At 55.7% G+C, this 57671-nt stretch carries 54 protein-coding genes (1 of these 54 only partly in view); 11 read left to right on the top strand and 43 right to left on the bottom strand.

Annotated elements, in window-relative coordinates:
- Positions 1 to 1613 precede the first annotated feature (1613 nt).
- Positions 1614 to 2033, bottom strand: coding sequence for a YccF domain-containing protein (locus tag QTO31_RS00285; RefSeq protein ID WP_031458455.1), 420 nt, complete (start codon positions 2031 to 2033; stop codon positions 1614 to 1616).
- Positions 2034 to 2365: 332 nt separating this feature from the next.
- On the opposite strand from QTO31_RS00285, the gene QTO31_RS00280 reads away from it, so the two are divergent.
- Together QTO31_RS00280 and QTO31_RS00275 are read left to right on the top strand one after the other, a co-directional pair.
- Complete coding sequence (locus tag QTO31_RS00280) at positions 2366 to 3313, top strand: daunorubicin resistance protein DrrA family ABC transporter ATP-binding protein (protein WP_031458454.1); 948 nt, start codon at positions 2366 to 2368, stop codon at positions 3311 to 3313.
- Positions 3314 to 3324: 11 nt separating this feature from the next.
- On the top strand, positions 3325 to 4080 hold the full coding sequence (locus tag QTO31_RS00275) for an ABC transporter permease (RefSeq protein ID WP_031458453.1): 756 nt from the start codon (positions 3325 to 3327) through the stop codon (positions 4078 to 4080).
- Between the two features lie 119 nt (positions 4081 to 4199).
- On the opposite strand, the gene QTO31_RS00270 is transcribed toward QTO31_RS00275, so the two are convergent.
- From QTO31_RS00270 to QTO31_RS00170, 21 genes are all read right to left on the bottom strand, one after another.
- Positions 4200 to 5195, bottom strand: coding sequence for a peptidoglycan DD-metalloendopeptidase family protein (locus tag QTO31_RS00270; protein ID WP_031458452.1), 996 nt, complete (start codon positions 5193 to 5195; stop codon positions 4200 to 4202).
- Between the two features lie 222 nt (positions 5196 to 5417).
- Positions 5418 to 5702 (bottom strand): hypothetical protein, encoded by a 285-nt coding sequence (locus QTO31_RS00265; protein WP_031458451.1) that lies wholly within the window; start codon positions 5700 to 5702, stop codon positions 5418 to 5420.
- Positions 5703 to 5867: 165 nt separating this feature from the next.
- Positions 5868 to 6323 carry an SRPBCC family protein gene (locus QTO31_RS00260; protein ID WP_031458450.1) on the bottom strand — a complete coding sequence of 152 codons (456 nt, stop codon included), beginning with the start codon at positions 6321 to 6323 and terminating at the stop codon, positions 5868 to 5870.
- Positions 6324 to 6339: 16 nt separating this feature from the next.
- On the bottom strand, positions 6340 to 7509 hold the full coding sequence (locus QTO31_RS00255; RefSeq protein WP_301427723.1) for an NAD(P)/FAD-dependent oxidoreductase: 1170 nt from the start codon (positions 7507 to 7509) through the stop codon (positions 6340 to 6342).
- 202 nt (positions 7510 to 7711) lie between these two features.
- Positions 7712 to 8149: a hypothetical protein gene (locus QTO31_RS00250; RefSeq protein WP_028459400.1), complete on the bottom strand. Its 438-nt coding sequence runs from the start codon at positions 8147 to 8149 to the stop codon at positions 7712 to 7714.
- Positions 8150 to 8186: 37 nt separating this feature from the next.
- Positions 8187 to 8477: a hypothetical protein gene (locus QTO31_RS00245; protein ID WP_301427722.1), complete on the bottom strand. Its 291-nt coding sequence runs from the start codon at positions 8475 to 8477 to the stop codon at positions 8187 to 8189.
- 26 nt (positions 8478 to 8503) lie between these two features.
- Positions 8504 to 9421, bottom strand: coding sequence for a (bacterio)chlorophyll synthase (gene bchG, locus QTO31_RS00240; RefSeq protein WP_301427721.1), 918 nt, complete (start codon positions 9419 to 9421; stop codon positions 8504 to 8506).
- A gap of 59 nt (positions 9422 to 9480) precedes the next feature.
- A complete protein-coding gene (gene bchU, locus QTO31_RS00235) occupies positions 9481 to 10545 on the bottom strand; it encodes a bacteriochlorophyllide d C-20 methyltransferase BchU (RefSeq protein WP_301427720.1) in 1065 nt (354 codons plus the stop codon).
- 31 nt (positions 10546 to 10576) lie between these two features.
- Positions 10577 to 11077, bottom strand: coding sequence for a hypothetical protein (locus QTO31_RS00230; RefSeq protein ID WP_301427719.1), 501 nt, complete (start codon positions 11075 to 11077; stop codon positions 10577 to 10579).
- 33 nt (positions 11078 to 11110) lie between these two features.
- The gene (locus tag QTO31_RS00225; protein WP_301427718.1) at positions 11111 to 11824 is read right to left on the bottom strand and encodes an esterase/lipase family protein; all 714 of its coding nucleotides are present in this window, start codon (positions 11822 to 11824) and stop codon (positions 11111 to 11113) included.
- Between the two features lie 11 nt (positions 11825 to 11835).
- Positions 11836 to 12519: a lipase family alpha/beta hydrolase gene (locus QTO31_RS00220; RefSeq protein ID WP_301427717.1), complete on the bottom strand. Its 684-nt coding sequence runs from the start codon at positions 12517 to 12519 to the stop codon at positions 11836 to 11838.
- Positions 12520 to 12522: 3 nt separating this feature from the next.
- The gene (locus QTO31_RS00215; RefSeq protein WP_301427716.1) at positions 12523 to 13230 is read right to left on the bottom strand and encodes a hypothetical protein; all 708 of its coding nucleotides are present in this window, start codon (positions 13228 to 13230) and stop codon (positions 12523 to 12525) included.
- 15 nt (positions 13231 to 13245) lie between these two features.
- Positions 13246 to 14127: a hypothetical protein gene (locus QTO31_RS00210; RefSeq protein ID WP_031458441.1), complete on the bottom strand. Its 882-nt coding sequence runs from the start codon at positions 14125 to 14127 to the stop codon at positions 13246 to 13248.
- A gap of 12 nt (positions 14128 to 14139) precedes the next feature.
- Positions 14140 to 15147, bottom strand: a complete 1008-nt coding sequence (locus tag QTO31_RS00205; RefSeq protein ID WP_031458440.1) for an alpha/beta fold hydrolase — start codon at positions 15145 to 15147, stop codon at positions 14140 to 14142.
- Positions 15148 to 15161: 14 nt separating this feature from the next.
- Positions 15162 to 16265 (bottom strand): ArsA family ATPase, encoded by a 1104-nt coding sequence (locus QTO31_RS00200; RefSeq protein WP_301427715.1) that lies wholly within the window; start codon positions 16263 to 16265, stop codon positions 15162 to 15164.
- 69 nt (positions 16266 to 16334) lie between these two features.
- On the bottom strand, positions 16335 to 17558 hold the full coding sequence (locus QTO31_RS00195; RefSeq protein WP_031458438.1) for an ArsA family ATPase: 1224 nt from the start codon (positions 17556 to 17558) through the stop codon (positions 16335 to 16337).
- 44 nt (positions 17559 to 17602) lie between these two features.
- Complete coding sequence (locus tag QTO31_RS00190; protein ID WP_301427714.1) at positions 17603 to 18952, bottom strand: hypothetical protein; 1350 nt, start codon at positions 18950 to 18952, stop codon at positions 17603 to 17605.
- A gap of 42 nt (positions 18953 to 18994) precedes the next feature.
- Entirely contained in the window at positions 18995 to 20080 is a 1086-nt protein-coding gene (locus QTO31_RS00185) for a hypothetical protein (RefSeq protein ID WP_301427713.1), read from the bottom strand.
- Positions 20081 to 20140: 60 nt separating this feature from the next.
- Positions 20141 to 20380 (bottom strand): bacteriochlorophyll c-binding family protein, encoded by a 240-nt coding sequence (locus QTO31_RS00180; protein WP_028459413.1) that lies wholly within the window; start codon positions 20378 to 20380, stop codon positions 20141 to 20143.
- An 83-nt stretch (positions 20381 to 20463) separates the two neighbouring features.
- Positions 20464 to 21663, bottom strand: coding sequence for an ArsA family ATPase (locus QTO31_RS00175; protein ID WP_028459414.1), 1200 nt, complete (start codon positions 21661 to 21663; stop codon positions 20464 to 20466).
- A 483-nt stretch (positions 21664 to 22146) separates the two neighbouring features.
- Complete coding sequence (locus tag QTO31_RS00170) at positions 22147 to 23025, bottom strand: hypothetical protein (RefSeq protein ID WP_031458435.1); 879 nt, start codon at positions 23023 to 23025, stop codon at positions 22147 to 22149.
- Between the two features lie 83 nt (positions 23026 to 23108).
- Here QTO31_RS00170 and QTO31_RS00165 point away from each other — a divergent pair, with 83 nt between their 5' ends.
- Entirely contained in the window at positions 23109 to 23492 is a 384-nt protein-coding gene (locus QTO31_RS00165) for a globin (RefSeq protein ID WP_301427712.1), read from the top strand.
- A 256-nt stretch (positions 23493 to 23748) separates the two neighbouring features.
- Here the strand turns inward: QTO31_RS00165 and jag are convergent, their stop codons facing one another.
- The 6 genes from jag to QTO31_RS00135 form a co-directional block, all read right to left on the bottom strand.
- On the bottom strand, positions 23749 to 24417 hold the full coding sequence (gene jag, locus QTO31_RS00160) for an RNA-binding cell elongation regulator Jag/EloR (protein ID WP_031458433.1): 669 nt from the start codon (positions 24415 to 24417) through the stop codon (positions 23749 to 23751).
- Positions 24418 to 24464: 47 nt separating this feature from the next.
- Positions 24465 to 25409, bottom strand: coding sequence for a YidC/Oxa1 family membrane protein insertase (locus QTO31_RS00155; RefSeq protein ID WP_301427711.1), 945 nt, complete (start codon positions 25407 to 25409; stop codon positions 24465 to 24467).
- The gene (gene rnpA, locus QTO31_RS00150; protein WP_301427710.1) at positions 25406 to 25813 is read right to left on the bottom strand and encodes a ribonuclease P protein component; all 408 of its coding nucleotides are present in this window, start codon (positions 25811 to 25813) and stop codon (positions 25406 to 25408) included. The genes QTO31_RS00155 and rnpA overlap by 4 nt, the downstream gene beginning before the upstream one ends.
- 92 nt (positions 25814 to 25905) lie before the next feature.
- A complete protein-coding gene (gene rpmH / locus QTO31_RS00145; RefSeq protein WP_012256029.1) occupies positions 25906 to 26079 on the bottom strand; it encodes a 50S ribosomal protein L34 in 174 nt (57 codons plus the stop codon).
- Positions 26080 to 26340: 261 nt separating this feature from the next.
- Positions 26341 to 27891 (bottom strand): S1 RNA-binding domain-containing protein, encoded by a 1551-nt coding sequence (locus QTO31_RS00140; protein ID WP_301427709.1) that lies wholly within the window; start codon positions 27889 to 27891, stop codon positions 26341 to 26343.
- An 82-nt stretch (positions 27892 to 27973) separates the two neighbouring features.
- Entirely contained in the window at positions 27974 to 30064 is a 2091-nt protein-coding gene (locus tag QTO31_RS00135) for a putative cobaltochelatase (RefSeq protein WP_301427708.1), read from the bottom strand.
- A 1146-nt stretch (positions 30065 to 31210) separates the two neighbouring features.
- On the opposite strand from QTO31_RS00135, the gene QTO31_RS00130 reads away from it, so the two are divergent.
- The 4 genes from QTO31_RS00130 (at position 31211) to QTO31_RS00115 (ending at position 36078) form a co-directional block, all read left to right on the top strand.
- Complete coding sequence (locus QTO31_RS00130; RefSeq protein WP_031457957.1) at positions 31211 to 32290, top strand: rod shape-determining protein; 1080 nt, start codon at positions 31211 to 31213, stop codon at positions 32288 to 32290.
- A 3-nt stretch (positions 32291 to 32293) separates the two neighbouring features.
- Positions 32294 to 33202, top strand: a complete 909-nt coding sequence (gene mreC, locus QTO31_RS00125; RefSeq protein WP_301427707.1) for a rod shape-determining protein MreC — start codon at positions 32294 to 32296, stop codon at positions 33200 to 33202.
- A complete protein-coding gene (locus QTO31_RS00120; RefSeq protein ID WP_301427706.1) occupies positions 33175 to 33711 on the top strand; it encodes a rod shape-determining protein MreD in 537 nt (178 codons plus the stop codon). The genes mreC and QTO31_RS00120 overlap by 28 nt, the downstream gene beginning before the upstream one ends.
- Before the next feature lie 69 nt (positions 33712 to 33780).
- Complete coding sequence (locus QTO31_RS00115; RefSeq protein WP_301427705.1) at positions 33781 to 36078, top strand: penicillin-binding transpeptidase domain-containing protein; 2298 nt, start codon at positions 33781 to 33783, stop codon at positions 36076 to 36078.
- A gap of 143 nt (positions 36079 to 36221) precedes the next feature.
- Here the strand turns inward: QTO31_RS00115 and QTO31_RS00110 are convergent, their stop codons facing one another.
- From QTO31_RS00110 to QTO31_RS00060, 11 genes are all read right to left on the bottom strand, one after another.
- Positions 36222 to 36740 (bottom strand): hypothetical protein, encoded by a 519-nt coding sequence (locus QTO31_RS00110; RefSeq protein WP_301427704.1) that lies wholly within the window; start codon positions 36738 to 36740, stop codon positions 36222 to 36224.
- Positions 36741 to 37024: 284 nt separating this feature from the next.
- Positions 37025 to 38077, bottom strand: a complete 1053-nt coding sequence (locus tag QTO31_RS00105) for a sensor histidine kinase (RefSeq protein WP_301427703.1) — start codon at positions 38075 to 38077, stop codon at positions 37025 to 37027.
- Positions 38078 to 38239: 162 nt separating this feature from the next.
- On the bottom strand, positions 38240 to 38944 hold the full coding sequence (locus QTO31_RS00100) for a response regulator transcription factor (protein WP_031457951.1): 705 nt from the start codon (positions 38942 to 38944) through the stop codon (positions 38240 to 38242).
- A gap of 96 nt (positions 38945 to 39040) precedes the next feature.
- Positions 39041 to 39685: a CpsD/CapB family tyrosine-protein kinase gene (locus QTO31_RS00095; RefSeq protein ID WP_031457950.1), complete on the bottom strand. Its 645-nt coding sequence runs from the start codon at positions 39683 to 39685 to the stop codon at positions 39041 to 39043.
- A 52-nt stretch (positions 39686 to 39737) separates the two neighbouring features.
- A complete protein-coding gene (locus tag QTO31_RS00090) occupies positions 39738 to 40391 on the bottom strand; it encodes a YveK family protein (RefSeq protein WP_031457949.1) in 654 nt (217 codons plus the stop codon).
- On the bottom strand, positions 40370 to 41002 hold the full coding sequence (locus tag QTO31_RS00085) for a hypothetical protein (protein ID WP_031457948.1): 633 nt from the start codon (positions 41000 to 41002) through the stop codon (positions 40370 to 40372). Before QTO31_RS00085 ends, QTO31_RS00090 begins: the two co-directional genes overlap by 22 nt.
- Positions 41003 to 41095: 93 nt before the next feature.
- The gene (locus QTO31_RS00080; protein ID WP_301427702.1) at positions 41096 to 42241 is read right to left on the bottom strand and encodes a glycosyltransferase; all 1146 of its coding nucleotides are present in this window, start codon (positions 42239 to 42241) and stop codon (positions 41096 to 41098) included.
- Positions 42242 to 42316: 75 nt separating this feature from the next.
- A complete protein-coding gene (locus tag QTO31_RS00075; protein WP_031457946.1) occupies positions 42317 to 43681 on the bottom strand; it encodes an MFS transporter in 1365 nt (454 codons plus the stop codon).
- A gap of 45 nt (positions 43682 to 43726) precedes the next feature.
- On the bottom strand, positions 43727 to 44977 hold the full coding sequence (locus QTO31_RS00070; RefSeq protein WP_301427701.1) for a M24 family metallopeptidase: 1251 nt from the start codon (positions 44975 to 44977) through the stop codon (positions 43727 to 43729).
- Positions 44978 to 45019: 42 nt separating this feature from the next.
- Positions 45020 to 47488 (bottom strand): PAS domain S-box protein, encoded by a 2469-nt coding sequence (locus QTO31_RS00065; RefSeq protein ID WP_301427700.1) that lies wholly within the window; start codon positions 47486 to 47488, stop codon positions 45020 to 45022.
- 252 nt (positions 47489 to 47740) lie between these two features.
- The gene (locus QTO31_RS00060; RefSeq protein WP_301427699.1) at positions 47741 to 48517 is read right to left on the bottom strand and encodes an enoyl-CoA hydratase-related protein; all 777 of its coding nucleotides are present in this window, start codon (positions 48515 to 48517) and stop codon (positions 47741 to 47743) included.
- 204 nt (positions 48518 to 48721) lie between these two features.
- Here QTO31_RS00060 and QTO31_RS00055 point away from each other — a divergent pair, with 204 nt between their 5' ends.
- Positions 48722 to 49426: a metal-dependent transcriptional regulator gene (locus tag QTO31_RS00055; RefSeq protein WP_031457942.1), complete on the top strand. Its 705-nt coding sequence runs from the start codon at positions 48722 to 48724 to the stop codon at positions 49424 to 49426.
- 212 nt (positions 49427 to 49638) lie between these two features.
- Here the strand turns inward: QTO31_RS00055 and QTO31_RS00050 are convergent, their stop codons facing one another.
- Positions 49639 to 50406 (bottom strand): IclR family transcriptional regulator, encoded by a 768-nt coding sequence (locus QTO31_RS00050; RefSeq protein ID WP_301427698.1) that lies wholly within the window; start codon positions 50404 to 50406, stop codon positions 49639 to 49641.
- A 99-nt stretch (positions 50407 to 50505) separates the two neighbouring features.
- On the opposite strand from QTO31_RS00050, the gene QTO31_RS00045 reads away from it, so the two are divergent.
- Positions 50506 to 51045 carry an acyltransferase gene (locus QTO31_RS00045; RefSeq protein ID WP_367620624.1) on the top strand — a complete coding sequence of 180 codons (540 nt, stop codon included), beginning with the start codon at positions 50506 to 50508 and terminating at the stop codon, positions 51043 to 51045.
- A gap of 94 nt (positions 51046 to 51139) precedes the next feature.
- The gene (locus tag QTO31_RS00040; RefSeq protein ID WP_031457939.1) at positions 51140 to 51778 is read left to right on the top strand and encodes a DUF1405 domain-containing protein; all 639 of its coding nucleotides are present in this window, start codon (positions 51140 to 51142) and stop codon (positions 51776 to 51778) included.
- Positions 51779 to 51872: 94 nt separating this feature from the next.
- Here the strand turns inward: QTO31_RS00040 and menE are convergent, their stop codons facing one another.
- The 3 genes from menE to menB are packed head-to-tail and all read right to left on the bottom strand — an operon-like array spanning position 51873 to position 55114.
- Positions 51873 to 53357, bottom strand: coding sequence for an o-succinylbenzoate--CoA ligase (gene menE, locus QTO31_RS00035; protein WP_301427696.1), 1485 nt, complete (start codon positions 53355 to 53357; stop codon positions 51873 to 51875).
- Positions 53357 to 54265 (bottom strand): 1,4-dihydroxy-2-naphthoate polyprenyltransferase, encoded by a 909-nt coding sequence (locus QTO31_RS00030; protein WP_301427695.1) that lies wholly within the window; start codon positions 54263 to 54265, stop codon positions 53357 to 53359. The genes menE and QTO31_RS00030 overlap by 1 nt, the downstream gene beginning before the upstream one ends.
- Before the next feature lie 21 nt (positions 54266 to 54286).
- Entirely contained in the window at positions 54287 to 55114 is an 828-nt protein-coding gene (gene menB, locus QTO31_RS00025; RefSeq protein ID WP_301427694.1) for a 1,4-dihydroxy-2-naphthoyl-CoA synthase, read from the bottom strand.
- Positions 55115 to 55492: 378 nt separating this feature from the next.
- Between menB and QTO31_RS00020 the strand changes: the two genes are divergently transcribed.
- Positions 55493 to 57671 carry the 5' portion of a HEAT repeat domain-containing protein gene (locus QTO31_RS00020; protein ID WP_301427693.1) on the top strand. It continues 1013 nt past the right edge of the window, so only the first 2179 of its 3192 coding nucleotides appear in the window; it begins with the start codon at positions 55493 to 55495; its stop codon lies off the right edge, out of view.

The following is a 57671-nucleotide window of genomic DNA, read 5'->3' as shown; positions in this document are numbered from 1 at the left end:
TACAGACAAGCCACGTATCTGGACAGAGGAGACGAATACCGGCGTGGTGGCGGGCATTGCGGTTGGTGTGGTGGTAACAGCAGGTAGCAGCATTGAGTCAGGCACAGGTGTAGGTGTTGACGTGGACGCAAGTATACACACTGATAACACCAGGTTGACCAGCAAAAATACGACGAACATTCACCCCGTTTTTCGCGTTCTGCTATGGTATTCACGCTACCGAACGTTCTGAGCTTCAATCGCTACCTGATCTGCCAGGATCTAACGCTTGCCGCTCCCGAAATTTACGCCAGGACGCCGCGACGAAGACGGTCGACCGGCAGGTGCAGGTTGGTTACAATCACAAGCTGAGCAAGAGCTCTGCCTTCGGAACACACCGATTTCTCTGTTGTTAAAGCGCGAACGATGGTATCGCAAGCCGCCAGTACCATCGTAGCATAACGGCAGGTAAGTTTAAACTACCGAAACGTTAATCCTTGACCACTTTGGTTTCTTTCATGGTCTTTCATGGGTTGTCCGTACCCTGGTAGAGTTGAAAAGGGAAGGATGGAAGGATGGCACGCCACGGCGATGCGATGGTTCGCGCGTCCACGGAACAGCTCGTGCCGCAGCAGAATCAAGCCCTTCTCCCATGCGTGTACCGGCACCGACGCCGCGCCTTAGCCCGCTGGATCGTGGGCACCCTGGTGGCGGGAAACGCCACTGGTTCCGCACTGGTGCACGTGCTCGCCACGGCCGAGATCGCCCGCGCCACGACCCTGGCAGATGCGTGGAAGGCCTGGATTGCTGCACCTGCTCAGCACCCCACCGCTCCACCCGCAGCGGATGCACCACCGGTGGTCTCGTCCGCGTGCGTGTGGCACCGACCTGCGCCGCTGGAAAGGTGCGCACTGAATCGGCAGACTGCTGGTGCTCGGCCTGGATGCCTCCTCTCGACGCGCTGCCATCGTCCTCCTGCGCATGCGTGTTCGCTATTGCGGCCCCGGCCTACCGCTCGCCTGGGTGATCGTCCAATCACACTACCCGGGCGCGTGGGAACCGCAGGGGGAGCGGATGCTGCGCTAGGCCCGCCGTGCCCTGCCACCCGACCAGGCGGTCGTAGTGCTGACGGATCACGGGGTGTAGAGCCTGCGCTGGTGGTTTGCGATCCAGTCGCCGCCGTTCTATCCGGTCATGCGGGTGCGTGTTACCTCGACCGTCGCGCCGACCGTTCAGGAGGGGGCAGCCAGTGCAGAGCCTGGTGTCAGGTCCAGGATTTAGAACCTATCTGGGATATCCTGTCGCAGAAGGAGATCGGTTGGGGCGCAGCGGCGCTGCGCCCGTACCTCTATCAGGTTTCGTCCGCCGTATCGTGAGACGATTATTCGGATAGGCTCTTAGTAAAGATGTTGCGGTCACGCACGCATCCACGCGGATGGCTGGCGCGTTGGTAGTGGCGTGGGGTAGCCTACGTGGAACCGGGGGGGCGTGCTGACCGGTCTGCTGCTCGCGCTGGTGGATGCGGGGTCTAACGCCCCCCAATGCCTGAAATCGCTCTAAATCGCCCCTTTCAAGAAGGGGTGACAAGACTGGTGAACGTTTGGATCACGATCAGACACCCGCTTTGGCACTCATTAACGACGGGCAAGGGTGATAATTGTTGGCACTTGATCGAACATCCAAAAGGCAATAACCATCCCAATGATCGATACACTCAATCCCCATGCGACGAAAAGCCATATTCCGCTCAACCACCACCCGACAAAAATGAACCAGAGTGCTCGCAACAACAGCGGGTGTTGCGGTGTCTCTACCCGGTATATCTGCCCACCGGCAATCACCAGGTTCTCGCGCCGCGGTGCAAGTGTTACCACTTGCGGCATCCGATTGAGCATCCACAAACCAACCGGTAAACCGATAATGGTGACACACAAGATCCAACCTATTGCAGTCCAGATACCGCTGAACCAAAATCCGAATAAGAAGAAGTAGAGTAAACGGATCAGGATGTTGGGGCCATGTCGCTGTTCAATGCTGATCGGTCGTTGCTGCACTGGTGTCCTCCTTTCAGAGCGTCTGGCCGACCTGACTAATCAATGTGCATTCACGATGTTACATAGCGTTCATCAGGTTTTCGTATGTCGCTATTGCTAACTTATTTTTAATGATACGTGCCCCGTTCCAGAAAGTTGCAGAAGACGTGCGCTCATGATCTACACTTTGTACGTCTTATTACGCAGGTGCATGGCAGTCTGTGCTATGCCGACGATGCAGAGGGCTTGTTTAGTAATCCGAGGTCTAGCTCTAGCGTAGTTCCTGCATAGTTGATTGGTGCTATAATCAAAATGTGAGAATCGTCACGCACTGGCTAGATGCTGAGCTAATCATGAACACACCGGCAATTGAAACGATTGATCTCGTCAAGCGGTATGGTGACCTAACCGCGCTTGATCACATTAACCTCCGTGCACCGGTTGGTCGTATCTATGCGTTGTTGGGGCCTAACGGCGCCGGTAAAACGACTCTGCTGAGTATTTTGACTACTCTCTTGCCGCCAACATCAGGTAGTGCCCGCATCCTCGGTTATGATGTTATCCGTGATGCTGCGGAAGTCCGTCGTCGGATCGGGGTGACGTTTCAGGAAATGGTGCTCGACCCGCTTCTGACCGGTCGCGAAACGCTTGATTTTCACGGGCGGTTATATCGTTTGCCAGCAGACGTGCGTCGGCAGCGCATTCGTGACCTGGTTGAGCTGGTGCAACTGACTGAGGCAATTGATCGTCCGGTCAAAAGTTATTCTGGCGGCATGAAGCGTCGTCTTGAATTGGCCCGTGGCTTGATGACCGATCCGCAGGTGTTGGTTCTCGACGAACCAACGCAGGGGCTTGATCCACAAAATCGGGTGAATATCTGGAACTATGTGCGCGATCTGAACCGCCAGCGTGGGATGACTATCTTACTGACTACGCACGCCATGGACGAGGCAGAAGTCCTGGCCGACCTGGTAGGCATTATCGATCACGGTCGCTTAATCGTTGAAGGGCGGCCAACCGATTTAGTTGCCTCACTGGGTTCGGATGTGATTCGCGTGCGCGGTCGAGGCGATTTGCAACATCTGGCGACAGTTGTCCAGGGTGTTGAAGGTGTTCAGGGTGTCGAGACCGATTCGGCTGATAGTCTGGTGCTCGTTTACACCGACAACGGGAGTCGACGGCTCCCTGTTGTGTTAGGGGCAATAAGCGGGAATGGCTTTGTAATCGAAGATGTTACCCTGGCGCGACCTTCGCTCGGTGATGTCTTCTTGCATTATACCGGTACAGCTTTGCGTGATTAAGTGAGGACTGTATGTACGCAACCTATGTTATCTGGACACGCCACATGCGCAAGTTTGTCCAGCAAACCGAAGAGCTGTTCGGTCTGGCGCTGCAATCGGTGTTGTGGGTGGTGCTGTTTGGCGTTGGCATGCGCGGCATGATTAGCTCGATTGGCGGAAATGACTATATGTCGTTCATCCTCCCTGGAATTATTGCGTTGAGTGCTCTCGGCGGCGCAGTTGGGGGCGGGATGGTGTTACTCGATGAGCGGCTTCGTGGCATTGTTAAAGAGTACCTGGCTGCACCGATTCCGCGCTTGAGCATTTTGTTAGGCAGTGCTGCCAGCACGGCAACGAAAGCACTCTTTCAGGCAATCCTGATGCTCGTCGTTGGTTTACTGATGGGGGCACGAGTAGGGGTGAATCCTCTTGGTTGGCTCGGCGCCCTGGTGTTGCTTGTTATCTTCGCCATTGGTTTCAGTGGTCTGGCACTCGGTGTTGCTGCAGTATCACGCAGTATTGCTGGCTACCACGGCATGATCTTCCTCTTCAATTTGCCCTTGTTGTTTGCGTCTAATGCCCTCTATCCACTCGATGTTTTGCCGGACTGGATGCGCATGATTGTGTTGTTCAATCCGGCGACGTACTTTATCGATGCAATACGGGCGTTAGCGTTTGGGACACCGCCTACTCTGCCGCTATGGATAAGTAGTGTGATCCTGCTCGGTTTTGCCGTGATCGGGATGGCTTTTGCACTGGCCCTCTTTCGTCGCTCACTGCGGGCGTGATTGTGCATACTCGATGCCTCAGATTCTGTGGCGGTAAGGCTTGGCCTGGTTCCACCGTATCCCGACCATCTTCGGTGACTTCTGCCTATCCCTGCCGCAGCGGTTCGCAAAGCGTTCTTCTACCGATCGCATCCAACCAGGGTGGTAGGATCGATATTCACCTCACCGCGCCAGACCTGATAATCGAGATGTGGACCACTGGCAAAGCCAGTACTACCCATTAACCCGATCATATCGCCGGCCTGTATTTGCTGGCCGTCGATGACGGTAACAATCGCGAGATGTGAATAGCCGGTACGCCAGATACCGTCTGCCGCCAGCACCCAGACATGATGACCGGCGGGGTAACTATCTAGTGTTACCCGTACCCTGCCGTCATGTGTTGCGACTACAGGCGCGTACCAGCTTGCTTCCGGTTCGGCGACTCCATCACCATTGCCATCAACCGCTAAATCAATTGCGCCCCAGATTGCGGTCGGCGTATGCGAACCTACTCCGTATCCCTGGGTTATCACAACCCGACCGGTCGCAGGTTGAACCGGACAACCATGGGGACCTGCTTCATCAAGATAGAACTGCGGTACGGCAGGTGTACGTGCTGAGGATGGCAAAGGAGCTACGAGCGGTGCCAGAGCCTCTGGTGGTGGGAGAGTCGGTAATGATGGTGGTATGACTAGTGTCGCGCCTTTCCGTTGCTCTGTGAACGGTAGGATGGTTGGTATCACCGTGCGAGATGCCTGCCCGGTCATCTCAGGAGCCGGCTCAGTCTGTGATGATAGCAGTGAGCTAACTTGTTGCAGAGCGACGGTTATCAAATGGTGTTGGAAACGCTGTCCTCCTTCGCCAAACAGTGACAATAACGCCAGCGTTGTGGCTAAACCGGCAGCCAGAGCCAATGGCTTCAGACCGGAACGGGCTTGCGTCTGGGGAGGTAATGGCCTAATCGCCGTCGGTGGTATCCCTAACACAAATGCAATCGTCTCAGCTTCGTGATGGCTAAGGTGACGTAATCCGTACTCTGCCTCGGCGAGCACACGAGCAGGAATACCGGTCAAGAGTGCCAAATCAAGAAAGGTCAGCTCACGGGTACGACGAATAGTGCGAAGTGTCTGCATACCTATCCTCTTGCAATGACACGATTAGCTTGAAGATAGCACAATCGTGCACCGCGCAAGATGACAGAATGCCTACAAATCCTCTTTAGCAGTGTGTAACTATACTTCCGTTGCTACCCGACAGACAAGTGGTGAGAACAAAATGCAATCACCCGATCTCACACGAGAACGCGGGCCAGCGGCCCGCGTTCCCAGGGAAGCAGCACATTGCGCAGATGTGCCCTAGTCGCCATACGTGCGAGTTGCTTTGGCAGCGTATTCTGCTTCAAGCTCGGCCAGTTTCCGTTTCCGCTCGCGCTTCTCTAGGCGGTTGAGGGTGATGTAACCGGCGAGGATTGACACGAAGAGGGCAGGCCATACCAGCCAGGCAAAGCTGATTTTGATACTAATGGCAAATAAGAGGCCGAAAAGACCAATGAATACCCCACCGGCGGCCATGTATACTTCAAAGCTAGTACTATTGAGGTAGACTTCGTCTCGTGGGCTAAACCGTTGTTGACGAGCCATACGCGACCTCTATCTGACTAATTCTTGTATCTTTGCACCTATGCTAGCACAGCCGCCGATGAAATGGTAGTGGTTGAAACGATGCATTCTTGGTGCAATATCTGTGCTTTTATGCAAAAATAATCTACCAAAGAAGGGGCAACCTGTGGTTGCCCCCGTTGTGCATTAACGCGGTTGGGTAGCAGGTTTGGGGCCACCTTCAATCAGCATTCGCAGGCGATCGAGTTGAATACGCATGTCGAGTGACGCAAAAATCTGCCCGAGACCAACCACAAAGACGCGCAAACTGGGATCGGGCACTTCGTACTCAACCCGATTTTGCACAATCGTGCGGTCACCATCGGCAAACCAACGCCAGAGTTCTTGCCCCTGCCAGAGACCCTCGATCTTTAACAAGATGTGATTGCTATCACGTTCAGTAACGGTATACGTCGCACCGGCCAGCGCGAGTGATTTCAGTCGTAGCTTGTGTTTGCTCCCCAGTGTCATTAACTCGCCTTCGATAGGATCAAGAACGACCAGCGGTGAACGCCACTCCTTCATCAATTGCGGATCGGTCAGGTAGCGTTCTACAGTCGCAGGTGGCGCTTTGATTGAAACAAACTGTTCTTGCACGATCATGCTTGCTCTCCTATGGCTATGCGCTTTCGATTGTAGCACGATAGTATTCTTCGATCCCGCGTTTCAGCATCAGAGCCGGATAGCCTGTAACCGGCACTCCCAGGGCATTGCCTACGGCATCGTTTGGTCCTAACGAAACAACTTCACCGAGTTCAACCGGCTCGTAAGCACGCGGCGCGTCACCACGCGCTTCGGCTGCCAGAATCTCGGCCAGATGCTCACCCTGGCGCACTGCGTAAGATGCAGTGGGGGGTAGGGTCCCACCACGTCCGTCAGGGACTGCCGCACAATCACCAATTGCGAAGACTGCTGCCTGTCCACTCACGCGCAAATAGCGATCCACCAGTACCCGACCCATGCGATCGGTCGGGAAGCCTGCTTCGGCGAGGAGGGCCGGAGCGCGAATACCTGCGCCCCACACGATAGTTCCGGCCCGCAATATACGACCATCGGCAAAGCGGAGCAGTTGCGGTTCTACCCGTACCACCGGTGTTCGCAAGAAGATATTCACGCCTAAACGTTCTAGCCGGCGCACCGCCTCATTACTGGCCCAAGTGCCGAGATGCGGCAAGAGATGGTCTTCTCGTTCGATCAGAGCAATACGGACTTCATTGCGAGGTGCGCCGGTTTGCCGACAGAGATCATCAGCCCACGCCGCCAGTTCACCGGCCAGTTCACAACCGGTATATCCACCACCGACAATGGCGGTCGTCATTGCGATCCGCAGCTCGGTCGGATCGGTCAATGTTGCAGCCTGACTAAACTTACGTATCAGATGCTTACGCAGGGCAACCGCATCAGGGAAGGTTCGGAGGGGCAGCGCATGCTCGCGAGCACCTGGAACCTGAAAGGCAGTTTCGCTGCCCAGCGCAATAACCAGCCGATCATATTCGACACTTCGGCCATCAGCGAGGACGACGCGCCGTTCCAGAGGAAGGATTGTCTGTACCCGCCCCTCGATCCGTTCTACCTCACGACCTTGAAAGAGTTTATCGAGCTGATAGATGGACTTTTGGTCGGTAATCCCGGCGGTAGCAGTCAGATGCAACAACTGAATCAACTGATGGTACGGATGTTGATCAACAACGTGGATAGTAATTTCTAGCCCGTAAGTACGACGGAGACGAGCCAGATCAAGCGCAGTACGTAAACCGGCATAACCGGCGCCAAGTATCACAATTCGCATAGTAGCAAAGCTCCGTGGAACAGCGATCTCAGAGGCATCACCACATGCCTCTCTCTTTACAGAATACCACGGTCTGACCGCCGGTTGACTGCACATTCAGGCACAACTTGCCGCTCTGTCAGGTAGAGAGACAAACGCAGAGGCATAGGATGGGTAGCCAACCACATCCCGTACCTCTGCGTAGACCGACAACCTTAACCGATCACGGTGCCGGTGGTGTTTTCGGTGGGGTTTCGACCCACTCATCAACCTTTGCTGCCCCTTGCTCAACGGCATCAGCAGCGCGGCTGGCTGCTCGGCTGAAGCTCGTTCCCAACTCTTCGGCAGCACGGGCCAGGCGCTCGGTGAACGAACGCACCTGCTCACCTACGCGCTGTGGGCTGGGCAGCGTGATCTGGGGTGGGTCGGCGGCAAAGATGTCATCAACCACCCGCTCCGAAACATTCGCTAGCTCCTTCGGAAAAGCGACAACGGCCATTGCTACTTCTGCCATAGCCCGGCGTACTCGCCGACGCGAATTACGGGGGAGCAGCACTAACGGTACCGAGGCAACAGTCAGGCCGATCCGGGTAGCACCACCGACGAAGCTAGCCGCCATCTCAAATAGCCCATCACGCTCAGTCGTCGTTTCATTGCTCATACTCGTCTCCTCCTTTGCTCACAACGAGCAATCAGCGTTACTTTGTCTCAGTCTTCGGCTCTTCGCCCTCGGCTGCCCACTTCTCGATGCTCTTCCCGGCGATCTCGGCAAAATCGCGGGGTAGCGAAGCGAATGCGTACATCAACTCCTTGGTCGCGTTGCGCATGTGCTGGCGCGACTCCGGTGGGAGCAAAGCCAGCGGTAGTGTGAAGAGCGAGAAACCAAGCCGGGCAATCCCGCCACCAAATTCCATTGCCGACTCAACGAAGCTGTCGCTACGTCGTACTGGAACGCTGCGTACCCGCACCTCACCTTCGGTCTCCGTCATAGTTACACCTCCTTAAATGGTAACGGTCAGCCAAAATAGCCGCCTACGAGTAAACCTGAGATGATCTGGATTAAGGCCACAAATGGATTTGAGGCCAGGAGATAGCGCACATAGTTCTGCTGGGTTGGTTCCTGGTAGAGCTTTATCTGATTATAGATCGGCGCAACCAGTGCCAGCAGCATAAATGCTGCTACCCAATACTGTCCCCATATCAGTGCCAGAACAAGAAGCATGGCCTCGAAGCCATTAATGGTCAGGTATGCCACAATCAGGGTGCGTTTGACCCCAATCGCCACCGTTAGCGATTGCAATCCTAGCTTGCGGTCGCCTTCAACACTCTTGATATCGTTGAGGAAGAGTAAGCCGGCTGCCAGACCACCATTAATCAATGCTACCAGCACACTTTGCCATGTCAGAGGAGCAAAGATCAGATGTCCCGCCAACCAGCTCATACTCACGTAGCCTAAGCCGACCGCTGGTGGTCCTAGCCAGAAATGCTTCTTCAGCTTAATCGGGGGCATGCTGTAAATAACCGACAGTATAATCCCGAGCAGGGCGAGCAGGACGATCAACGGCCTACCGAACACAAATGAGACCAGTATTGTCGCTGTGCCGAGTACAATCCAGTTCCAGCGTGCTTCTGCCAGCGAGACGATTCCAGCCGGAATCGGTCGTTGTGGATCGTTGATCGCATCAAGCTCACGGTCAAAGTAGTCGTTGATACTCTGGCTAAAACCGGTACCGAGTGGGCCGGTCATCAATGCGCCGAGCAACATCAGCCACCAGTGATCCGGTCTTGTCCAATCAAACCCTCGCTCAAAACCTGATGCCAGTGCGCCACAGAAACAGACCAAAACTGGCGAGATCCAAGTCACCGGATCGGCCAACTCAATGTGGGCCCGGATTTTTCGGCTGAGTGAGACACGTTGTTCAGTCGAGATCATAGCTGTTTACCGCATCGCCGGGCAGAAGCTGCACCGGTCACAAGACAATGGCCTCTCACTTATGGCTTCACCGCCTGATACAACACGTGATCATACCCTTCATCAAGCGTCACATCGGTAAATCCGATCTGATGCAGCAGATCGGGGTACACGCGGTGATCTTTGAATTCGAGTACCGAAAAGCTCATCCCGATCGCGCAGAGATAGTGAGTTAAATAGTCGTAGTTGGGATGTTCAGGATCGCTAATCACCATGTCTAGAATCAACACCCGACCACCGCTTGGCAGGGCATCGTATGCCTTTTTCAGCAACATCGCGCAGAACTGAGCGTTCATCGGATAGAGGATGCGCGAGAAGAGGACGGCATCGCCCTGAGGGTATGGTTCACGATACATGTCGACTGCGACCGGTGTAATCCGATCACTTAGTCCTTTGGCGGCAACATTTTCACGCACCAGGTCAAGTGCGCTTGGCAGATTGATCAGGGTCACCTTGAGCTGAGGGAAGGCCTGGCACAGTGCTGCTGCAATATCGCCGATCCCCCCACCAACATCAACCAGAGTCTGCACATCGGCAAGCCGTGCTCGCTTAACCAACAGCTCGGTGAAGAGCTGGATGTTCGAGCGGTGCAACGTCTCGTAGAACAGACTATCTTCGCGGGTGCGTGGTGGGTGAGGAACGATACTGGTGAAATCGACTTTTCCCCGTACCACATCGGCGAGCCGTAGATAGTAGTTTTCAATCAGATCGGCAATGTAATCAACGAACGGTACCATCGTCATATTTCGATGACGTTCTGGATCGGCAAAGAATTGGTCGGCGAAGGGAGTCAGTTGCCACAGATCACCTTCTCGTTTCACCAGGCCGACCTGTTCGAGCGTGATAAGGAACTTTTCCAGCCGCTGTGGTACCGTCTGTGTTACAGTTGCCAAATCGGACAGAGTACGCGGCGCTGCGGCCAGGAGATCGAATAGCCCCAAATCCTTGGCCGCTTTGATCACGAAGAAATCAACCGTTCCTTTAAAGACCATGTCGTAGGCCCGGTTAGTTGCCGCAAACAGCTCGTGTTGTTCAAGTGCTACGGCGTCCGGCATCATTGACTCAACCGATGGTACAGTCGTCATGCAATCCCCCTCAGGCGCAGATGTTCGGTTGCTACGAGATAACCGAAGTCGAATCTTCTGTCTTGATGGCCAGCCGATTTAGCAACGGCTGGAAAAAGATCGGAATAAAGCTGAGCCACCAACTGATGTAGCCGAGCCAGGCAAAGGTGCGGTGTAACCGTTTCTGATACGGATGGTCCTTCATCGTGTGACCCCACCGATGACCGGTAATCATCGCACCTACCATACCGATTGTTGGCAGTGGACCGGTAATCATAAAATAGATTTTCAGCCAGCGGGGTTGGTGTTGTCCCCCAAACCGCTCTTCGCGGAACAGGCGACCAATCCCGACTAGCGCAACCATCAGGTTCATCAACCAATCGAGCGCATGGGCCAGGTTGGCCAGCCGGGTACGAAGTGCGGCACGTTCTGGTTGATGATCGTTGACTTCCTGCCGACATAAGTAGAGTACTGCGGTATAACACGCGAGTGATACTCCCGACACGGCTGCCATTGCGTACAGTATGAATCGCTCAAAGTTCGATGATTTCATGCAATTTGTATTATAGTACAAATCAGCGATATTTCAAACAACAACCGGTGATGATCCGACCAATACGCGCTGCCAATTTTTTAACCCTTCAGGATCACCGTACCACGGTCGTCCGTGGAGCGATGAGTGGTACAGGCCAGGTACAACCAGATATTCAGCGCCGGGTAATGCGGCACAGGTCAGGGTAGTAATACCGTCGCCCCAAGCTTGAGCACCAGATGGCCCATCGATCATGACATAACTGTTGTAGGCCATTCGTTCGATCCAGCGCCCGTTGCGATTCGCCTGAATGCTACGCCCGATAATAGAGGTGTAGCGGATATGGTTGTAATATGCTCCCGGATAGTGTTGATTCGTAAACCCTACTGTCTGCCGGGTCCAGAATTCTTTGCTGTGGTGTGGGGTACCAAGCATGATTAGGTGATGCACGAAGCGATGACCTCCGTATATCTCACCTTTGTAAGGATGATCGCCGAGATACATTCGGGCTACAGTACCACCTACACTGTGGGCCAGAATTGTCACGCTGTTTGCTCCAGTCTCTTGGAGCGCCTGAGCGACGGTGGCGCGCAAGATGCGCAACACTGGCCGAAAATCCCAATCGCGCGTCAATGCCCAGCGCAATCGTCCAATTGGGGTGATGAAGACTTGAAAATCGAACGGTGGCCGAGAAAGAACCTGGGCCAAGGTTTTGTAATCATCAGGACTGGTCAGGTAACCGCCAATAATAACCAGTGGACGAGTCATACGTGCTCTCACTAGGCGTCGAACCAGAGTGGTACCACATCACGAGCACCGTACCAGGTTGACGGTGCGTTGTACGGTGCGTGACGGGCACCCTCAAGAATCAAGTTGTCCGCTCCAGCCAGATAACATGCCGCCGTCGGAACAATTCCATCGCCGATGAGATTTCCATCACCAAATGAGACCTCATAGGAACGGTAGGCAATCATCTCTTCTGGTGAGCCGAACCGGCGACCACGCACGCTCCGACCGGCAACTGCGCGATACTTGATATGCGGAAAGGCCGCACCGGGATACCGCGCTTCCAGCCAGTCGGCAAATTGCTTGACCCATATTTCCGAAGTAGCATGAGCGGTACCGAGCGTAGTGAGACTCGCCACGACCTTGTGACCGGCATAGCGAACACCCTGATACGGTTCATCGGCCAGGTACGCTCGGGCAATTCGCCCACCGGCACTATGCCCGATGAGATCAATTTTATCTGCACCAGTTTCTTGTAATGCAAGTTGTACCGTAGCCGCCAGGGCATCGAGGGCTGGACCGAAATTGGGATCGCGTAACGCCAGCCAGTCTAGCCGACTGAAGTTGACGACGTACACGATTCGATTGTACGGCGGTGCGGCCAGAATCCGCGCCATTCCTAAGTAATCAGCGGGTGACGATAGCCACCCGCCCATAATAACAACCGGACGAGGCATAGGTCACTCTTTGTCTTCAGAGCGTTCAGGTTCGTTTGTAGCTGCCGATTTGTTGTTCCCATTCCCGTTGTCGGCAACTACTTTAATTCGACGGATCGTGGTGTTCTGTGGCTTTGCCGATTCACCGGGCAGGGCATTGATGACGGCATTGCACAGATCGCCACCGATACGTAACAATTCTTCGGTCTGGAAACGAATCCAGTGGCCGTAGAAGTTAAAGACCTTCTCGGTTGTGGTACGTACCTCACGGGTAAAGGCTTCCAGGCCCTGTGGCGGGAGAGCGCCTCGTGCATACGCACGCAGCAGATAGCCGATAGGTTGGACATCCGTCAGCGGCTCATCACCAGCCTGGCTCCGTCGTAACGGCGTTGATGGTGTTGACTCTTCGGAAGCCGATGGCTGATACGCAGGCGGAGTGTAGTTGCGCGGCGTGTACGATGGCGTGTACGATGGTGTAAACGACGCACTTCCAGGCGTATACGAGCGTGGTGGTGGAGTATAGGTTGCCCGTCCTGATGATGTCGATGTGGATTCATCGGCATAGCGTACCGGTTCATCATAGGTCAGGCCCAAGAAGCGCTGAAGCCAAATAGGCATCCAGCCCGGCCCAGCCGCTTTTCTGTAGCGGGGCTCCTCTTCAGTAAGCCCAAACCACCGACGTACAAAACCGGGTAACCAACTAACAGTGTCATTTTCATCAAAGCGATTCATACCTGCTCCTCTCTATCAAGAGCCAAAGGCAAAGAGCCGACGACGTTGGGGGACATACGGTGCAAAGCAGAAATTAATGATCCGCTCTAGATCATCGTTTGGATAACGACGATCAAGGGTTGCAATTGAGTCAAGAACGTACATCAATTGCTCAACCGGTGTTTCTGGTTTACAACGCACTAATTTTTTGATCAGATGTCGGCGCAGTTCCAGACTATAGCGCAGCGACGTGGTTGCCAGACGGGCCAACAGTTGATCGCGCACATCCACATTTTTGGTTAGTCGGTCAAGCCAGCGTGCCAATCCAAGCCGTTCACTGCGGTCAAGGTAATAGTTGACCAGATCGACCAGCCCAACGACTGATGTCACGCTGATCACTTCTGCCCATCGTTTAGGAAAAGAGAGACGGTTAAAGGCTGACAACGATTCGAGTTGTTCGATCAATTGGCAAGCAGAGTGGTATGGCTCTCGTTCAAAGCTACGACGCAGACCAGCTTCCCGCTCGGCCAGCATTGCCACCGCTTCGCGCACGACACCGTCGCTATCATCGTAGCCACCGTGGTATAGGTGCATCTCGTGTGCCAGTTCGTGCAGGGCAATACCCACGCTGCCATCTTCGTCCCAGCGGCCAAGCATCACCACCGACCCAGAACGGGGTGAAAAGCTACCACTATCACCCCAGGTTGTGTCCCGAACAGTATCAACCGCTTCAAATGTCAGGCGCTCGGCGAGGACGGTCGGAGGGATGTCGGGCCACATCTTGGTTGCCAGGCGTCGGACCTTTCCGGCCAGCCGACGCGGACGGTAGGTATACTGACCAACCGTTAGGGGGCGGTCATCAGCCCGCTCCATATCAATCATCAATTGTTGACCGCCGGAACGAAGCAACAACTGCATAGACGATCCTCCCTAGCGAACACCTTTCAAGAAGAGGCGCATGATCTGAATGACCTGCTCTGGTAGTTCAAACAAGATCAGGTGACCACATTTTGGTATTTCCAGAAACGAGCCATTCGGCGTGAGAGCAACCAATTTTCGTCCATCAGCCGGACGCATAATCGGGTCGTTAGCCCCAGCCACCAGGAGGAGGGGCTGGCGAATCATCTTGGCCTGTTCGGCTACAGCCGCCAGAATCTCTGGGCGTGACAATTCAGAGGCCGACACTCGGACAGCCGCCGGATCGCAATAGCGAAGCCCAAGCGTTCCAAGTCGAATATCGCCAACTGATGGCGTATGCTGTGCCATCACCAGTCGGGCGTATATGAAGGGCAACCACCACAGGTTGCGGCGTTCGATAGGACGTAACACCCGATTAAACACCGTATCGAGCAGGCGGGGGACGAACGCCGAAGCCAGCTTGTTGTACGGTAACAGACTAAAGTTAAAGAAGAGCAATGAGCGCACCAGTTCAGGATGATTGGCGGCGACGTGCAAACCGACGAACGCGCCGAGCGAGAAGGCAGCTAGATGCACTGAGCCGAGATTCAGCTTCCGGATCAGCATTTCCAGATCGGTGCTAAAGCCGGCAACTGTATAATTCTGGCGCGGATCACTGTCAGAAAAGCCATGCCCTTTCAGATCGTAGCTGATCACACGATAGCCAGCCTGGGCCAGCGGATCAACGACATGGTGCCACCAGAACGATGAGCAATCCCAACCGTGGATCAATACCAACGGTTCGCCATCGGTGGGGCCAACATCTTGATAATGATGCACCACACCGTTCAGCTCAATGAAGCGAGCACGTGCTAACAAGGCTCGTTCACCTTCAAGACGGCGTCGCTCGCGTGTGCTGAGCTTACCGGCAAGGCGTGTGGCTACTTCGTTGGCATACGCAACGTACTTTGCCGTTGGTGGCGCATCGATTGGTCGCGCCGGTGGTCGCTCAAACGGGATCGGTTGGGCAAGCACTGACATACGCGCCCCCTTCGCTATTCTACCCACAGCCGCAGCACTTCTCCTTCAACTCTGGCTCGCAGTCGACCACCGTCAACCAGGCCAGGCAACAGTACGTGACGCCGCAACTGACCAAGCTGAACAACGACCTCTTCATTCGCAACGGCAATATCGAGGGATTTGGCGTCGAGGAACGGAATAAGAAGCCGCATATCACGATCACTACTTTGTGGACGCGGTGGCTCACTCATAAAGATGTCACCATCACGGTAGAGTGCTGCACCACGTAATGCCCATGCGTCGCGGTCAGTTGCTGTTGTATCAATCTGACCAATCCGCAGCAGTGGTCGTGCGCGACTCGTCTCGTGGCTGAACTCGTGGCGACTCGCGTCATCAACCTGATCCGGCGTTCCGTTGACGATCACCTCATCGCTGGCAAGTCCATAAAGACCGAATGCAGTCAATGCTGAGCGGAGTGGTGGCAGACGGAGTTCTGGTGGTAAGACAACCATGCGTACACGTGCACCGCTCTCGGTCTCAAGCCGTGCGCGTTGCGCTTCCAACTCAATCCGCAGCTCTTGCAGGGGCGCAGTAGCACTTGGCGCCAGAATGGCGGCTGGAATCATTGCCTGTTCTTGCGAAGCACGCGATTTTCCCGGTCCGCGATCAAGCCCGAAGATCAGACGGACTGCCCATCGCAACACATCAGGTAGCGTCAAGGCCCGCAGGAGGGAATCCGGTGACGGACCATCGAGGATCAGTAGATCAAACCGGCCTGATTGACGGGCGCGCTCGGCGACTAGCATTGCCGCCACCGCATCAATACCCGGGAAAGCGGGCAACTCATCAGAGCCAAGATCGCGCAAGCGGGAAACCAACCCACTGCGCAACGAAGGTCGCACCTGCTCCCAGCGGCGTGCTACTTCTTCGTGAGGATGAATCTCCATTGCTGCCAGATTTGGTTCTAGTTCGAGTGGGCGTGAACCAAGGCTCTGATGAAGCAGATGGCCGATCAGATGTCCTGGCCCGCTCGAGGCTAGCAGGGTGCGATAGCCGCGTCGCGCAGCATGACATGCCGTCGCCAGCGCTGCCGCGCTTTGTTGGAGTTGATGATGAGCAGTAAAGATCAGTGTGCGCATGGAGAGTGCTCGCAACCGGTGCTAGAAGCAGCCGGTATAGTCAACGGGATCGTTCCAACGAAATAGCGATCATGCCGCTTCGACTTGTTGTTTACTGGTCGTGCGTTCAACCGGTACCTCGTAAAAGGCCAGACGTAGGATACCATCTTCATACCGATGGTCACCAAGCGTGCAATCGTACAATACGCGCGGTAAGGCAATGGTGCGTTCGAGTCGGCCAACGGTAATCGTCAAATCTGGGCCAATATGGCTTACCTCGATTGTCTCGCCGGGGTCAAGGAACGGCAAGCGTAGACAGAGATCATATTGACCTGGTTCACCATCATCACTCCATTGTTCGAGCCAAATGGGGCGCTCATCGTACAGCAATGCGCCGGGATCAACTTCACCGAAGGTCAGACGTCCGATATGCAGCAATGCCTCGACTCCAATCGGTTCACCACCTTGCAGTACGGTACGGAAGATTGGTGTGGGCGCAAAGCTGGCTTCAATCTCAGCCAGATATTGTTGCTGGAGGTTCACCCAATAGTCAAAATACGGACCAAGATCGGTACGATGAGGTAAAATCTTATTTACCAGCACTGCATCTAATTGCAGGCCATATAGACTGAGAAAGGTATACGCCCGTCGTGTCTCAAGCAGCGGCAAACGTTCTGGATTGAGCACTAACCGCACCGATACATCTGAACTAACCAGAAAATTGGCCAGTTGCTCCATCCGTTCGAGCAGCTTCCCGACCTCTTCAAAGAAGCGATCATCGGGCAAATCACGGCGGAAAGGCCGCGCTACATTAGCGATCCCCCGGTACACCCGGAAGAGGCGCTTTCCTGCCTCACCGCCGATAATCATTTCGGGGTATGCCAGCAGACGTAACGTATTCCCAGTTGGTGCCGTGTCGAGTACGATAGCATCCCAGCGCCCGCTCTGGGCTTCGTCCATAACCCGCTGCAAGGCCAGGATTTCATCGAGTCCTGGTTGATTGGCCAGCTCAGCGGCTGTTGACCGTTCGATCCCACGCGCAGAGTAGGTTGCAGTGACAAACTGTTGGAAGCCGCCCAGGTTTTGACGCCACTCATAAATAGTATCTACCTCAAGGCCGTAAAGATGAGGTGCGAGCGGTGTCGGTCGATCACGGCTGATCGCAATCCCCATTACATCGGCCAGAGAGTGGGCCGGATCACTTGACAACACCAACGTTCGGCGACCGGCGCTGGCAAGCATTACTGCCGTTGCCGCCGAGAGTGTTGTCTTACCAGTACCACCTTTACCGGAGTAGATAATGACGCGCGTCATATTCCCTCATGTGCCTGCAATATCGCTTTTCCCCCCAACCCCATTTACGAATCGACCGAATCGGTGGTCGTACCATTGTGCGATTCGGACGTCGCACCACTGCCACTCACTGCGGTCGGACGGTCGGCCCGACTCACCACGATCCGACGTACCGGTGTTGACGTTCCATTTTCAGCGGCCGGTGGCTCTGCCCGACGAATGCTAATCGCACGTCGTACCGGTTGTGCATCGTTAGGAGCAGGCGGAGTTTCAGGCGCCGATGGTTGCGGCGCCGATGGTTCGGCGCCAGGTGCGGGTGCCGATGCCGATTGACGCACGGCTGCTCGTACTGCGATACGGCGCTGGGTTGGTTCCTGGGCTGGCTGTTGTTCGGTTGGCTCAGCGAAGCGTACTGCTGCCCGTACAACCGGACCAACGGGGGCCAGCGGTCCACCTTCAGCTTCCTGGCGGGCAGCAGCGTAGTACAGGCCACGCATTGCATTACGTCGCACGCGGGGGTCTTGCATATTATTGAGCAGTTCAGTAGCCCCGCTCAGAATCTCGCTAGCGCGCCGCATGCCACGAGCCAGGCCACGCGGTACTTCAAGCATCAAGCGCAGCGATCGGCTAACTTCATACATATTGGGCTGTTCAGGGAGGGTGGGCAATGGGCCAACCGACGCTGTCGGTGCAGGAGAAGCCGATGCAGGAGCACCGCGCTGACGCTCGTAGGCTGCAATCAGATTACCGGGCGAAACCGGTTTTGTCTCTTCTTCCTCAGCTTTTGAACCAAACTTCCACCACCGCTTTTTCTTAGGCTGTGCGGGTTCAGGTTCAGGTGGAGGCGGCGGAGCCGGCTCGCTGGAAAGGAAAAACGGTGGTAACGGCTTACGCTCAACGGCGGGAAATTCTGCTTCAAATGCTTTTACCAACTCTTCACCACTGAGGCCTGCCAGCACCTGATCGCCAACCCAGGCCACCATCTTTGCCAGCACGTCAACGTCTTCGACCGGCATGTAATCAAGCGTATTAACAATCACTCGTTCTGGTTGACCGGCATCCTGCACTTCACCGAGTGCAACTCGACGTTTGCGCGGCGGTGTTGCCGGTATTCGTAGGGCAAGACTCACGCGCCCGTGCCAGGGATCCCAGGTCTCGGCGCGTACTACATCCACATCGCTCCATGGAAAGCCATCAACGGTATCGTTAAAAAAGCCACGTGCCCACAAGATCAATCGCCGATCTGTCAAGGCAACAAAATCGGCGAGGGCAAGGCCGCCGATACGACGCCGTTGTTCATCAAGGAGTGTACCGTCGAACAGTGCTAGCAGGATTTCGCCCTCTTCGAGCAATCCACGCTGCTTCATCTCTTCGACGCTTGCCATACTAACATTGACACCGAGAAATGGGCTCATACCTGCTCCTTGGGCGGTTGCAGCCGCCGGTGATACCAATACTTACGTCGTACGATCTTGATTGGCGTCTCCCGATCCACTCAACGCTGCCAGTGGTGTACGTTGCACCGGAGCAGTCCGGCGGCGGAGTGGGATGTCACGCCGATCAGAAACGTTCATTGCTGTGGTTGACGAAGTTGATTGCGTTGCCGGTGCTTCACGAGTTGCTGGCGAACGCCGACGCAACGGAATCTCGTGATAGTGATGGGGTGTCGGTTCTGGTTCAGGTGGTGATGGTGGTGAATCGGCTGAAGCCGACGACGTTGGTTGTGGTGCACCCTGACGATTCAAAAACGCCAGTGCAATCTGTTGAGCAGCAGGATTATTTGCGACAGTCTGAACTAAATCATTAACAGCACGAATAGCTTCTGTCAATTCTCGAATACTTGCCGGGCTTAAATCAAAGGGTAAATCGGCTTCGCGAAGGGTGCGACGTAACGTATCCCATGCCGAGCGGGCCAGACGACCGGCAGTAAAAATTTGATTTGGTGGCAGGCTGGCCGGATCAACAATAAATGGTGCATTCGGCGTTGCCGGATTCCGCGAGGCACCACCAGGCCAGCGGTACGGTGTCTCATCAGGGCGAAGTGCATCTTCCGAACCATAAATGACAGCGCCGAGGGCTGTCAATACATCGGGGGCTGCCTGACGAGCATCAATTCCGGCAGCCAACGCTGCACGAGCTGTTTCGGTGGCAGTGCGTAACAAAATCATCAACGCCGGTACATAAGCTTGAGGAACCAAGGTCAGCGTAAAGACCTGTTCTTCAGCATCAGGGGCACTGAAACCGAGTGTCACTTCGCCGTGGATCGGATCAATCCCGCGCCCATCGATAAATGACAGCTCATGCAATGGAAAGGCGTAGCACAGGTGTCGTCCGTAGTCACGTGCCCATAGAATGACACGCAGATCGGTAATCAGACAATAATCGTGCAACGTCGGCCCACTGAGCCGCTGTCCCTGCTGGTCGAGAAGCACACCATCAACCGCGACCAGTACTTGCTCGCCGGGATCGAGCACGTCAAGGCGCGTTATCTCGTCAAGATGAGCCGGTACGGTTGTATGACTGTAGTAAAGCAGGTTAATCATAACGCTCCAACGGGATCGGCGTGAAGCGGCGGTATGCACGCTTCACGCCTGCCCACCAACCTAGCGGTTGAAGCGCGAGCGGATGCGCTTCGGACGGAAGCCGTTGCTCGAGCTGCTGAACGCTCCCTCGCCCGAGCCACTCCGGGATACGCCCGGGTAAGCATTGCGGTTGATGTTGTCAACCGCGGCTGCGGTGGCCTGTAGCGCATTCGAGACCCATTGCCAGTGGCCCTGGAACATAATGTCGCCGATTTGCGCCACTTGGGCCGACGACTCCGAGAACCAGCCTCTCGTCGCCATGCACACACCTCCTTAATCAAACGAACCTCATTATTTAGGTCATCGGAGGCAAGCCTCCGAGGAACCCCACACGTCAGACTGCCTCAACGTTGCGCCATCTGTGGCGCCATGAAGGGCACGCTTAACCATTCGCCCTCCATCTCTGCCTGACCGGCTTCAAGGCCGGCCAGACTGGTCGGCAGTGTAATCACCCGCCGAAAGTCACCGATCTGCACCACCAATTCATCACCGTTCTGATACAGATCGAGCTGTGACACATCGGCAAAGGGCAATCGAATCTTCACGCGGTAATATTTATCACCTACTTTGCTGATTTCCAGCGGCGCCCGGTCGTAGAGCACAGCCGTTGGATCCATATCACCGTAGATGTCATCACCCATCTGGCGTAGCTTTTCCAATCCGACCACCTCTTCGGGATAATACGGTACCCGTCGGATAGGTAATGGCACAAACGAGTGTTCAACATCTTGCAAATAACGCTGCTGAATGTCACGCCAGTGGTTCAAATAGCCGCTGTCTTGGTCGAGCGGCAAAATCTTGTTGACAACGACCATGTCTACGGTCATACCGTACATTGATAGATAGGTCAACGCACGCTGGCTCTCTTTAATCACCATCTTTTCCGGGTTCATTACCAGCCGGATCGACGTCTCGCGTGGATTAGCCAGGGTTGCCGTCACCCCTTCCATCTGCCGGAACATCTCATCAACCGCGTCGTACACTTCGGGTGGCGCAACCATCTTGTTGAGGCCAGGGGTGATCTTGCTCATCGGACGAATCAACGGCTTGATCACGTAGCGCTCAGCGCCACGTAGCATATTGATTGCCCATTTGAACGTCTCGGGCGCTGACAGTAGGCGCAGCGTTTCGCCGGTGGGAGCACAATCGATAACGAGCAAATCGTAATCGCCGCGCTCTTTGTGCTTCTTAATCCGAATGAGGGGGAAGGCCTCTTCCATTCCGGGCAGGACGCTCATTTCGTCGGCCAGGATGCCCTGCACGCCCTGCTCGGCCATTAACTGTGCGAAATGCTCACGCACGATACCCCAGTTGCTCTCGATGTCGTGATAAATGCTCACTTCAAGCGCATCGAGATTGTTGGTAATACGGACTGGTTCAGGGCCAAGAGGCCCTTCGAGATCGAGTGAGTCGGCCAGAGAGTGGGCCGGATCGGTGCTCATGACCAATGTCTTTAAGCCACGATCCGCAGCCCGGAGGGCTGTTGCTGCTGCGACGCTTGTTTTGCCAACGCCGCCTTTTCCGGTAAAGATTAGAGTGCGCATCAGGGCCTTTCCAGGAGCTACTGCTCGGCTGTCATCGATTGCCGCCAGGGCGGCACCAGAGGTCTATAATCGACTACCACCTGAAGTTTTTGCTTAAAAGCCAAAACCTCCTGCGTTCCGTTGATTTTGGCCTGTAACGCAATAGTAGCACGAATATCCGCAAGTGTCAACAAATTTTTCTCATATGCACCAATTCAAGTTCGCGGTGTGAAGCCATATTGATGATAGGTAACACCCGTTTTTGTCTTTGTTCACGCCCTGAATTCAAATAGGCTCCTGCAATATAATAACAGCTCTTTCATCTGCTGTGAAGCTGCTTTCCAGCATGGTTCATGGTATGATTTGCAACAAACGCAAAATATAGCCCGATCCTACCTGGCACACCTGCCGTGTAGCAGTCACGATTGCCGGTGTTCTATCACGTCAGCCAGATCACGGATGGCAAAAATTATATCCTGTTGCTTGATGTGATGTACGCTGATATTATACCAACTCTGCGGCTACTTTGGTGAGAGCTTTGAATAGATCATGCTGATCTATCTTTGTTGACCAGGGCAGCACTTGCCAGATTTCATCGTGGATCACGGTTGCCCCTGGTTCAAGCTGGTAAAGTGGTGCCAGGGTCTCAAGCTCGGTGCAGCCACGGTCGTAGTACACTTCAAGGTTGCAGTTCCGATCAGGATAGCGACCGTGCGGATGATAGACTGCCTGTTTTATAAACATCGTCTCTTGATGGAGGTAAGCCAGCCAACCGGCAGCACTATGTGTGCCTATTTTGGCTGGTGGTCCTATCTGTGACGTGTCGATCAGGATATAATCGTTGCCGAAGGAAAGACGTGAGTCGGGGAGGGGCGTGTAGGGCCAGAACGCGATCTGGCGGTTGGGAAGCAGCGGGTTTGCCGATGGCTGACCATTATGCAGCGGTACGATTGCCTGTCCGCCAGGAGCGAGTTGGGTAATCGCCCATGGCGCCAGTTCAACCGGCCAGAGGCCATGGTTGGTGAGTGTGTGGCGCAAATAGACCCGTGGATGGGTGGGATCAAGCGTGATTGTGATACTCTTAGCAATTCCGCCTGGATCAATAGCACTGCGTAGGATAACGCCATGTTCGATTTGTTCGGCATCAGGACCGTCCAAATCAGGCCAGTAGCTGCGCGGAAAGGCTTCGGGAGCGTGCCAGAGGCGATGACCGCCAAGCAAGGCAAATTCGCCCCACGGCGTTTCCCAACGGGCGTTTGGGGTTTCGGCCAGCAGGTTGGGACCTTCGTCTAGATGGAGGGCAAGGATGCGTGGCCCACCGCTTGCCAGCACACGCAGGTGCAAACGACGAGAGGTGATGGTTACAGTGGAGAGGGGTGTCATAGCATCCTCTGTTTCTGTTTCGCCAACAGCTTCTTTGTCATGGTAGCATAGAAGTGGTGCAAACGAACAGGTAAGGTCAGGCAATGAGCGAACCAACTATTTACGAACAGATTGGCGGCGAAGAGACGTTTCGTCGTATTGTTGATATTTTTTATGCGCGCGTTGAGGCCGATCCGCGGTTACGTCATCTCTTTCCACGTGATCTCGAACCAGGCAAAGAGCACCAACGGCTCTTCCTTATGCAGTACTTTGGGGGGCCACGTACCTATAGCGAACGACGTGGGCATCCGCGCTTGCGTATGCGGCATGCGCCGTTCTCAATTGGGCCGCGTGAACGTGATGCGTGGCTCGAACACATGCTTACTGCCCTCGTTGAGGCTGGCGTGCCCGAACCGGCGCGTTCGGTGATGGAGACGTATTTTCGGCACGCAGCTCAAGCGATGGTGAATCAGATGGAAAACGAGTGATAATTGGAGAGAAGCCCTTCATCGTCTGTAAGGGCATGTCCGAAGACTCGTGGTCACGGCGGCGCAGCGGATGATTTCAGGCGATGGAATAGCAACCGCCGATGGAAGAAGCCTCCCCTGGCGGGGGAGGCTTAGAGGTGGGTGGGGTGTATCAGCTCGTCCTGGCGCTGATCGTGGGTGAGCGACCGCGATCATGTCCAGAGGTGTCGGTGGCTGTCAACGAGTAATCGAGGTGATCAGTATTTCAGGCGCACTCTTACGAATGTTTGGCCGGATAGATCACAATCTTTCGGTTTTCGCCCTCACCTGAACTTTCGGTATAGATTGTCTTATCATTGCGCAGGGCGAGATGGACAATGCGTCGCTCATATGCTGCCATTGGTTCAAGCATGATCGGTCGCCCGGTCTGCCGAACCCGCTCGGCCATACGACGAGCGAGACTCTCCAGTGATTCCTGGCGACGTTGCCGATAATTGCCGACATCGACGACCAGTTGCGGCCATTTCTGTATTCGGCGACTGACGAGGAGATTAAGCAAGAATTGCAATGAGCGGAGCGTTTCGCCGCGTCGCCCGATTAACAACCCCATTGCCTCTTCATCAGCGCCTTCGACATGCAGAGTAATGGTCGCTTCAGGTTCGCCTTGTGGCCCAGTCGTGTGCGAAATGACTGCCGTCACGTATGCCTGAATGTCCATGCGTTCGAGAAGATCTTCGAGAATATGCTGGGCAATTTCACTGACTCTTTCAATTGACGGCGTCTCTTCCTCATCTTCAACGACGGTGACGCGCACCAATGCTTCATCACCGTTTTCGCCTGGATCCAGCACCTCAATTGCCACTTCGTCACGGTCGCGGCCCAATTGGGCCAGCGCTAGCTCAACAGCTTCGGCGACGGTGCGTGCGCTGATCTCGATGCGCTTCATAGACACCTCTTGATCACTTTGACCGCCATACAGAATGCAATTTCTGATTAACGACGGCGACGTGGATTGGGATGTTGACGTACAGTACGCTGTTCAGTGCTGGCGGAATCGTTCCCTTCTACCGGCGCTTCTATGAGCGGTCGCATCACCGACCAGAAATCAACTTTCGGAGTTTCAAGCTGGGGTTCGGTTGTATCACCGCTAGTCGATGGAGCAAGGGTCAATGACGGGGTTGGACGGTTATCGGGGGGAAGGAAGCGCAGATAGTTGGCAAGTGATCCCCACCCTGAAGTAAAGTACTGTTGAATAACGCCTATCACACTGCTAACCACCCAGTACAACACCGCACCGGTAGGGAAGGTAAAAGCGATATAACCGAACACGAACGGCATAATCAACATTGCCTGTGTAAAGGCTTTTTGCTGGGGGTCTTGTACTCGCGGAGTTGCCATCAATTGCTGCACTAACTGCAAGACAATTGAAAGAACCGGCAAAATCAGGTAAGCAAAACCGGCAAATCCATTGGGGCCAAACGCCGGTACACCCAAATCCATACCAAAGAAAGGCGCAGCCAGGATTTGGGCCAGTCGTTCGTCTTTGAGCATCTCGGCAGCAGCCGCGCTCAGGTTCACCCGCTGTTCAGGCACCATCAGGTGATAGACCGCCTGGTACACACCGAAGAAGATCGGCAATTGCAGTAAGAGGGGCAAACATCCACCAACCGGATTAATTTTATGCTCGCGATACACCCGCAGAGTCTCTTCTTGCAGCCGTTGCGGGTCTTTACCGTACTTGCGCTGAATCTCCTTCAGAATCGGCTGCACCTCTTGCATGCGACGGCTCGAACGGAGTGAGCTGAGGGTAAGCGGTAAGATGAAGAGACGGGCCGCAATAGTGAAGAGCACAATCCCCAGCGCCATGTTTCCCGTCAGTGACGAGAAGAAGAGTAGTAATTGTTCAAGCAATCCAACAAATGCCGACCATATATTCATTGTGATCCTCGTTCGTGTTGTGGATTTGAAGTATGTGAAGCCGATATTTGTGTTTCGTCTACCGGTGTCGGCAAGAGGCCGGCTTGCCGGAGCAGTGAGACAATATCGTTTTGCAACTGACTAAATGGTGCGTCGATCACCTCTGGTGTGCGCACAGTGAATACAAGATCGTAGCCTGGTGATAATGTGGGCAGAAGAAGGCGAACGGCTTCACGGATACGGCGACGGGCGCGGTTGCGTTGTACAGCACCTCCGATCTGACGACCGACGACGAACCCGCAGCGGAGGGTTTGCCGTCGAGTTGGCGCAACGGAAAGGAAGAGCCAGCGTGATGTGAGCACACGCCCTTCCCGACGCACTCGACGAAAATGTTCGGGGCGGCGCAACCGGTGTGAACGTCGCATACGTGAAATGCAAACGGGTTATCACTGACAGATGGCCTGTTGCCCGTCACGTGCAGCACACCTCTGTTGCTGATAACCCGCTCCATAGTGATTTAGCGGTGTCCGCGGCGTACAGCTCGCCGCTCATCGCTGACGGTCAACTTCCAGCGCCCTTTCAGACGCCGACGACGAAGTACTTCACGACCATCTTTGGTTGCCATACGCGCCCGAAAGCCGTGTTTGCGGCGGCGCGGAATGCGCTTTGGTTGCCATGTTCGCTTCGGCATTGTATCTACTCCTCAGGTGTTGTGCATTTGTACCTAAAAACTAACGCCATTATACTCATCACGACGGATTGATGTCAAACATACCCCCTCCCTTACCCCCTCTCGATTACGGGAGAGGGGGTAAGGTGTACCGCTATGTTCGCAATGCCACGTCATGCACCAGAATATGCTGCCTGCTCTTGCAGGGAGTGGTGCAGGGATCGCGATGTGTGACGAGGGACCCTGCCGACAATGCCGACAGACTATCAGGAAGCACCAGCCCTACTCTTCGTGACCGATTTGCTCAAGCGTTCGGCGGATCACATCGCGTTGGCGTCGGTTCGTTGGACGCTCCATCTCATCTTCGTCATCTTCGTAATCGCGGCGGCGGCGATCTCGGTCACGGTCGCGGTCACGACGACTGCTCGAACCACCGAACTTCATCAGCAGGTCTTCAATCGTGGCATTGCCTTCAAATGTCTCGTCATTATCGTCTTGGCCAATGACGTAGGTATCGGACGTCGATTGTGCTTTTGCTGCACGGCGTTCACGACGCTCGCGGCGCTCGCTGCGTTCACCACGTTCACTGCGCTCACTGCGCTCACCGCGCTCGCTGCGTTCACCACGTTCACTGCGCTCACCACGCTCACTCCGTTCACGTGCTGCCTGAACTGCGGCAGCGAAGCGCTCTATGTTGCTGCGACTACTGCGTGGAGCTGGAGACTCGGCAGGTGTCTCCGTCGTCTCAGATGGCGATGGTTCCGCGGCAGGTTGCTCTTCTTCAAGTCGCATCGTCAGGCTAATACGCTTGCTCTGTTGATCAATCCCAAGCACCTTAACGGTCACCTTGTCACCGACTTTCACCACATCTTCCACTTTCGCTACGCGATGTGGAGCAAGTGCCGAGATATGGACGAGGCCATCGCGCCCGACCCCAATATCAACGAATGCACCAAACGGAGCGATGCCACTGACCGTACCTTCGAGGATCTGACCGGGTTCGAGCTGCTGCATACGTTGGGTGCGTAATGCTCGTCGCAGGCTCAGACTGATGCGAGCGGCCTCGCCATCGATCTCCAGAATCTTGAACTGGTAGCGCTCACCGATCTTTACCGCATCTTCTGGCTTTTCGACCCGACCTTCGGCCAGCTCACTCACGTGGATCAAGCCGTCCTTCCCAACCCCAATGTCGGCAAAAGCACCGAAAGGAGCAAAACCGGTAATCACACCTTCCACCAAGTCACCGACGCGCAACGCAGCCAATTTTTCGCGGTCAATCTCTTGACGGCGTGGCTGCTGGGGTTGAGGCTGGGGCTGGCGCGCACGGCGCGGTGTTTCAGCACGCGCAGGATTGCGCATCGTCAGGCTAATACGACGTGCTTCAGGATCGATACTCTTGACCCACACCTTGACCGTATCACCAATTTGAACTACGTCTGAGGGGGTCTCGATGCGACGGTCGCTCATTTCAGAAATATGCACCAGACCGTCGCGACCAACGCCAACATCGACAAATACTCCGTAAAGTGCAATCGATGTCACTTTCCCCTCCAGCTCCATGCCAGGCTGAAGGTCCTTCAGCCGTCGTGGCTTTTGGGGTTGGTCATCACTGACCGGCGTGAAGCTGGCACCGGTCGCTTCTGCATCGGTGGCAGTGCTCTCGCTTGCCGCCGAAGGAGTAGTCGCTTCGGTAACAGCGACCTGCTCTGTCGTTTGTTCCGGAGCAGCCGTGGTGACCTCGGCTGCATCAGCCGCCGGTACACTGGCTACCGCACGAGGTGCAGCGGACAACTCATCCGCGTTCACCTCTTCGTTACGAACCTGATCCGTCATTTCCCACCTTCCTCCTCGCATACTGTTGGTTTGTTATGGCTGGTGTCAGACAAACGCAATGCCTGACACACACCGACGAAGATCATAATTGCATCTGCTGTCGCACGGCCCGTACCAGACCGTCGTCGTGCAGATCTTCTAACCGATAGTACACCCCGCGCAGATGTTCGGCCAATCGACGAGACAGGCCGCGTTCAAAGTGCGGATGCTCGGTATCGATAACGATTGCGTGTATCTGATGGGCCGCGATCATCTCGGCGATCCGATACGCCTCTTGTTGTGGGGGCAGATCGGAAATCGAGACATTGGCCTGACCATCCGTTAAGAGCACCATTAGCGGTACAACTTCTGCATCGCGTCGACGTGCCCGTTCGAGTAGTTCAAACGCGGTCAACATCCCCCGCGAGAGAGGAGTTTTACCTCCGGTAGGCATCGATTGTAAGCGACGCTGGGCAAGCTCAACACTATTTGTCAGGGGTAACAGCACACGGGCGTAATCACGCTGGAAACTGACCAGGCCAACCTGATCGCGACGTTGATACGCATCGCGGAGCAGGGAGAGCACAGCCGCTTTCGTTGCCTGCATCCGTTCTTCGGCTGCCATACTCCAGCTAGCATCGACGACGAAGCAAACCGCATTTCGCGTGCGCCGCACACGAACTTTCTGGCGAAGATCGCTGCGTTTAATAACAATTTTTGGCCGACGGCGATGTGGCATCTCTTCTGAGTGCATCAGCTCGGTACGACGTTTCCGCTGGTAAATAGCCGCTTCACGGAGGGTTGCATCCAGGGCCAGATCAGTAACTCTGGCTGCACGGCGGCTGGTAATGTAACGCCCTTGCTTCCGAGTTGTGCGCGAGCGAGAACGGCGGCCCGGTGCGCGGCGCTGGAGACGATCAGGTGTTGCTTCCAAACGACGCGGCTTGAAGATTTCACCGGCACGGTACTCTTTCCCGCCAGTTTGCTGTTCATTAACCGGCGCTGAAGACTCTGGTAGACCGTTGCTGCCAACCGGTATGGTTGCACTCCCACCACTGTTTTCGTTCCCACCCTCATCGTTGCTTTCACCGACATCAGTCAGGTCAGGGTTTTTTTTTATCTCAGTGGAGACACTGACTTCTTCAGTACGCTTCCCGTACCGATCTAGAATGTTCGCCAACCGCTGTTCATCGAGTTTCACCTCACCAAACGGTTGGCGGCGCATACGGTGCGGCAGCGCCAGCTCGGCGGCCAGGCGGATGTCTTCAGCGGTCAGCGTTTGGCGACCACTCCAGGCCGCATGGGTCCGGGCAGTTTCGAGAATAGTCAGATCGGCGCGGTGGCCATCAACCCCCATTTCGATGCACAAACTGGCAACCACAGCCATATCGGTGCGATCAATCCGTACTTGAGGCAACAGCGCACGGGCGCGGGCAATACGCTGTGCCAACGCCTCTTCAGCAGCCTGCCATTGTTGGATGAAGCCAACCGGATCGGCTTCGTAGGCCATACGTCGCTCGATAACAGCAACCCGATCATTCACATCGGTTAGCCCGACAACCTCGACGGCCAGACCAAAGCGATCAAGGAGTTGTGGTCGCAACTCACCTTCTTCGGGATTCATCGTCCCGACCAGGATAAAGCGGGCCGGATGGGAGACACTCACACCTTCACGCTCAACCGTATTGACCCCCATTGCAGCCGCGTCGAGCAAGAGGTCAACCAGGTGATCGTCGAGTAGGTTCACTTCATCCACGTAGAGTACACCGCGATTGACCTGAGCCAGGAGACCGGGTTCAAAGCGGCGTTGTCCTTCGGTGATCGCGTGTTCGAGATCGAGCGAACCGACCACCCGATCTTCTGAAGCTGACACCGGAAGTTCAACCAGCCGAATTGGGCGTACCATCGTTGGTAGTGGTCCCTGTGCCAGCCGGGCCTGGCAATCGGCGCACAGTGTTGCCGGGGCATCAGGATCGCAACTGTAGGGACAATCGACGACGACCGTAATTGACGGTAAAAGTCGGGTTAAGGCCCGTACCGCGGTTGATTTTGCTGTTCCTTTCTCGCCACGTATCAGCACGCCGCCAATTCGCGAATTGATCGCGTTCAAAATGAGGGCGCGTTTCAAACGCTCTTGACCAACAATAGCCGAGAAAGGATAAACCGGTCGTTGCGGAAAACTTGTGATATTCACGACAACAAAAATCTTCTAGCTCAGCGTGAGCCAGAAGCCATAGCAGCAATGCCGCGTACTGTTATAATGCAGCATGTTATTCATCCGACGGGCGAACCTGACCTACGGCAATGCTCACAGCGAACACGTCTGCTTGCAACGAAGCACCATAGCAATTGTGTCACAAAGCTGCCGAAAAGTCAAATGAGAGGTGCGGGTGCTCCCCCTCAACCCCCGCAAGCGGGAGGTGACGCGCTAGCCGATGGGTGCAAGCCGTTGACCGTACCTGCGGGCCGGAGGCCCGCGCACCCAGGTGACGGTTGGCTCACCGATTACGTCTGTCTGCGCATTGTAGGTAGGGGCGGGTGCTCCCCCTCAACCCTCCGCAAGCGGGGGGGGTGGGCTGGCTTAGGTTTCAGCCGTTGACCGTACCTGCGGTTCGGAGGCCCGCGCACCCAGGTGACGGTTGGCTCACCGATTATGTCCGTCTGCGCATTGTAGGTAGGGGCGGGTGCTCCCCCTCAACCCCCGCAAGCGGGAGGTGACGCGCTAGCCGATGGGTGCAAGCCGTTGACCGTACCTGCGGTTCGGAGGCCCGCGCACCCAGGTGACGGTTGGCTCACCGATTATGTTCGTCTGCGCATTGTAGGTAGGGGCGGGTGCTCCCCCTCAACCCTCCGCAAGCGGGGGGGATGCGCTGGCCGATGGGTGCAAGCCGTTGACCGCACCTGCGGTTCGGAGGCCCGCGCACCCAGGTGACGGTTGGCTCACCGATTATGTTCGTCTGCGTATTGTAGGTAGGGGCGGGTGCTCCCCCTCAACCCCCGCAAGCGGGGGGATGCGCTGGCCGATGGGTGCAAGCCGTTGACCGTACCTGCGGGCCGGAGGCCCGCGCACCCAGGTGATGCTGTGGGTTGGGAGACATTGTCAGCGATGTTCTTCGGTGTCGCTCCGTCGTTACACCGTTCAGTTCAGTTATCGAATGTACCTAATGCTGACGACGCTGAAACGTTCTGACATCCAACACGTCGCGAGAGCATTGCTCAGCGGTATGCTATAATATAGCGATCCAATCCGGCGGCTTATCGGATTGGATCGAATAAAGAAGCGTTTTCGGCCTAAAGCGTATCAGGCCTCCTCTAGATAACAGTGACATGGAGTGTTGCCGTGGGTTTCAACCCCTTTAATACAATTTTTGGCGCCTTTAGTCGTGATCTGGGTATTGATCTCGGTACGGCTAATACCCTGGTTCACGTGCGTGGTAAAGGGATCGTCATCAGTGAACCATCGGTCGTCGCGATTGATACACGCACAAAAAAGGTGCATGCAGTTGGGGCAGAAGCCAAGGCGATGGTGGGCAAGACACCGGCCAACATTGTTGCAGTGCGACCACTGAAAGATGGGGTTATCGCCGATTTTGATGTGGTCGAGCAGATGCTGGCCTATTTTATTAAAAAGGCGCATGCCTATGCTGCACTGCCGCTGGTCGATCCGCGACCGCGGGTTGTGGTTGGTGTACCGTCGGGGGTCACAGAGGTAGAAAAGCGCGCAGCACGTGAAGCTGCTTTGAACGCGAAAGCGCGTGAGGCCTACGTGGTCGAGGAGCCAATGGCGGCGGCTATCGGCGCCGGTCTGCCGGTGGAGGAGCCGATTGGTTCGATGATCGTTGACATCGGTGGTGGTACGACAGAGATTGCCGTCATTGCCCTGGGTGGAATTGTCATAAATCATTCGATCCGAATCGCCGGTGATGAAATTGACGAAGCGATTATTCAGTTTGCGCGTCGGGAATACAACTTGCTGATCGGTGAGCGGATGGCCGAGAAAGCGAAGATTGCCGCCGGTTCGGCTTACCCCCTCGATGAAGAGATCAAAGTTGTGTTGCGGGGCCGCGATCTTCTCACCGGCTTACCAAAGGCGATAGAAGTTAGCTCGGTTGAACTCCGTGAGGGTATTGCCGGACCGGTGAATGCAATTGTTGCCGAAGTGCGAGCGGCGCTTGAAGAGACACCACCTGAACTGGTTGCCGACATCATGGAACACGGCATTATGCTGGCCGGTGGTGGTTCGTTACTGCACGGCCTTGACAAGCGGATCGCCGCTGAGACTCGTATGCCGGTGCATATCGCCCAAGACCCGCTGTCGTGTGTGGCGCGTGGCGCCGGTAAAATGGTTGAACACTTTGATAACGGTGTCTACCAGGATATTTTGATGCGTGCCCAGTCTTCTCGTCGGGTGCGGAGATAGCTCATGCGCGATTTTCTCGATGAACGACCGTTACAATTACGTCGTGAGCCGGCCAGTGATCGAGGATACTGGCGCGTGATTGCACTGGCAGGGGTGTTATTGCTCGTTGGTGTGCTGATGTTGGTACTTGATCGACAAGGCATTATTACGCCAGCCCACCTCCGCCTTCGCGAGGTCGTGCAACCACTGGCTTCTTGGTTGACGGAACGACGAGCCAATCTGGTGTCGTGGTGGTCAACTCCGCGTGATGTGACGACAATGCAGGCCAGAATCGCCGAACTGGAAGCCGAGAACGCTCGTCTGGCTGCTGAAGTGCTTCGGCTTGAACAGGCCAGAGTTGAGAATAGCTTCTTACGCCAGCAGCTTGCGATTACTCGTTCGTATCCGTGGAACATTCTCGGCGCTGAGGTGATGGTGCTCGCACCTGATGCAGCCCGTCGCGTATTGACCATTGCCCGCGGGGCCGAGGATGGAGTGCGCGTGGGGATGGCAGTAATTGGGCAGCAGCCAGGTGGGCCACCAGCGTTGATTGGCGTAATCGAGGCAGTGGGACCGCGCACTGCTGATGTGCTAATGATCACCGATATTAGCAGTCAGCTCAGTGTGCGTTTGTTACAAGCTGATTCGGCACCACTTGGTTTGATGCAGGGGCAGTGGCAGCTTGGTTCACGTTTGCGTGTCGAGCTGATTGATCGCAGCCTGGCGATGCACGAGGGTGACCATGTTGTAACGGCTGGAATTAGCGGAGCGCTCAATCTACCTCTTGATCTGGCTGCTATGCCGCAAGCGGTACCGATTGGCGTGATCGAAGCGGTACGACAGGAAGGGCAACGCCAGATTGGCGAGATTCGACCGTTTGTTGATCCGGATCAGGTACGTTACGTGTGGGTAATAATCAGTCAAGACGGATAGAAGAACGACTGGCACGCGAGTTAGGGCTGGTTCTCATTCTGCTGCTCCTTGCTCTGATCCAGGTGACCCTGTTAACTGCTCCCACCGGCTTTTGTATTCCTCTCCTGCTGGTCCTGGCGATTGGGCGAGCACTGGTCGGGGCAGGAACAGCGGAACCGGTTCGAGGGTTAATGCGTGGTTTGTGGTGGGCCTTTTACGGTGGAATCGCGTTGGATTTGCTGGGATCGATGCCGTTCGGCAGTCATACGATTGCTCATCTAGTAGCTGTGTTCGTTGTTGGCCTGGTTGCTCGCCGATTTGTCGTTGAACGCCCGCTGGTGTCGTTGCTGTCAGTCGCATGTGGTACCCTGATTTACGAGGCTGTGCTCTGGCTTTTGGTGTTGCCGCCAGATAGTGACTGGCAGGTGTATGTGCGGGTGGTGATGTTGCCCTCGCTCCTGCTGGCCCTGATACCAACATTACCGACCGTCGCTCTCCTCCACCGCTTGTTGCGAATGGTGAAAGATTGAGGTGATCATTCTTCTGCTCAGTGTTGCTATTGGAATACCGACCGGGTACAGGAAGGCTAAAGAACAGCCATGAATCGACTCATCGCATTGCGAGCAATTCTGTTGCTGGTGGTGGTTGTGTTGGTGGCACGGCTGGCACAATTACAACTGATTACAACGGACGCGCAGCGGTTTGGTCCCAACATTGACGTCACGACAAGGCGGTATTTGACGAACCAGCCGCGCCGGGGTGAAATCCTGGATGCTCGTGGTCGTATCCTGGCCGAAAGTGTTCCGATCTATAACCTGGCCGTTGTGCCCGGGCAGCTTCCCTCAGCTACGACTGCACCCGAACAGCGCGCGTTAACCCTGGCTCGCCTGGCGCAGATTGCCGATCTGCCAGCGACACTTATTATCGATCCGGCCAGTGCTGTTGAAACGATGCCTGATTTACGGGCCGAAGTGATGGCGTTGACCGGCGCGCCTTTGCCTGCCACAACTGATAGCGTGACGATCACGATTGCCCCAGCAGATAGCATTGGTGCGCTCACGCTGAGCCGAAAGTATCGGGAGGTGGTAACACTGGTCAATCCGATTGAACAGCTTCTAGCGCAGGCAAATGTACGGAGTTACCAACCGGTCATTATTAAAGAAGATATTGCGCCAGAACTTGTTTTGGCGTTGCGCGAGAATACTAATTATCTCCCCGGTGCGCGAGTGGTAGAGGGGTTTCGTCGCCGTTATCCGCTGAGTAGCGAGATACCTTCACTTTCCCACCTGTTGGGGTATGTCGGACGGATCAATGCCTGCGAGCTGACGGCGGTGAACCCGGCCAGTTCATGGTTACGAGCGTTAACTGATGTCACGGCGAATGCGCCCGTGTGTGGCTTGATGACGAAGGAGATTGAACCAACCAGTATCGGGTTGCCACCGTATTTGCCGAGTGATCTAATCGGTAAAGACGGTCTAGAGGCAGCTTACGAGAAGGTGCTGCGTGGTCAGATGGGGATCGACTCGCTGCTGGTTGATGCGCTGCAACGTCCGGTGAGTGGTGTAACCACGCTGCGACCAGTTGCGAATGGTCACAATCTGATCCTGACCATTGACGCACAATTCCAGGCCGAGGTTGAGCGCATCCTACAGCGCTGGATTCGTGTCGGTGAAGAGCGACGATTAGCTGCGAAAGAAGCGCACAAGCGGGCCTATGCGCCGATTGTGGCCGGGGTTGCCGTGGCGCTTGACCCGCGTGATGGCCGTATCCTGGCGATGGTGAGCATCCCCGACTACGACAATAATATCTGGGTTGATCCAAAGCGGATCGCTGAATTACAGGCATTGCTCGCGCCACCGAGCGTCGAAGCGCAACGCGAGTTGCAGCGGCTGGCGCCTTTTACCAATCGTGCGATCTCTGGACAGTATCCACCAGGTTCGACAATCAAACAATTTGTTGGTGCAGTGGCGTTACAACAGGGCGTGATCACGGCTGATACAAAACTGCGTGACCCTGGTTTGTTGCGTCTGATCGAACGCAGCGGTGCAGAATTCATTTTGCCCAACTCGGTACGCAACCGTGACAATGGCCTGATCGATGTTCGCGATGCGCTGCGATTGTCGTCAAACGTCTTCTTTGCCAGTGTTGCCGGTGGCAACGACCAGGCGGTCAATCTTGATCAACGTGCGCTCCGTATTCCTGGGTTGGGGATCGATCAGCTCGTGGAGGGGTTATCGTGGTTCAATTTTGGTCGTGCGACAGGGGTTGATCTGGTTGGGGAAGCCAGCGGTCGGGTACCAACGCGCGCATGGAAGGCTCAAGTTTTGCGTGAAGCCTGGACTACCGGCGATACCTACAATACGGCCATTGGTCAGGGCTATCTGGAAGTGACTCCGCTACAACTAGCAGTTGCTGCCGGAGCAATTGCAACCGATGGCACCCTGTATCGTCCACACGTGGTTGATCGGATCGTCGATGAGAACGGTCAGGTCGTTCAGCAGATACCCGCCGAGCCAACTGGGCGCATTCCGGTTGAACAACGTCATCTGGCAACAATCCGCGAAGGGTTGTTTGCCTCGATTACCAATGGCTTGGGTGTCGCAGCCCGTGAAGTCTGTTCGGGGTTGCGGATTGCCGGTAAAACCGGTACTGCAGAGTTTGGCCCGATCTTGACAACTGCTGATGGTCGGCTGGTGCGGCAAAGCCATGCCTGGTTTGTCGGGTTTGCTCCATACGAGCGCCCGGAGATTGTGGTTGCAGTGCTGGTCGAGGGAGTGGGTGATCTCAACGATGGTTCGTCAACCATTGCTGTCCCGGCCGTGACCCAGATCATGCAAGCGTATTTTGGGGTTACTCCACCGACCAATCCGCCGTCAATTTGCCCGGTACTGCCGTAGATTGGCTGATGTTCCACATGCGGCTGACGTGGAGGGCGCTAATGCAGAGTCCCGCGAACTTGTGATGAGATGGAGATGACGTGAAGCCCTGTGCATGCAACTAGATGAACATGAAACGGTGTCAGGATTGTAAAGCGACCTGATTATCTAGTACCGAACTCCAGATCGGTCAGTGCAACCAGTGCATCGAAATCATCAAGGAGATCAGGAGCATAGGTGACCACTACCGTGCGTGCAGTAGATCGTTCTGTCTGATTCGCTTGACGTAGCAAACGGGTAATATCGGCAATGTCTTGGGCTCGACCTGCCTGTAATTTCATCAAGATCAGAAATTGTCGCGGTAATACCGGAAAGCCGGCGAGATCATACTCCAGATGTGATAGAGCTTCGTTGAGCCAGGGTTCTTTCAATGCCAGTACACCGATGCTGTAACCCGTATCATCTGGCGCATGTGCGGTAAATTCGCCAATGAGCAACGGATTACCAATCCGGTAGCCAGCGACGGTGAAGGCAAGCCGTGCAGCCTGTTCTTCGTGAGCCTGGATAACAATATCGATGTCTTGGGTCAAACGCTCTGGAGCATAGGCGCGCAGTGCCATTGTGCCAACCAGCGCCCAGTGGATATTTTCCAGTATTCGCCACAAGTCTGGCAATTGTTGCACGGTGGTTCTCCGGTTTAAGAATTCGTCCGCTGAGCCGGTACCTCTGGCCGCACGACGTAGTGCTATACGAATGTATGGATTTTTTGGTTGTAGCGTCTGCACGGCGTACCCCACTCTTTTGGAAATGGTACTCTTGCGATGAAGCAGGCAGGTGCTATTCACATCTGGTTATCAAGAACTACCAATATCTTAGCACATACCTGCTACTGGGTGCGCGGGTCTCTGGCCCGCGTTGGGTGGTCATTTTAGAAAGGACACTGCAACGACGGGTTTGGCACCCGCCTCTACCCGGCGCGTGGTAAAGAGAGCGTAAAGGTACTGCCTTTGCCAGGGCCAGCGCTGGCAGCGCGGATGTCACCGCCCATTGCCCAGGCCAGATGGCGAGCGATGGTCAGCCCGATACCACTTCCACCGCTGGTACGAGCGCGCGAGGGGTCGGCCCGGTAGAAACGTTCAAAGATGAAAGGGAGATGTTCGGCGGCGATACCAATACCAGTGTCTTCGACGATGACCTGCACTTCGTCGTTGGTATGGACTGAACGAATAGTAATGCAACCGCCTTCAGGAGTATAGCGTACTGCATTACCGAGAAGATTGAGCAAAATCTGGGCTACACGGTCGGGGTCGGCGTGAACCAGCAGTGGGTGTTCGTGAGACGCAAATTGCATCTGTAAACAGCCATCGAGCACCTGAGGCTGGATTTGCGCGACGACACGGCGGATGACGTCGTTGATATCGAAGGTCGTGAAGTGGAGTGAGATCTGACCGGCTTCGACCCGCGAGAGGGTCTGAAGATCATCGACGAGACGCCGTAGGCGGCGCACTTCTTGCTTCATATCGAGAAAGGTGTCAGCGGTGTTGGGCAGTACGCCATCGATCAAACCCTCCAGGTAGCCTTCAATTCCGGCGAGTGGTGTGCGCAGTTCGTGGGCTACATTGCCGATCATGGTGATGCGGCGCTGCTCGATCTGTTCCAGCGCCTCGGCCATCTGGTTGAAGCTCTCAGCAACGGCGCGTAACTCATCACTTGCCGGTACCTCAACGCGCTCGTCGTAGCGTCCGGCGGCAATGCGTTGACTACTGCCAGCGATATTGCGAAGTGAGCGTAAGATGATCTGAACCAGCAGGAGACTGGTGGTTAGACCGGCAATGGTGGCTGCCAGCGCAGCTACAGCCAGTGCCTGAATGACGGTGGTGCGTACAGGTGTTACCTGTGCAGTTGGGATGGTTTGTTCGATCAGGAGGTTGGCAGTGAAGCTGAGTGTCACGACGCCAACGATGACCACCAGCATTTGCGCACCGATGATTTGCCAGCGAAGTTGTCGCCAAAAGCGCATAGTTCACCGTGTGTTACTGTCTGTTCGCAGCACGTGGCTGAAACATACTCCTGCTAAGGAAACACGGACCGAAAGCTCGTCTGGTCATGACCAGTCCGGCACTCGCTTCTATCGTGTGATGCGTAAGAGTGGAGCGGACAGTTATGCGCCGGAGCAGTTGCATTAAAGTGGTGGATCGACAAATCGGTAGCCGACACCACGAACAGTACGAATGACATTTGCGCCGGTCATTGTTTCAATCTTGCGTCGCAGTTGACTAATGTATACGTCAACTACGCGATCGGTGCCGTAGAAATCGGCGCCCCACACCTTATCGATCAGGTCTTCACGGCTGAGCACGCGATTGTGGTTACGAGCCAGGACCAGCAACAGATCGAATTCCGTAGGAGTCAAGTCGAGGAGCTGACCGGCGGCGCGTGCTTCACGTGCATCGGGATCGATGTCGAGGTGGGCAAAACGCATCAGTGAACTTTTGGTCGTTTTACCCCGTTGCCGACGTAAAATGGCTTCTACCCGTGCAACCAGTTCGCGCGGGCTGAACGGTTTGGTAAGGTAATCATCGGCACCAACGCGCAGTCCCGCCACTCGATCCATCTCTTCACTGCGGGCCGTCAACATCAGGATAAACACGTCTGAGTGTGCGCGCAGCCGGGCCGTGATCTCCATACCGTCCATACCGGGCAGCATGAGGTCAAGGACAATCAGATCGGGTTGATGATCGAGTGCCATCTGTAAGCCTTCCGGGCCGGTAGTGGCACACAAGACGCGATAACCGGCGTGTTCGAGATAGGCTTTCGCGACATTCCGAATACTGGCTTCGTCATCGATTACCAGGATCGTCGGTTGATTTGTGAGTGCGTCTTGCATAAGGACGATAGCGTTTAATCTCTCTTGCCCCGCTGAAGCGGGGAAACTGCTTTAGCGTGAAGCACTTTCTCCTTTTTTCCCAATCTGCGCGATCAATCAGATACGGGCGCCGCTGAGGACAACGCCGAGCAGATTCGCTTTGACCTTTTCGAGTTTTTGGCGTGCCTCGCGGACCCGATCACGGCGTGAGCGACCGGCCTGAATAACGAGCAATACCCCGTCGACACGAGTTGCCAACACAAGCGCATCGGTAAAGGGTTGAACGGGTGGCGTGTCGAAGATCACAATATCGGCGATCTGGCGCAGACGGTTGAGTAATCCTTCCATGCGACGAGAACCAAGCAGGTCGGCGGGGCGGGGAGGGAGCGGTCCACTCGGGAGCAGGCTTAGCCCTGGCACCTCGGTTGGTTGAATCGCCAGTGGCGCCTCTTGATCGAGAATTGCGCTGGTAAGACCTTGTTCGTTTGAGAGGCCGAAGATGGTATGGAGCGTCGGCTGGCGCAGATCACAATCGACCAGGAGAACACGCTGTTCGGCCTGGGCCATGGTGACCGCAAGGTTTGCTGCGGTCAGGCTCTTGTCGGGTGTTTGTTCGGCGGAAGTCAGTAAAAGGGTGTGAATAGGTTTATCAAGGCTTGAAAACAGGATATTGGTGCGCAGAGTACGATACGCTTCCGCAGCGGCAGAAGCCGGTTCGCGTAAGGTGATTAGTACCTGCTCAGGCGACGAAGTCACTATCATTTACATTTACTCCCAACCTTTTATATCAAATGACAGGACGAGCGGTAACTAACTATCGCTCGGTCAGCGGAATGGCACCTAACGTTGGCAAACCGACAAAGCGTTCAACATCTTCAGACGTTTTCAAGGTATCGTCAAGATATTCGAGCACAAAAGCCAGGACAAGACCGACGATCAGGCCCAGAATCGCACCGGCCAGCATATTGATGCGCGTATTGGGACGAATTTCAACCAGGCGGGCCGGCTGAATCCGGGTCACGTTGATCCGGGCCGTACCTTCGAGAGTGGCGTTAATCCGATTCACTTCGGCGACTATGCGTTCACCCACTGCATCGGCTAGCGCCTGCGACTGGTCGAGTCGCGGCAAATCGACCTCGATCACAATCTTTTGCTCATCAGGGCGCGGCTGAATGTTAACGTCTTCCATCAATCGCTCGCCGCTTATATCAAGGCCGATCTGTTGGCTGATCTGATCGAGCACGCTCGGTTGCATCACCAGCTCGCGGTAGCTATTCATCGAGTTGCGTAACACGATATTGAGGCCGTTGTCGGCCTGGTTTGCCAGTACGAGGTAGACTGCCTGCGTGCGAAACGTTTGCGGCAGCAGTTTGCTGATCACGTATGCGCCAGCAACGGCTGCAATGGCGGTGAGGATAATAACCCACCAGCGTTTAACCAGGATCCTTACATAGTCGCGGATTTCCATAAACCCTCCTCGCCTGTTGGGCGTAATCTGGCGGCAAGGACTGCCAGTGCGAAGCCGACAATCAAACCAAGTGCCGCACGAAGTGTAGCGTCAAAGAGCAGAGCACGGAATGACGTAGTTGGATGGGCTGCGCCAACTCCATCGAGCACAACGACATGCAACTGGCCGTCGGTTCTCCCCCAGAATGATAAACCATGGGTTTGCAACACCGTGATAGCAGCTTCGACCAGGGCCTGGGCTGCTGCGGGTGATGAAGCCTCGCCAGAAAGATCGACAGCGCGGTGAAGTGGATTCATCCGTAAACCCTGTTGAATCTCAGGCAGAGAAAGGGTAATTCCGCGCTCGGCCAGAAGTGGTACAACCTGCGCCGCGAAGCTGGCACTGCTGATAACTTGCGGCATGTCGTCGATAATGAATTCGGTAATTTGCCAGCTTTCTATCGAGTCAGCGGTCACGGCTGATGAATAGGTGACTAACAACCTTGCCGAGGCCTGGTAGCGCAGGGGTCGTTGGCTATCAAGCCAGAGACTCAGACCACCGGCAATCAGGGCCGGCAAGAGAATGATAAGCCAGAAGCGACGGCTAATGCGAATAAACGTTGTCAATCCCATAATTCTTCCTGCTGTCATTACTCGCCAACATCTTACTACACTTTACCCGGTTAGATGATACCAAAAGTAGACATAATGTGTCACGATGTATTGCTACGCTGGCAAGAATTGTTGGCCGAGCAGACTCTGTTCAAACTCAAAGAGGCGACCTTCGCGGTGAGCGGTTAAAGCGTCATCGACGAAGGAGCGGAATGCCTTGAGGAAACGTGCGCGGCTAAAGCGTTCGGCGTGGCGACGGAGTGTAAGCGGATCGATCTGATCGGTACGCGAGAGGGCGACGGCAGCGGCCAGGGCGGCAGCAGTCGGCTGGTAGAAGAAGCGTCCGGTCACGCCATCGATCAGCGTTTCGAGTGCGCCACCGGCAGCGTAAGCGATGACCGGTCGGCCCACTGCCAGCACTTCGAGCGGGGTGATACCGAAATCTTCTTCGCCGGGAAAGATGAAGGCACGGCAGCGAGCAAACAGATCGAGGCGCGTAGCTTCATCAACCCAGCCCAAAAATTCGATATTGGGGCCGGCCAGACGTTCAAGACGGGCGCGGTCGCGACCATCACCGAAGATTTTTAAGGGGAGACGGAGATGGTTAAACGCCTCAATCGCCAGTTCCAATCGCTTGTACGGGATCAGACGGCCACCGGCCAGATAAAACTCTTCGGGTGGTTGCGGTTCGTAGGGTGGCAGATCGACCGGTGGCGGAATCACTACTGATGGTCGCCGGTAATAACGGGCGATCCGTCCGGCAACTTCGTGGGAGTTCGCGACAAAGAGATCGACTCGATTCGCACTGACTGTATCCCAGATCCGCAGGTAGTTGAGGATGAACGGTAAGAGCTTGGCTTGGATCCCGTTGATCTGCTCACGGGCTACGTAGTCGTCGGTGCGCCAGGCAAAACGCATCGGCGTATGACAATAACAGATGTGGAGTGCTCGGGGACGCGGAATGACACCCTTGGCAAAAGCGCTCGAACTACTGATAATGAGATCGTAGCCGCTCAGGTCGAATCGCTCGAAAGCGGTGGGGTAGAGCGCGACATAACGCCGAAACTGAGAACGCCATGCCGGCAGGTGTTGCATAAATGAGGTGCGAATATCCCAGTTCTGGTACGTAGCCGGCATTGAAGTGGGATCGAAGATCGACGTGTACACCGGTGCAGCCGGAAAAAGTTCGTGCAGCGCCTCGAGCACCCGCTCAGCACCGCCGTACTGATTAAGATAATCGTGAACGAGAGCGACCCGCATGGTCAGATACCTATCCTACCCGGCCAACTGCCGTTGCCGGATAGGATAGCACAACTTGATACCGACAATGATCGGTCAGGGAGTGGGTGGTAAACTAAACTGACGGCGGAGGGCGAGACTGATGATCGTCATCAACCCCATCGCACCGGTGCAGGCCAGATAGGCAGTGGCGAGGTCAAAAGCATCGGCGATGCTGGCCATAACGGCCACTGCAATTAACGTCCCGATACTAATGGAAATGTTAATCACACTTTGCGCTACACCCCGATCGCCAGCGGCTACCTCTTCAAGTACCAATGCACGCAGCGTACCACCGACGACGATTCCCAGGCCGCTACCCATAATCAATGTCGCCAGCACGAAGAGCCAAAAGGGTGCTGCTGGCAGGCCGAGAAGACCGGTTCCGATCGTTAGTTGACTATAACCACTCAGCATCGCCAGCCGACCACCGATTCGCGGGAGCAAACGACCGGCAATGATGGAGGTGATCGAGGCCAGAAAGACCAGAGGTAACAGGAAGAAACCAGCCTGACTGATCGGTACACCGAAATTGACCGCTACCGAAGTAATGAAAATGATGCTTCCCATGGCAATCCCAGAACCGGCGGCCAGGATATAGACAATCTGTAATTGGCGATTCGTGAAGAGTCGTGGTGGTAACAGCGGGTTTGCGGTACGTTGCTCACGCCACGCTAAGAGTGGTGTCAGCAGCGCCACCAGTAGAAAGAGCCATGGCCAGATGGTGATGCCGAGTAAGCGATCAAGCAGTTGATTGATACCTAACGTTGTACTAACCAGGATTAGCACCAGCAGCAGCAATCCTTGCCAGTCAAAGACCGTATCGGGAGCCGTTTGATGAGCGGTTGTGCGTGGTAACGCACGCCAGCCGAGGAAGATCACCATTGCCGCAACCGGCAAGTTCAGCAGGAAAATCCACTGCCAGTCGGCGACGGCCAGGATCAGCGAAGCCAGAACCGGCCCAACCAGGAACGCCATACCTGAAGTGGCCCCGATCAGACCCAATGCCTTAGCCCGTTCGGCAGATGGGAGGACATCGCCGATCACCGCACTGGCAGTAGGAGTAATACCGCCTGCGCAGATACCTTGAAGCGCTCTTCCGACCAGAACCATCAACAGGTCGTAGGAAAGGGCAATGACCAGCGAGCCGATGGCAAAGCCAAACACATTCAACAGATAGATACTCCGTCGTCCGTAGCGGTCACTCAGACTGGCCATCAACGTTGTGCTGCTCAGCGAGCAGAGGGTGAAGATGATATTCACCAGCACAACCTGGGTGTTATCAATCGCAAAGGCAGCCCGCAATGCCGGAATGATGGGGCCGATAATTGCCGAGTCGAGGGCCGACATAAACACACCGACAAACAGGACAGTCATAATTGCGCGACGGGTATCGGTTTCAGGCACAGCCACTGAAGCCATGAGACCTCCTCCATACAAATGTGCCGCCTATGCTACTCATCGAAATCACTTGATGATATGCAATTGGGTTTGCCGACCGTTCAGCCACTCGATGTTGCCACCAGTCAACACCGCATCTTCTTCTAGCGCAATACGCACTGGTTGATCATCCCATTCTGGTACCGTAGCAACGTTATTCAGTTCAATTGCATAAACCGTGTCATCGGCAAGGGGATAGTCACTGGCGCCGGGGACGCCTTTCTGCATATCCCATAACCCGATTGTAGGGCCGGCTGCATGACCGTGATAGCCAAGTGGATGTGAGTAAATGGACGGCTGTAGACCAACCTGAAGTGCCCGTGCACGGGCCAGGGCCAGCACCTGATTTCCAGTGCGCCCGACCTGCATTTCAGCCAGCAACAGGTCCTGCACCTGGTTGGCCCTGGCCAAGGCCGAGACGAGTCCATCCGGTGGGGATGTTTCACCACGGGCTAATACGTAGGCGTGCTGTTGTTGATCGGTACACAGACCAAGATGACAAAAGCCGACATCGCAATGAAGCAAATCTCCGGGCAAGATACGGTTGCGCGTGGGAGGTTCGGTAAACGGCATACCTCGCGCCTGAATGCTCACTGTCGGCTGGAACCATGCCCGTAAGCCAGCTTCGTGCATCGTCTGACGCAGCCACCAGACAACATCGTCGGTTGTGGTAACGCCGGGAGTGATGACAGTGCGGGAAAAAGCGGTAGCGATCAGGCGATGACCAAGCGCTACCAGTTCGGGGTAGACTGCCAGTTCAGCCGGAATGCGTCGTTCAAGCCAGCCAATGACCAGCGCCTCGGCGTGTACACAACGTTCGGCGTAGGTAGGACCGAGCGCTATCAGTAAGCGTTCGTATTCAGCATGCGATAGACCATCGGCAAGCGCAAACGTTGGCGAGACGTTGATACCAATTCGTTGTGGATGATACTCACCGACAATGCGTGTCAGACAGTCATCTTGCGCTTCATGGTCGGGATTCCAGGCCTGGATATAGAGATCACCGTAGCCATACCGGTCGAGTGTCAGTCGGTCAACGGTACCGTCGGCCCTGCGGGCAAAGATCAGGATAGTCCGTCGTCGTGCATTCATTGCCGGGGCGGGGAGCAGGGTCATGATGACCGGGTCTTCGTTGTATTCGCGGGCGACCACGATCCAGAAGTCTATTCCGCTCTGGGCCATGATGGCGGGTAACAGTGTCGTGAGACGTTCGGCAAGCCATTCATTTTGTAATGCGGCCTGAGCGCGCAGCGAGGCTACAACTGGGCTGATTGTCATATGAATCAAAATCTGGATATGTCAGAAAATAACCTGTGAGTATTATAACGCATGTGAAGACAAAGCGATATTGATTGCTTGCGAGAGGGTATTCATAGTAAATGGTTTGGCCAGGAACGAGACCTTGCCGGTGGCACGTAAATGGGCCGGCACTTCTTGCTGTGAAAATCCACTGGTGAGGATAATGCGGAGCGTTGGAAACTGGGTGAGCAAGGTATCGGCCAATTCATCACCAGTCATGCCAGGCATCGTAAGATCAATCAGGGTCAGCGTAATCTGCTCGCCATACTGACGCATCATAAAAAGGGCTTCATCGCTACTACCGGCCTCATACACGGTGAAGCCGAGGCGGTGAAGCATCCGCTGTGCAACATGGCGCACGGCTGGTTCATCATCAACTACCAACACCGTACTATTGATACCAGCGTTCGTATGCGTTGCCTGAACCGGCGGCACCGATTGCGCTGAAGGCGATGGTTCCTCTGAGGGAGACGCTGAAGGTGCAAGTGGCCAGTAGATGGTGAACGTCGTGCCCTGACCGGGAGCAGTGACAAGCTGGAGGGCACCATGATGAGCACGCACAATGCCATTGACGGTTGCCAGACCAAGCCCTCGTCCGGTAAATTTCGTGCTAAAAAAGGGGTCAAAAATCCGTGCTTTTGTCGTTTCATCCATACCTTGGCCGGTATCCTGTACAGTCAGAGCTGCATACTGACCGGGTGGCTGATCGGCACCGATCTGCATGCTGCTTAACTCATGAGCACACAGTTCGCGCAGGCCGGTAGTTATCGTCACTACCCCTGAACCATTAATCGCTTCAGCGGCGTTGATGGCAAGGTTCATCAGAACCTGACGTACCTGAGCAATATTTGCCTCGATTGGCAATGGCGTAGTGGCCGGAACGAAAACGAGTTCGATGCGATGTGGAATCATACTCCGTAGGAGGTGTTCCATCTCTTCGACCGTTTGTTTCAGGTCGATACGCTGCATCTCGGGCTGGTGGCGACCGGTGTACGTCAGGAGATGATTGGTCAGTTCGGTTGCCCGAAGCGCAGCCTGTTCAATCTGCACCAGCAGGGTGTGCATTGGATGATCGGCAGGAGTTTCACTGAGGGCCAGCGAGACGTTGCCCAGAACACCTACCAACAAGTTATTAAAGTCGTGGGCAATGCCGCCAGCCATTGCTCCCAGACTCTCAAGACGTTGAGCTTCCCGCAACTGTTGTTCAATCCGTTGTCGTTCTAATTCGAGCTGACGTCGTTCGGTAACATCAAGCGCAACACCGGCAACACCGTAGATATTGCCGACGTGGTCGAAGAGAGGGAACTTAATCGTGGTAAATGCCGTCAGTCCATCTGCTGTCCAGCGATCATCGTCGCGCTGAATCGAACGCCGACTTTCAATGACTTCCCGATCAAAAGCCCGGTAATACTCGGCAAGTGCTGGCGGGAACAGGTCTTCGTCAACCTTTCCGATCATATCTTGTGGACGGTAGCCTGCAAAACGGGCCAGCCGTTCATTTACGATCAAGTAGCGTCCGGTCACATCTTTCACAAAGATCAGAGCCGGTATCTGATCGATGATGTCTTGTAACAGTCGGCGCCCGGCTTCGGCTTCTGCTTCGGCAGCACGTTGTGCCGAGAGGTCTTCGATCATGCGCACCAGGAACGTAATTTGACCATTCTCGTTGCGCATTGCAACACAGGTCATCCGTCCATAAACAATATGACCATCTTTATGCAGGTAACGCTTCTCGATGGTGTAGCTATCACGAGTGCCGTTTAGCAGCTCTTGCCACAATACCTGGTCACGTTCACGATCATCGGGGTGGGTACGGTGCAATATCTGCTTGCCAATCAGCTCTTCGCGTTCAAAACCGAGGATAGCGCTTATTGCCCGATTACAATCGATAATCCGCCCGCTCTCGTTGACAATGACGATGCCAAAATGAATCTGATTGAACACCGCAGTAAAGCGTTGCTCGCGTTCGCGTAATGTAGCTGCCAGACGTTGCTCTTCTTCGTGCATGCGCACCCAATCGGTAACGTCGCGATTGAGTTCGCCGATCAACACCAGGCGTTGCAGTGCATCGTAAATTGGGAAATAGGTCGTCTCTGACCAGAACTGTTGATCAATGACTCGCCCTGCAATGTTGGCTTCAGCAGTGTTGTAGAGCGTCGGTGGCATGGTCGTCACCCGACCACGACGTGCTGACTCAAAAGCGGCCACAAAGCCCTGTTTTTGGGCTACCGGATCGTTAAAGATGTTGTACCGTCCTACGACTTCATCAATCGGGGTTGCGACCAGTTGCGCATTCGCCTGATTCATTGCCACCGCCAATCCATCAGGCGCAAAGAGTACCATTGGTAACGGTAATTGATGAAAAAGGGCATCGAATGGGATAGGATGTGCGGCCAAACTTACGGCGACTTGTGCCCGCAAGATGGAAAGTTGCTGACGTAGGATGGCATTTTCGCGTTCGAGTGATCGCAATCGCTCGTGTATATCCATTGAGAGCCTCCTTGAGCATTGCGCTGATCGTTTACACCGTAAGTTGACCCCCAGCAGGAACAACGACCGTATTGTCAGCCTGATGCTGAGCGAGATCCCTCACCTTACCCCAGCCCCCGACCTCTCTTACCAGGGCAAGGACGAGGGCATGGAGCATGTCCGGTCCTTCACCGTGCGCTTCTCCCTTATGAAGGGAACCGGAAGGTAGCGGAAAAGCCTGTAGCCCTTGGAAAGTGTTTTTTGGACACGTTGCTAACGACCGCTGAACTGCGGCGGACGCTTTTCAATGAAGGCCTGCATCCCCTCTTTCTGGTCGGCACTGGCGAAGAGCAGGTAGAAGTTGCGTAACTCGATAGCCAATCCTTCACGGACAGTCGTCTCGGCAGCGGTACGCACCGCTTCTTTCGCCAACTGAACGGCCAGTGGTGATTTGGCAGCGATAGTTTGAGCAATACGGCGTGCCTCATCGAGTAGGCTTTCCGGCGGACAGACGCGATTCACCAGGCCGTGCGCCAGCGCTTCCTGGGCGCTGATGGTTGTACCGGTCAAGATCATTTCCATCGCCCGGTATGGGCCAAGGGCACGGGTCAGGCGCTGGGTACCGCCGGCGCCGGGAATGATGCCTAGATTGATTTCCGGCTGACCAAATTGTGCCGTTTCGCTGGCCAGAATAATATCGCACATCATCGCCAGTTCGCACCCACCACCGAGCGCATAGCCGTTCACTGCGGCAATTACCGGTTTGCGGACTGCGGCAATGCGTGCCCAGCGGGCAATCATACCACTGGTGAGCATATCAATCGGGGTAGCGTTGGCCATTGCTTTGATGTCAGCTCCGGCAGCAAAGGCACGTCCGGCGCCGGTAATAATGATGACGCGAATGTCTTCATTGGCATCACAGGCCTCTAAATGGCGAATAAGATCGTCGATCAGGGCCGGACTAAGCGCATTGAGCGCTTGCGGACGGTTGAGCGTGAGGATCGCAATTGGGCCTTCAATTGAGCTGATAACGAGAGGTGCTTCGTTCACGCCGTTTCTCCTTCTGTCTCATTAAACCACATGCGGATGGTGTCGATAGATTATTCACAAACACGGCGGCTACACCAATGGCACGTTTGTGAAACAAAGGCTCTGACCACGATTGTACCATGCCTGTTGCAGGAAGTAACTGCTTTATGGTACATTGAGGCCATGAAACGCCGAGTTTCTCGCGCCGCCAGAAGGAGACGCGCCTTGACCCCAATTGAAGACCCTAACTTGCCTGGTCGCATTACACCGGCAATTGAAGATTATCTGAAGGCGATCTATCTGCTGCAACAGCAAGTAGGTGCTGTCACCACCACATTGCTCGGTGAGCAGCGCGGTTCGCGTCCGGCATCGGTGACCGGTATGATTAAAAAGCTGGCCGAAATGAACCTGGTGCAGCATACACCATATCAGGGTGTGGTCTTGACCCCTGCCGGTGAGCGAATTGCGTTAGAGGTGATTCGTCATCATCGCTTGCTCGAACTCTATCTGGTTGAAGCGCTCGGCTATAGTTGGGATGAGGTGCATGAAGAGGCTGAACGGCTTGAACATCATATCAGCGAGAAGCTTGAAGCGCGAATTGCCGAACGATTAGGCTTTCCCGATTTTGATCCGCACGGCGATCCGATCCCAGGGATCGATGGGGCGTTACCGACGACACGTGCGATCCGGCTGGCCGATTTACCGCTGCATCAGACGGCGCGTATTGTACGGGTACGTGACCAGGCAGCTGAACGGTTACGTTACCTGGCCGATTTAGGTCTGATTCCAGGGGCGCGGGTTGTGGTGACGGCCAGTGCGCCTTTTGATGGGCCGCTGACGGTACAGGTCGGTAATGCTGATCCAGTCCCGCTTGATCGCCGGTTGGCTCGTACTATCGAGGTAGAGGCCGAAGGTGATGGTGGTGGGTAAGGTCTTCTCGTTGTCTTGATTCCTGGACGATGTTTCATTTGGCATACGGCAATCTCTTGGCGTGACGCACGAGGATCGGTGCGATCCACTGAGTCGTCCCAACGGATACAGAGGCGAGACATTCAGGCGACACGCCGGGGCACGCAGATGACGATGGTTCTTGCGCCGACGTATCAGTATGCCGTCAGCGCAGATAGTTGGTGAAAAGACCCTTATGCTTTTGGCTGATGAAACCCAAGCTGGCGGCTACAGGCCAATGCTGCTTCGCGCACCCGTGGCCCCAGCTCTTCAGCACGGGTACGGTTGAGACGAGTTGACGGCCCGGACAGGCTGATCGCACCAACCACTTGTCCGCGGCGGTCGAAGATTGGTGCTGCTACGCAGCAAACACCCTCTTCGCGTTCTTCATCATCGAGGGCAAAACCACGTTCACGGGCAGTCATTAGCTCGGCTCGCAGATGATCCGGATTCGTGATCGTCTTCTTCGTCCAGCGCTCAAACCGACCCTGGGTCAGATACTGTTCGATTTCAGGGATGGGTAGCGCCGACAAAATCGCTTTCCCGCCACCAGTGCAGTAGAGGGGCGCTCGCTGCCCAACTTCGGTAAACATACGTACCATGTGCGGGCTGGGTATCTGTTCTTGGTAAACGGCTGCATCACCTTGCCGAATGATCAGGTTGCTCGTCTCACCCGTTTCGGCAGTAAGTTTCATCAGCTCGGCACGTGCGATCCGAACGAGATCGAAACGCTTACTGCGGGCAGCCTGGGCAGCAATTTCCAGGAGACGTGGCCCAGGGCCGTAGCGGCGTGTTGTTGGTTCTTGCGTAACATAGCCGCGTGCGGCTAAACTGGCGAGGAGCCGATGAACGGTCGCAATTGGCAGATCGAGCTGTTCACTTAGCTCAGAGACACTCAGATCGTCATCGGCCAGGGCTAACGCTTCTAACACATCGAAGGCGCGGTCAATTGACTGGATCATACGTTTTCCGTTATCCAAAATAGTTTTCCATGGTAGTGTAATAGAAAGTGTGGTTTTTTGCCAGTCATTGGCAAGTTAGGATGAGGCAGCCTGACGATGATGAACACTTCTTCTGATACCGAACTGGTCGATGGCCTTGGTTCAACTGCTACCCGCAAAGCACGTCTCCAAAGTGTTCCTCTCCCTGGGCCACACAATGCGCTCTGGTACTTTCCACAACTGGCCGGAGGCTATCTACGCATTGTACGGAATGCAGCGTTGATCCAACTGGCCCGCTATACACCGTCGCTTTCCCTGAAAAATGTAATCTACCGCTGGCTTGGGGTCAATGTGGCGCCGCACGCCAGTGTTGGGTTGATGGTGATGTTTGACATCTTCTTTCCAGAGGATATTACGCTGGGGGAAAATTGTGTGATTGGGTATAATACGACTATTCTGTGTCACGAAGTGACGCGCCGGGAATGGAAGCGCGGGCCGGTGGTGATCGGCTCTGATGTTACAATTGGGGCGAACTGTACTATTTTGCCGGGTGTGGTGATTGGGGCCGGTGCGACAGTATCGGCAATGAGTCTGGTCAATCGGGATGTGCCACCAGGGGCGTTCGTTGGCGGGGTACCTATTCGTCGTCTGGATCGCTAATGTGTGATCCGCTGTTCCTCGCTTTCTCCATCGAGGATGGTGTGCGGATCCGCTGCGTTTCTCTGCGTAGTCGGTTATTGTCAGTGAGGTTGTTATGGGTCAGGTTCGTCGCTGGATCGACTGGATATATGTGTTTATTACCGGCAACGCTGTGATCTTTTGGGCCTGTATGGTGATAAATATGATTGGCGTTGTCTGGGGTGGGATCGTCTGGTACGGGCCAATGCTAGTCTCTTCACCTGCCTGGGCCTGGATTTTCATTCCTGATTGCCCGGCGGCTGCGCTTTACGCTACCGTCGCCTTCGTTCTGCTCCGTTATCAACGGCCGGTACCGTGGTTTACCGCATTCGCCGCATTCGCCTGCATAAAGTATGGCTTATGGACACTGGCCTTCTGGACGCGCCACTGGCTCGGTGCGGGTACGGTTGAGCCGCTGGAGGTGATGTTGTTCGTTTCGCATATCGGTCTGACATGCGAGGGGGTCTTGCTGGCAACCCGGCTTGGGTGGCTTGGTATGACAGCACGGGCACTCGTAGCTGCATTTTTCAGCCTGTCGATCCTGGTTGACTACGGGCTTGGCTTCCATCCACCGTTGACTCGGTTTGTGACACCGACATTCGCATTGTGGACGGCGGTGATTTTGACCAGCGTTTTGGGATTTTGGTTGACCCGGCCATCGGTCGTGGTGGCGCAGCGTGCCGAGGCGTTGGGGGTACAAGGGTCGCGTGAGTGAGGGGCGGGTGAATCTACCGCAGTGAGTGGCGATGGTTTCACCTATGCATGACCTAATGCAGCCAGAGGTCCGTACTTTTGGGAAACTGAAGTTTTCAGACCCATGCTGAAGGTGATTCGTTGCCTGATCGTTGTGCTCTCGCCTGCAACCACGCTTGTAATTCGTAACGGCGCAGTTTTCCTGCTGCGGTTCGCGGTAGTTCGTCCACGAATACGATGGTACGCGGTACTTTGTAACCCGCTAACCGAGCACGACAGTAAGCGATGAGATCATCGGTCGTGATTGGCTGTCGGCATACTACGGCTGCCACCGGACGTTGACCCCATTCTGGGTCGGGTAGACCAACCACACCGGCTTCGCTCACCGCCGGATGGCTGAGGAGAACCGCTTCAATCTCGGCGGGATAGACATTTTCGCCGCCGGTAATAATGAGGTCACTGCGCCGATCCACGATGTAGAGGTACCCTTCGCTGTCGAGATAGCCCAGATCGCCGGTATGAAACCACTCATCAGGACGGCGTGGCGGAGCGCCAAGATAGCCCGGCGAAATGGTTGGGCCACGGAGACAGATTTCACCGATCTCGCCGGGTGCTGCTATCTGACCAGATGGTGTGATGAGGCGCAATTCGACCGGTAAAAGTGGTTTCCCCGCCGAACCGAGGCGCTGGAGCGCCTCATCCGGCGCGAGTGTTGCGACTTGTGAGGCTGCTTCGCTCATCCCGTAGGTCTGTGTGACTGGAATCCCCCTTTTGGCGCATTGTTCGAGAAGTGTCTGTGGTACCGGGCCGCCACCAAGCAAGACGCAACGCAGGTGAGGTGGAAAAGGCGCCGAGTCGATGGCGAGTAAACGTTGCAGCATCACCGTCACGAGCGAGACAATCGTGATCCGCTGTTCGCTCAGTGCGCGATGCACCAGCGCCGGATCGAAACGTTCATGGAGTACAACTGGCATCGCGTAGATGGCACCGCGTAACAGAATACTCAACCCGCCAACGTGAAAAAGCGGGAGAACCGCCAGCCAGCGATCATCTCCATACAAACCGAGGTTGAGCAGAGAACCAATAGCGTTCCACCAGTGATTACCGGCGGTCAAGATAGCCCCTTTAGGCCGACCGGTTGTGCCCGAAGTGTAGATGATGGTATGGGGTGCATCGAGGTCAACCGGCAGCGCCGGTAGTGGGGGAGTCGCGGTCGATGTCGTCAGTTCTTCCAGCGTAACGATTGGGCAGGTGCCAGCGGCGTCACGAGCCAGGGTCAGCAGATCGCGATCAACGATCAGCAGGGCTGGCGTGCTATCTCGGAGCTGAAACGCCAGTTCGGCTGCGGTTAATCGCGTATTGAGTGGGACCAGCGTGATTCGGGCACGGGGCACAGCGTGGACGACAGCCGCAAATGCGGGCTGGTTATGTGCCAACAAAGCCACTCGTGCGCCGGGTGACACGATCTGTTGCAAATGAGCAGCCACCGTACCGGCCCACCGGTCGAGTTCGGCAAAGGTAAGGATCATACCGGCGCCGATAAGCGCTGGCCGGTGGGGATGGCGCGTTGCTTGTTGAGCCAGCCAGTCTGGAATCTGCATCAGCCGAACAACAATCCAATCGCGAAGAGGACACCAAACAACAGATGCAAGCGACCGGCGCCGACCAGGGCCTTGTTGAGTGCCCGTCCGCGTTCACGGTTAACGAAGTCGATTAGGTTCAGCGCCATCGGTGCTGTCAACCAGGCCAGCAGCGTGAAGGGCGAAGCACCACCCCACATCCAGGCAAGTGGTAGCAAGACAAAGGCACCAATCACTAGGGCTGCAAACTCACTGCGGGCAAAGCGTTCACCAAAGATAACCGCCAGTGTCCGTTTGCCCGCCTTCCGGTCGGTAGGGGCATCACGCAGATTGTTAACGACCAGGATCGCCGTTACCAGCATCGCAATCGGCAGTGCGGCCCATACTGCGACCCAGCGGAACTGACCGGTGTGGGCATAATCGGTACCGATCACGGCAACCAGCCCGAAGAAGATAAAGGTGAACAGATCACCCAACCCGTTATAGCCGAGCGGAAACGGGCCAGCGGTGTAGAGCAATCCGGCTGCAATTGAGAGTAAACCAATCACCAGGATTGGCCAGCCGGCTACCACGATCAAGTAGATACCGCACAACGCGGCCAGTGCAAAAGAGGCCAACGCCGCATTCAGGACAGTACGAGCGGGGAGTAACCCACTCTGAGTAACCCGTGTCGGTCCCAGGCGCTCACTTGTATCGGCTCCTTTTTTGGCGTCAAAATAGTCGTTCGCCAGATTAGTACCAATCTGAATGAATAGTGCACCGAACAGAGCAGCCAGCATCACCAGCGGCTGAAAGGCATCGGCGCTGTAAGCCAGGGCCGAGCCGACCAGCACCGGTACAACGGCGGCCGGTAGCGTTGCCGGACGGCTGGCCATCAACCAGATTTTGAACGGAGACGACGGCGGCGCCTCACTCGCTTTGGTTGTCATACCGTGATTGTCCTGTTACCACTACGGATAGCGGCGGAACCGACGGAAATTAGGTTTGCGCTTTTCAAGGAAAGCCTGCTTACCCTCTTGCGCTTCTTCAGTCAGGTAGTAAAGCAGAGTAGCATCACCGGCCAACTGCTGCAAACCGGCATGGCCGTCGGCAGCAGCATTAATACTCGCCTTGAGCAGACGAATCGCCAGCGGACTCTTTTCCAGAATCTCACGCGCCCACTGCACACCCTCGTCTTCTAGTCGTTCAAGCGGAACTACTGCATTTACCAGCCCCATCTCAAGGGCCTGCTGCGCATTGTATTGCCGACACAGGTACCAGATTTCGCGCGCCTTCTTATCACCAACGATGCGTGCGAGCAGATTAGAGCCATAGCCACCGTCGAAACTCCCCACTTTTGGCCCGGTCTGACCAAAGATCGCGTTGTCGGCAGCAATGGTCAGATCGCAAACGACGTGTAGGACGTGCCCACCCCCGATGGCGTAGCCAGCGACTAGCGCGATCACCGGCTTGGGAATAATCCGAATCAGACGCTGAAGATCAAGGACGTTCAAGCGTGGGATTTGATCCTTACCAACGTAGCCACCGATCCCGCGCACGCTCTGATCGCCGCCAGAGCAGAAGGCTTTATCACCAGCGCCGGTAAACAAGATCACACCGATCCGTTCATCATCACGAGCGTGAGAGAATGCGTCAATCAGCTCATTGATCGTTTCTGGACGAAACGCATTCCGCTTTTCAGGGCGGTTGATCGTAATTTTTGCGATCCCTTCACCAGCCGCATCGTGTTCATAAATGATGTCGGTATAGTCACGAACTTTCACCCACTCAATTGGCATAGTCGTCCTCGCTTTAGTTATCTATCGCTTCTTATTTATAATGTACCACAATTGCTTGCCTCGCTCTATCGCACCAATCTGGGTGTGGCAGGGCACAGCAGCGCAGTGTTCTCACGATGCTCATTACAACGTGATATTGTATAATTATTAGGTGCGTTACCCATCGACAAATCCAATGACGTGACAATGATCCCTCCCGACCTGCACCAGGCCCTGCAACGACTGCACGACGGAACCGATACCCCTGCCGATCTTGAGGTGGTGCGGGCTGCATTGCAGACGCGCCTGATTGCGCTGGCGCCCGCCACCCGCACGGTGACGGTCGGCGGTAACACCGAGGGCACAGTCATCGTGACCGGCGACGGGAACACCGTGCAGGTGTTGCACGGCACCGCCGCTGAAAAATTGCGTCAGATCGAGATCGATGATCTGACCGCACGCTACCTGCGCGCCGTTGCCGACGACTGGCAGTACCTGACCATCACCACCCGCGGCGAAGATCGCCGCCTGCCGCTGGAAGGGGTCTTTTTCATGCTCCAGGCTCGCCCGCGCCCCCAACCGCGACCAACCGACCCGCCATCGCCGGATATCGAACCGACGGAGCAGCGGCTGGCGGATGCGGGACACCCCGATCCGCTCGATGCATCCCGCGCTCCCGATCAGGAGCATGACCGGCGTTCAGGTGACCCCAAAGCCGCCGGGCTACCCCCACCCGTACCGTTGGAGACGGTGCTGCAAACCGACGAGCACCTGGCGATTCTGGGTGAACCGGGTGCCGGGAAGTCAACCGCGCTGCAATTCATCGGTCTGTGTTACGCCCGCGCTGCTACGAGTCAGGCGGTTGAACAGTTGACGATCAAGCGCCCCGCCATCCCCATCCTGCTGCGCTTACAGGTGAGTGCATCCACCATCGTTCAAGCTACACTTCGCACTGCTCTGGTCGCCGAGATTCAAAGTAGGTTAGAGTGTCAGGAGGAAGATGCGGATTGGTTGCTCGACGCATGGCACCAATCGCCCGGTCTGATCATCCTGCTCGATGGGTTGGACGAAGCGCCGGCGGAGGTGCGCCAGTTGGTGCGTGAGCGGATCGAGCGGGCCGCCCGCAGCGGGATCGGTCGGGTCATCCTGACCTCGCGCCTGGCCGGGTTTCTCACCCTGGGCGGGTTGCAGGAATACACGCTCAAACCCTTCGCAGATGCCAGGCAGGAAGCGTTGCCCTACCTGAAGGGATGGCTGCGGGCGCTAAAGCCCGAATGGCAGGCGCAGGTTGAGGAGAAAGCACAGTCCCTGATCGAGCAGATGCAGGCAAGCGCCGCCCTGCGCCGCCTGCTCAACAACCCGCTGCTGCTGCGCCTGAGCGCCCAGCACTACGCCGCAACCGGCGCGATCGCCCGCAGTCGCGCCGACCTGTACCGGCAGTGGGTGGAGGAAGCCTGGCAGCGTGCCCGGCAGCGCGGCGCGTCGGCGCAAGACAAACAACACTATCTGGCAGCGCTCCAGACGCTGGCATGGCACATGCACACCGGCGGCGACACCAGCGCAACCGCCCTGCAAACCGCGCTCCGCAGCGCGGGCCTGGCTACCGATGACCACGCCGCCGCCGATCTGTTGCACCGCCTGCGCGAACAGACCGGACTGCTAGTGCGGCTGAGCGAGGCACACACTGACCGCTACCTCTTCAGCCACATGACCCTGCGCGAGTATCTAGTGGCCATGCGCCTGCTCAACGCCTGGCGGCGGGATGCGCGCCGCACCTGGCGCTTCCTGAAACTGCGGTTGCACCTGCCTGAATGGCGCGAACCGCTCGCGCTGCTCACAGGGTTGCTCGACGAAGCCGATGCCGAACGCCTGCTGACCTGGATCATGCGTGCCCGCTCCCCAGAGGAACGGCGTCTGCGCCGCGACCTGCTGCTGGCGGCTGAACTGGCGATGGAGAACGGGTATACGCAGGTGATGCGAGGAAGACTAGTACCGCGATTGCTGCAGGTGCTGCGTGGTCGGCGGGTAGATGATAGTGTGCTCGGGGCAGCAGCAGTGGCATTAGGGCAGATCAGGGATCCAGCGGCGGTACCGAGGCTGCTAAAGGCGCTGGACGATGCGGATGCGGGGTTGCGCAGGGCAGCGGCTGAAGAATTGGGGGAAATCGGGCATAGAGCAGTGGTACCGAGGCTGCTCAAGGCGCTGGGCGATGCGGATGCGGAGGTGCGCGCAGTAGCAGCGGCGGCGTTGGGGGCGATCAGGGATGGAGCGGCGGTTCCGGGACTGCTTAAGGCGTTGGGCGATGCAGATGCAAAGGTGAGTTGGGTAGCAGCGGCGGCACTAGGAGAGATCGGCGATGCATCAGCCGTGCCGGGACTGCTGGAAACGCTGAGTGATGCGGATTCGAGGTTGAGCGTGGCAGCAGTGGCGGCTTTAGGGTATATCGGCGATGCATCAGCCGTGCCAGGTCTGCTAAAAGCACTGGGCGATGCGGAGTTGCGCAGGGCGGCGGCTGAGGCGTTGGGGCAGATTGGCGCCCCATCTGTACCGGGGCTGCTTAAGGCGCTGGGCGATGCGG

This window comes from Chloroflexus sp. MS-CIW-1 (assembly GCF_030444705.1).
Taxonomy (GTDB): Bacteria; Chloroflexota; Chloroflexia; order Chloroflexales; family Chloroflexaceae; genus Chloroflexus.
The sequence above is the reverse complement of the archived record's forward strand: the minus strand, read 5'-3'. Positions and strand labels throughout refer to the sequence as shown.

Coding starts and splice junctions, on each gene's coding strand:
- QTO31_RS00100 (WP_031457951.1), bottom strand. CDS start 38,944: ATGCAAGACGCACTCACAAATCAACCGACGATCCTGGTAATCGATGAC.
- bchU (WP_301427720.1), bottom strand. CDS start 10,545: ATGACGACTGTACCATCGGTTGAGTCAATGATGCCGGACGCCGTAGCA.
- rnpA (WP_301427710.1), bottom strand. CDS start 25,813: ATGCGACGTTCACACCGGTTGCGCCGCCCCGAACATTTTCGTCGAGTG.
- QTO31_RS00250 (WP_028459400.1), bottom strand. CDS start 8,149: ATGAGCAATGAAACGACGACTGAGCGTGATGGGCTATTTGAGATGGCG.
- rpmH (WP_012256029.1), bottom strand. CDS start 26,079: ATGCCGAAGCGAACATGGCAACCAAAGCGCATTCCGCGCCGCCGCAAA.
- mreC (WP_301427707.1), top strand. CDS start 32,294: ATGCGCGATTTTCTCGATGAACGACCGTTACAATTACGTCGTGAGCCG.
- QTO31_RS00245 (WP_301427722.1), bottom strand. CDS start 8,477: ATGACGGAGACCGAAGGTGAGGTGCGGGTACGCAGCGTTCCAGTACGA.
- QTO31_RS00275 (WP_031458453.1), top strand. CDS start 3,325: ATGTACGCAACCTATGTTATCTGGACACGCCACATGCGCAAGTTTGTC.
- QTO31_RS00115 (WP_301427705.1), top strand. CDS start 33,781: ATGAATCGACTCATCGCATTGCGAGCAATTCTGTTGCTGGTGGTGGTT.
- QTO31_RS00045 (WP_367620624.1), top strand. CDS start 50,506: ATGAACACTTCTTCTGATACCGAACTGGTCGATGGCCTTGGTTCAACT.
- QTO31_RS00140 (WP_301427709.1), bottom strand. CDS start 27,891: ATGACGGATCAGGTTCGTAACGAAGAGGTGAACGCGGATGAGTTGTCC.
- jag (WP_031458433.1), bottom strand. CDS start 24,417: ATGAAGCGCATCGAGATCAGCGCACGCACCGTCGCCGAAGCTGTTGAG.
- QTO31_RS00180 (WP_028459413.1), bottom strand. CDS start 20,380: ATGGCGACGAGAGGCTGGTTCTCGGAGTCGTCGGCCCAAGTGGCGCAA.
- QTO31_RS00175 (WP_028459414.1), bottom strand. CDS start 21,663: ATGCGCACTCTAATCTTTACCGGAAAAGGCGGCGTTGGCAAAACAAGC.
- QTO31_RS00155 (WP_301427711.1), bottom strand. CDS start 25,409: ATGAATATATGGTCGGCATTTGTTGGATTGCTTGAACAATTACTACTC.
- QTO31_RS00260 (WP_031458450.1), bottom strand. CDS start 6,323: ATGATCGTGCAAGAACAGTTTGTTTCAATCAAAGCGCCACCTGCGACT.
- QTO31_RS00270 (WP_031458452.1), bottom strand. CDS start 5,195: ATGCAGACACTTCGCACTATTCGTCGTACCCGTGAGCTGACCTTTCTT.
- QTO31_RS00200 (WP_301427715.1), bottom strand. CDS start 16,265: ATGCGCACACTGATCTTTACTGCTCATCATCAACTCCAACAAAGCGCG.
- QTO31_RS00255 (WP_301427723.1), bottom strand. CDS start 7,509: ATGCGAATTGTGATACTTGGCGCCGGTTATGCCGGTTTACGTACTGCG.
- QTO31_RS00225 (WP_301427718.1), bottom strand. CDS start 11,824: ATGACTCGTCCACTGGTTATTATTGGCGGTTACCTGACCAGTCCTGAT.
- QTO31_RS00080 (WP_301427702.1), bottom strand. CDS start 42,241: ATGCGGGTCGCTCTCGTTCACGATTATCTTAATCAGTACGGCGGTGCT.
- QTO31_RS00205 (WP_031458440.1), bottom strand. CDS start 15,147: ATGTCAGTGCTTGCCCAACCGATCCCGTTTGAGCGACCACCGGCGCGA.
- QTO31_RS00065 (WP_301427700.1), bottom strand. CDS start 47,488: ATGGATATACACGAGCGATTGCGATCACTCGAACGCGAAAATGCCATC.
- QTO31_RS00085 (WP_031457948.1), bottom strand. CDS start 41,002: ATGGGATTGACAACGTTTATTCGCATTAGCCGTCGCTTCTGGCTTATC.
- QTO31_RS00210 (WP_031458441.1), bottom strand. CDS start 14,127: ATGCAGTTGTTGCTTCGTTCCGGCGGTCAACAATTGATGATTGATATG.
- QTO31_RS00170 (WP_031458435.1), bottom strand. CDS start 23,025: ATGACACCCCTCTCCACTGTAACCATCACCTCTCGTCGTTTGCACCTG.
- menE (WP_301427696.1), bottom strand. CDS start 53,357: ATGCAGATTCCAGACTGGCTGGCTCAACAAGCAACGCGCCATCCCCAC.
- QTO31_RS00070 (WP_301427701.1), bottom strand. CDS start 44,977: ATGACAATCAGCCCAGTTGTAGCCTCGCTGCGCGCTCAGGCCGCATTA.
- QTO31_RS00030 (WP_301427695.1), bottom strand. CDS start 54,265: ATGACAACCAAAGCGAGTGAGGCGCCGCCGTCGTCTCCGTTCAAAATC.
- QTO31_RS00075 (WP_031457946.1), bottom strand. CDS start 43,681: ATGGCTTCAGTGGCTGTGCCTGAAACCGATACCCGTCGCGCAATTATG.
- QTO31_RS00190 (WP_301427714.1), bottom strand. CDS start 18,952: ATGAGCCCATTTCTCGGTGTCAATGTTAGTATGGCAAGCGTCGAAGAG.
- menB (WP_301427694.1), bottom strand. CDS start 55,114: ATGCCAATTGAGTGGGTGAAAGTTCGTGACTATACCGACATCATTTAT.
- QTO31_RS00265 (WP_031458451.1), bottom strand. CDS start 5,702: ATGGCTCGTCAACAACGGTTTAGCCCACGAGACGAAGTCTACCTCAAT.
- QTO31_RS00105 (WP_301427703.1), bottom strand. CDS start 38,077: ATGCGCTTTTGGCGACAACTTCGCTGGCAAATCATCGGTGCGCAAATG.
- QTO31_RS00215 (WP_301427716.1), bottom strand. CDS start 13,230: ATGAATCGCTTTGATGAAAATGACACTGTTAGTTGGTTACCCGGTTTT.
- QTO31_RS00095 (WP_031457950.1), bottom strand. CDS start 39,685: ATGATAGTGACTTCGTCGCCTGAGCAGGTACTAATCACCTTACGCGAA.
- QTO31_RS00195 (WP_031458438.1), bottom strand. CDS start 17,558: ATGACGCGCGTCATTATCTACTCCGGTAAAGGTGGTACTGGTAAGACA.
- QTO31_RS00090 (WP_031457949.1), bottom strand. CDS start 40,391: ATGGAAATCCGCGACTATGTAAGGATCCTGGTTAAACGCTGGTGGGTT.
- bchG (WP_301427721.1), bottom strand. CDS start 9,421: ATGATCTCGACTGAACAACGTGTCTCACTCAGCCGAAAAATCCGGGCC.
- QTO31_RS00230 (WP_301427719.1), bottom strand. CDS start 11,077: ATGAAATCATCGAACTTTGAGCGATTCATACTGTACGCAATGGCAGCC.
- QTO31_RS00050 (WP_301427698.1), bottom strand. CDS start 50,406: ATGATCCAGTCAATTGACCGCGCCTTCGATGTGTTAGAAGCGTTAGCC.
- QTO31_RS00185 (WP_301427713.1), bottom strand. CDS start 20,080: ATGATTAACCTGCTTTACTACAGTCATACAACCGTACCGGCTCATCTT.
- QTO31_RS00280 (WP_031458454.1), top strand. CDS start 2,366: ATGAACACACCGGCAATTGAAACGATTGATCTCGTCAAGCGGTATGGT.
- QTO31_RS00165 (WP_301427712.1), top strand. CDS start 23,109: ATGAGCGAACCAACTATTTACGAACAGATTGGCGGCGAAGAGACGTTT.
- QTO31_RS00040 (WP_031457939.1), top strand. CDS start 51,140: ATGGGTCAGGTTCGTCGCTGGATCGACTGGATATATGTGTTTATTACC.
- QTO31_RS00220 (WP_301427717.1), bottom strand. CDS start 12,519: ATGCCTCGTCCGGTTGTTATTATGGGCGGGTGGCTATCGTCACCCGCT.